Genomic DNA, 57301 nt, shown 5'->3' on the forward strand with positions numbered 1-57301 from the left:
TGGTCGGTGACCGCCCGTGCCCGCCTGGCCGAGACGCTGCTGGCCCGCGCCGGGCCCGGCGACGCCGACGCGGCGGAGGCGCTGCTGGCCGGGGTGCGCGCGGAGGCCGCGGAGCTGGGCATGCGCCACGTGCTCCCCGACCCGGTGGGCCCGCCTGATGCCGCCGCGGGCGACCCGGAGTTCAGGCGTGACGGGGAGGTGTGGTTTCTCGCGTTCGCGGGCCGGGTGGCCCACATGCCCGACGCCAAGGGCCTGCGCGATCTGCACACGCTGCTGAGCCACCCCGGCGACGACGTGCCCGCCGTGCTCCTGCTCGCCCCTGAAGGCGGCGAGGCCGTGGTCGCGGCCCGCCGGATGGGCGGTGACGACGTGCTCGACGAGGAGGCCAAGAGCCGCTACCGGCGCCGCCTGGCCCTGCTGGACGACGAGATCGACCGGGCCGCCGAGCTGGGGGACGATCGGCGGGCGGCCGCGTACGACGAGGAGCGGGCGGCGCTGCTGGAGGAGTTGCGGGCCGCCGCGGGGCTCGGCGGGCGCACGCGGCGGCTGGGCGACGAGGCCGAACGCGCCCGCAAGACCGTCACCGCCAGGATCCGCGACGTGCTGCGCAAGCTCGACCAGGCCCACCCCGAGCTGGCCGCCCACCTGCGCGCCGCCGTCTCGACCGGCTCCACCTGCCGCTACCGGCCGGACGACGCCGTCCCCTGGCGGCTCTGAGCCGACCTGAGGAAAACCGCAGGTCGGTACGGGCATGCGCATCATTCCGCCACCCCGGCCCGCGTCCCTAACGTTCCTGGCCATGACGGGAAAGTTGTTCGACGTGCCCCGCCGGGGGTTGGCGGGGCTGTGCGCCCTGCTCGCCCTGGCGGGCGTGATCATGTTGACCGCCATGGCGGACAGCACGATGCAGCCCCTGCCCGCCTCGGCGCCGGACGGGGAGTTCAGCGCGGAGCGGGCGCTGCGCCATCTTGAGAGGTTCGCCACCGAGCCGCGCCCGATCGGCAGCCGGGCCGGCGAGCGGGCCAGGGACTACCTGACCGGGCAGCTGCGCGCGGCGGGGCTCGACGTGCGGGTGCAGCGGGCCATCGGCGCGAACTCCGCGGCCGGGCTGGCCTCGTTCGGGCAGGTGAACAACATCGTGGCCACGGCGAAAGGCGGCGACCCGACCGGGACCCTGGTGATCGCCGCGCACTACGACTCCGCGGCCATGGGCCCGGGGGCCTCCGACGACGCCGCCGCGGTCGCGGCCATGCTGGAGACGGTACGGGCGCTCAAAGGCACCCCGCTCCGCAACGACCTCGTGCTGCTGATGTCGGACGGCGAGGAGGACGGCGTGCTGGGCGCCGAGGCGTTCGTCAGGGAGCACCCGCTGGGCCGCGCGGGCGGGGTGCTGCTCAACTGGGAGGCCAGGGGCGTGAGCGGCCCGTCGCTGATGTTCCAGACGTCCAGGGACAACGCCGGGCTGGTCGAGACGTTCGCGGAGGCCGTGCCGCACCCGCGCGGCGACTCCACGCTGGGCGAGCTGTACCGGCTGCTCCCGAACAACACCGACTTCACCCCGATGGCCGAAAGCGGCTTCACCGGCATGAACTTCGCCTACATCGAGGGCTCGTCCCGCTACCACACCGCCGACGACTCCATCGCCCACCTCGACCGGGGCAGCCTGCAGCACCACGGCACGAACATGCTGGCGCTGGCCCGCGCGCTCGGCGGCACCGACCTCGGAGCGCTGCCCGCGGACCATGACGTCACCTATTTCCGGATCTTCGGGACCATGGTCACGTACCCGAACGCGCTCGTCTGGCCCCTGGCCGGGCTCGCCGCGGCGGCGGTCGCCGGGCTGGCGGCGCTGGCGCGCAGGAGGCGGCTGGTCAGCCTGCCCCGGCTCGCCGTGGCCGCCGCGTCGGGGGTCGTGCCGCTGCTGCTCTCGGCGGCCCTGGCGCAGGGGCTGTGGGAGGTCATGGTGGCCTGGCGGCCCGCGTACGACGGGATGGGCGGGCTGCTGCACCGCCCGCAGGCGTTCCAGGCGGCCGTCGTGATCCTCGCCGCGCCGGCGCTGCTCTGCTGGTACCTGCCGCTGCGCCGCCGCCTCGGCCCTGCGGCGCTGGCCGTCGGCGCGCTGGTCTGGCCTGCCGGGCTCGGCCTGCTGTGCGCCCAGGTCGCGCCGGGCATGTCGTACGTGCTGACGCTGCCCGCGCTGTTCTGCGCGCTCGGCGGGACGGCCGCGATCCTGCTGCGCGGCGCCGTCGTGGACGGAGGCGCGGCCCGCCGTGCGGCGGCCCTCCAGGTGACGGCGGTGACGCTGGGCGCGGTCGTGGCGGCGGCGCTGCTGCCCGCCCTGGCCAGGACCGCGTTCGACGGGATGGGGCTGGCGCTCGGCGGGGTGCCCGCGCTGGTGCTGGCGCTCTTCGGGCTGACGGTGCTGCCGATCGTGGAGCTGTGCCTGCCGGAGCGCGGGCAGTCCTTCGTCCCGCTCGTGGCCGCCGGGCTCGCGGTGCTGCTGGTCCCGATCGGACTGGCCCGGGACGCCTTCGACCCGGCCAACCCCTTGCGCACGCACCTCGCGTACGTGATGGACGCCGACGCCAAAACGGCGAGCTGGGTCAGTGCCGACGTGGAGCCGCCCGCCTGGACCAGGAGGTACGTGTCCGGCCACGACACCACGCCGCTGCCTCCCGGCTACGCCCGCGGCACCTCGCTCTGGACGGGACGGGCGCCAGCGGCGACCGGTGCCGCCGCGCCCCGCGTGACCGTGCTCGGCCGTGACGGGGACACGGTCAGGCTCCGCGTGAGCGCCGGCCGGGCGGCGCGCTCGATCACGCTGCGGGTCGAGCGCCCGATCACCGCGGCGACGGCCGCCGCCGACGGCATGACCCCGGTGAGCGTGGACGTCACCGGCGTCCGGGCCGGCACGTGGCCGGGCGAGATCCGCTTCCGCGGCCTGCCCGCCACCGGAGCGGAGATCTCGCTGCGGGTCCCGGGGGCGGACCGGTTCCGGCTGACCGCCGTCGCCGAGACCGACGGCCTCCAACGGGTGCCCGGATTCGTCCCGAGGCCGAAGGGCGTGGTCGCGGCGACCCGGGAGGACGGCGACCTCGTGGCGGTGACCCGTACGTACGAGATCAGCGCGAGATGAGGGCCCGCTTGAGGATCTTGCCCGTGGGGCTCATCGGCAGCTCGTCCACGAACGAGACGCGCCGCGGATATTTGTAGGCCGCCACCCGCTCCCTCACGAAGTCGCGCAACTCCTCGCAGCTCACCGGCGCGCGTAAAGCCACCACGGCCTCGACCTCCTCGCCGAGCCCTGGGTGCGGCACGCCGAAGACGGCCGCCTGCCGCACCGCCGGGTGCTCGTACAGGACCTCCTCGACCTCGCGCGGGTAGACGGTGTAGCCGCCGCGGATGATCACGTCGCGGCGGCGGTCCACCAGGTAGAAGTAGCCGTCCGCGTCCACCCGGCCCAGGTCGCCGGTGTGGAACCAGCCGTCGCGGACGGCCTCGGCGGTGGCGGCGGGGTCGTTCCAGTAGCCCTTCATCACGTTGGGGCCGCGCACGACGATCTCGCCGATCTCGCCGCGCGGCGTCTCCCGGCCGTCCTCGGTGACGATCCTCATCTCGACGTCCCTGATCGGCCAGCCGATGGAGCCGGGCCTGCGGTGCCGGCCGCCCCGGTTCGTGGCGGCCACAGGGGACGTCTCGCTCAGCCCGTACCCCTCGATGATCTCGCACCCGAACCTGGCCTCGTACGCCCGCAGCACGTCCAGCGGCAGCGCGGCCCCGCCGGACGTGCAGACCCGCAGCATCGACAGGTCGGAGGCGCCGGGATGGTCGAGCAGCGCGATGTACATGGCCGGCACGCCCTGGAAGACCGTCACCCCGTCGCGCCTGATCACCTCCAGCGCCCGCCCCGCCTCGAACCGGCGCAGCAGCGTCAGCCGCGCCCCCGCGTGCACGGTCGCGTTGAGCGAGCACGTCTGCCCGAACGTGTGGTAGAGCGGCAGCGCCCCCAGCACCACGTCGTCCACGCCGAGCGCGTGCATGCGGGCCACGGTGGCGGCGTTGCCGCCCAGGTTCGCGTGGGTCAGCTCGACCCCTTTGGGGCGGCCGGTCGTGCCCGACGTGTAGTGGATGACGGCCGTGTCGTCGCCCTCCATGGCGGCGATCTCGCGCTCGGCCGCCACGCGCCGCAGCAGCCGGCGGAACTCCTCGGGCACCACGAAGAAGCAGTCCGCCGTCGTGCCCGCCGTGCCCGCCTCGGCGACCTCCGCGAACGCGTGCCAGGCGATCAGCAGGCGGGCCCCGCAGTCGCCCAGGTACGCGGCGATCTCCCGCTTCTTCAGCAGCGGGTCGAGCGGGACCACGACGGCCCCGATCCGCAGCACCCCGTAGTAGACGACGCCGAACTCGGGCACGTTCGGCAGCATGATCGCGACCCGGTCGCCGGCGCCGATCCCGCGGCAGCGCAGCAGCCCCGCGAGCCGGGCGCTCAGCTCGTCCAGCCCGCCGTAGGTGAGCTCCGCCTCGTCCAGCGTGAGAGCCGCCCGGCCGCCGAGTCGCTCGGCGGCGATGTGGAGCCGGTCAGCGAGGTTCATGGCAAGACCGTACGTCGCCTCTCCCATGCCTCTCATCGGTCGCGGTGGCCAGTCTTTCCCGCCCGGCATTGGTCGGCCCGAGAGTCGGTTGCGAGTCCTGCAGCGCGATGGCGACCAGCAGCTCGACGAGATCGTCGATCGAGCGCAGGCTGCGCCCGGTGCGCTCCTGGATCCTGCGCAGCCGGTACTGGGCGGTGTTCGGGTGGATCTGCAGCCGCTCGGCGGCGGCCCGCAGGTTGAGGTCGGCCGCGGCGAACGCCCTGATCGTGGCCGTCAGCACGCCGCCGCGCGCCCGGTCCTCCGCCAGCAGCGCCGTGATGCGCGGGTCCACCAGGTTGCGGGCGGTGTCGTCGGCCTTCAGCGCCAGGTACTGGAACGGCGTGATGCGCGGCAGCGCGGCCACCCCGCCCTCCTCGGGCACGAAGTCCAGCACGGCCCTGGCCTCCTGGTACGCCTGCGGGATCTGCGCGACCCCGGCAGACACCGTGCTGATGCCCATGGCCAACCTGATCCCCTCGGCGGTCAGGGTCTCCAGCACTGACTGCATCCGGTCGCACAGCTCCTCCGCCCCGGCGCCGGGGCCGAGCACGGGGACCGCCACGATCTCCGACTGGCGCACGACCGACAGCGTACGGGTGCCGTTCCCGACGGTCCTGGCGATGGCGGCGCAGGCCGCGTGCCGGGCGTCGGCGCCCCCGTCGAACGCCGCGGGCGGCCCGGCGAGCACCGCGATCACCACGAGCAGCGGCGTGCGCGCGTCGGAGCCCAGCCCGTGGGCCTGGGCCGCGGCCAGCTCCCTGCCCCGCGTCGGCACGCAGCCCGCCAGCAGCGTCTCCAGCAGGTCCCGGCTCTCTCGCACGGCCTCGGCGGCGGCGTACTGCTGGAACTCCATGTACGCGTTCGCCGTGTGCGTGCTGGCGAAGTCGGCGTACCGCATGAGCTCGGCCACCAGCGACAGGGCCGCCTCGCGGCCCGCGAACGAGCGGCCCGACCGCTCGACCACCGCCTCCCAGAAGATCCGCTGCCCGACCCTGAAGGCGTTGATGTAGTCGGCCAGCGCGACGCCCGCCCTGGCCCGGCGCATGGCCGGCCGGCGGGTGAACGAGATGTCCTCGTGTGTGACCGTGCGCTCCTCCAGCAGCACGCCCAGCTTGGCGCGGTAGTGCCTGACCACGTGTTCCCGCACGTCGGCGAGGAAGTCCGGCCCCTGCGCCGCGTAGACGGCGATCTCCCGGGTGATCGCCGCGAGCGCGGCGTCGGCCAGCTCGTCGACGTCGGCGAGCAGCTCGGCGAGGATGCGCGAACGTTCCGCGCGGACGGCTTCCACGGTGCTCGAACCAGTGGACATGCCCGGGATGATCCATGCCCGCCGCCGGGAGGTCAACGGGTCGTGACCGGTCCGAGACCCACCCTGTGCTCAGCGGACAACTCGCCCCGAACATCTTGGGTCACCGTGCCCAATGCGGCCCTTGACCGGCGGATCCTACGCTGAGCCCACATTCAGAACATTGTTCTCCAGGAGGCCGGATGCTGGAGGTGCACGATCTTACCGTTCGCTTCGGCGGCATCACGGCGCTGGACGGCGTGGGCTTCGAGGTGGCGCGCGGCGAGATGGTGGGGCTCATCGGGCCGAACGGCGCCGGCAAGACCACCCTGTTCAACTGCCTGACCCGGCGGTACGAGGCCGGCTCGGGCACGATCGTGTACGAGGGGAAGGACCTGACGGCCGTGGCGCCGTACGCGATCGCGGAGCTGGGCATCGCGCGCACCTTCCAGAACCTGGGCCTGTTCACCCGGCTGTCGGTACGCGACAACGTGCTGGTCGGCGCGCACCACAGGGGCCGCGCCGGCTTCTTCACGGCGGGGCTGCGGCTGCCCGGCGTGCGCCGCGAGGAGCGCGCCCTGCGCGCGGACGCCGACGCCGTGATCGAGCGCCTCGACCTGACCGGCGTGGCCGATCACCCGGCGAGCGGGCTGCCGTTCGGGACGCTCAAGCGGGTCGAGCTGGCCCGCGCACTCTTGGGCCGGCCCCGGCTGCTGCTGCTCGACGAGCCGGTGAACGGGCTGAACGCGGCCGAGGTCGAGGAGTTCGCGGGCACACTGGACGCGATCCGCTCCGAGCACGACCTGACCGTGATCGTGGTCGAGCACCACATGGGGTTCGTGATGGGGATCTGCGAGCGGATCGTGTGCCTGGACTTCGGCCGCAAGATCGCCGAAGGGCCGCCGGCCGAGGTGCGGCGCGACCCCGGCGTCATCGAGGCCTACCTGGGGACCGCCGTATGAGCCTCGTGGTAGAAGACCTGGTGGCAGGGTACGGAGACGCCCGCGTGCTGCACGGCGTGCGCCTGACCGTCCGCGAGGGCGAGATCTGCGCGATCCTCGGGCCGAACGGCGCGGGCAAGACGACCCTGCTGCGGGCGCTGTCCGGCATGATCAGGACCCGCGGCCGGGTCTCGCTGGACGGCGTGGACCTGGTGGGCCGCTCGCCCGACGCGCTCGCCCGGCAGGGCGTGGCCCACGTGCCCGAGGGGCGGGGCACGTTCATGCCGCTGACCGTCGAGGAGAACCTCCGGCTCGGCGCCTTCGTCCGGCGCGACCGCGCCGCCGTGAACGAGGACCTCGAACGCGTCCACACGTACTTCCCGGTGCTGAAGACCCGGCTCAAGCAGGCCGCGGGCAGCCTCAGCGGCGGCGAGCAGCAGATGCTGGCCATCGGCCGGGCCCTCATGCTGCGCCCCAGACTGCTCCTGCTCGACGAGCCGTCGCTCGGCCTGGCCCCGCTGGTCACCCGGGAGCTGTTCCGCATCGTCCAGGCCGTCAACGCAGAGGAGCGGACCACCGTGGTCGTCGTCGAGCAGAACGCCCATCTCGCCCTCGGCATCGCCCAGCAGGCGCACGTGCTGGAGACCGGGCGGATCGTCCTGTCGGGCACGGCCGAGCAGATCAGGGCGGATGAACAGGTCGCGCAGTCCTACCTCGGGTACCGGGTGTAGCCGGTGGCCGGATTCGCGCAGCAGGTCGTCGAGGGGCTCGGCGCGGGCGCCATCTACGCGAGCATGGCGCTGGCCCTGGTGCTGATCTACCGGTTCACCGGAATCGTGAACTTCGCCCAGGGCGAGCTGGCCATGTTCTCCACGTACATCGCCTGGCAGTTCATGGCCGCCGGGGTGCCGTTCTGGGCGGCGCTGGCGCTCACGCTGGCGGTGTCGTTCGCGGGCGGGATGCTCATCGAACGGGTGATCATCCGGCCGGTCGAGGGCGCTCCCGAGCTGACGCTGGTCATCGTCACCGTGGGGCTGTTCATCTTCGTCAACGCCGCCGCCGGGTGGATCTGGTCGTTCCTGATCAAGGACTTCCCGAACCCGTTCCCCGGCGGCGCGCTGGAGGCGGGTGGGATCGCCGTGAGCTTCTCCACGCTCGGGGTGCTCGGCGTGGTGGCGCTGGTCATGGGGCTCCTGTACGTGCTCTTCCAGCACACGAGGATCGGGCTGGGGATGCGGGCGGTGGCCACCAACCCCGAGTCGGCGCGGCTCGTCGGGATCCGGGTGGGCTGGACGCTCGCGCTCGGCTGGGGACTGGCCGCCACCGTGGGCGCGGTGTCGGGGGTGCTGGTGGCGCCGCTGCTGTTCCTGGAGCCGAACATGATGGGCGGCGTCCTCATCTACGCGTTCGCGGCGGCGACGCTCGGCGGGTTCGACAGCCCGGTGGGCGCGGTCGTCGGCGGGCTGATCGTCGGCGTGGCGGAGACGCTGGCCGGGGCCTACGTCGGGTTCATCGGGTCCGATCTGAAGGTGGGGGTGCCGTTGGTGATCATCCTCGGCGTCCTGCTGCTGCGACCCCGCGGCCTGTTCGGGCGAGCGGTGGTGGAGCGATCATGACCGGCCCCGCGGAGACGAACTCCGCCCACCCGGCACCCGGCGCCCCGCCCGACGCGCCCGCCACCACCTCCACCGACGCGCCCGCAGCGACACCCACCCCCACTTCCAATGGGACGCCCGCCACGATCTCGCCCGCGGTCCGCCGGCGGTGGGTCATAGGTGCGGCGCTCCTGGCGGCCGCCTGTTACGCGCCCTTCCAGCTCGCCCCCTTCCACGTCTTCCAGCTCACGATGGTGCTGGTCTACGCCGTCGCCCTGCTCGGTCTCAACCTCCTCGTCGGCCACGCCGGCCAGATCTCGCTCGGCCACGGCGCGTTCTTCGCCGTCGGCGCGTACGCGACCGCGATCCTCCTCGACCGCTGGGCGCTCCCGTACCCGCTGACCCTGCCCGTCGCGGCGGGGGCGGCGTTCGTGCTGGGCCTGGCGTTCGGACTGCCGGCCATGCGCCTGCGCGGCCTGTACCTGGCGCTGGTCACGCTCGCCGTGGCGATCTTCCTGGTCCCGCTGCTCAAGCGCTTCGAGCCGGTGACGGGCGGGTCCATGGGCCTGACGCTGGCCAAGCCCGCGCCGCCCGCCTGGAGCGGACTGGCCGAGGACCAGTGGCTGTACTTCCTCACGCTGGCCGTCGCCGTCGCCTCGTTCCTGGTGGCGGGCAGCCTGCTGCGGTCGCGGGTGGGCCGGGCGCTGCACGCCATGCGGGACGACGAGATGGCGGCCGAGGTCATGGGCGTGCGGCTGTCGTTCTACAAGACGTTCGCGTTCGCGTGGAGCGCGATGTTCGCCGGAGCGGCGGGCTGCCTCTACACGTGGGTGATCGGGTTCGTGTCGCCGGACTCGTTCACGGTCAACCTGTCGATCACCCTGCTGGCCGGCCTCGTCGTGGGCGGGCTCGGCTCGTTGTCCGGGCCGGTGCTCGGCGGGCTGTTCGTGATGTTCGTGCCGAGCATCGCACAGGACGTCAACGACGCCGCGCCCGGCGTCATCTTCGGCCTGCTGATCATCGCGGTGATGTACGTGGCCCCGACGGGGCTCGCCGGGCTGGCCGGACGCTTGATCAAGAAGGTTCCCCGGAAGGAGTAAAAGGGATGCGTGTATCTGCGATCGGGGCTGCTGCGCTGCTTCTCCTGGTCGCCGCCTGCGGGGGGCGGGACAGCGGCGATTCGGGCACGACCGCGTCGGGCCAGTGCCAGGGACAGCAGACGACCGGCATCACCGACAAGACCATCAAGCTGGGCGGGATCTACCCGCTGTCCGGCCCCGCCTCCGCCTACGGGGACATCCCCAAGGGCATCAAGGCGTACTTCGACTACGTCAACGCCGAGAAGGGCGGCATCGGCGGGCGCAAGGTCGAGTTCGTCGTGCGCGACGACGGCTACCAGCCGCCGAAGGCCGTCGAGGAGGCGCGCAGGCTGGTGGAGCAGGAGCAGGTGTTCGCGCTGTTCCAGACGCTCGGCACGCCCTCGACCACCGCCACCTGGGACTACACGAACCAGCGCAAGGTGCCGCAGGTCTTCGTCGCCACCGGCGCCTCCAAGTGGGGCACCGACACCGCGCACCCGTGGACGATCGGCTGGCAGCCGAACTACGTCTCCGAGGCCCGCGTCTACGCCCAGTACCTCAAGCAGGAGAAGCCCCAGGCCAAGGTCGCCGTCCTCTACCAGAACGACGACTTCGGCAAGGACCTGTACGGCGGGTTCAAGCGGGCCGTCGAGGGCAGCGGGATCACGATCGCGGCCGAGCAGAGCTACGAGGTGACCGACCCCAGCATCGACCCCCAGATGCGCAACCTCGCCGAGTCGAAGGCCGACGTCCTCCTCGACATCACGACGCCCAAGTTCGGCTCGCAGGCGCTGGCCGCCGACACCAGGAACACGTCCTGGAACCCGCTGCACATCATCAACAACGTCTCCGCCTCGATCACCGTGCTCAAGCCGGTCGGCTTCGAGAACGTGCAGGGCATCGTGTCGGCCTCGTACTACAAGGACCCCAACGACCCGACGTGGCAGAGCGACCCGGAGATGGTGCTCTACAAGCAGAAGATGCAGCAGTACGCGCCCGGCACCGACCCGAACGTGCCCTTCTTCACCTTCGGCTGGGCCGTGGCGAACAGCTTCCACAAGGCCATGGAGGCGGCCAAGTGCCCGACCCGCGAGGGGCTGCGTGACTCCGTACGCAACCTCCAGAACGTGAAGATCGACATGCTGCTGCCGGGCGTGACGCTGGAGACCGGTCAGGGAGACGGCTTCCCGATCGAGTCGATGCAGCTGATGACCTTCAAGGGCGAGCGCTGGGAGCTGTTCGGCGACGTCATCGACACGAGGAAGGCGTTCGGCCCCCTCACCGGGTGACGCCCCCTCACCGGGTGAGGGTGCCCGCCCGGACCAGCCAGTCGACCGCCTCGGAGATGGCCTCGAGCGGCGCGTAACGGGGCCGGTGCCCCAGGAGCCGCTCGGCCTTCTCCATGCTGCAGTGAGGGCTGTAGGAGATGTGGTCGAGCGTGATCTGCGCGTCCCGCTCCGACACCGTCTCCCGCCACTGCTCCCACGGCAGGAACGTCAGCCGCGCCTCCTGCCCGAACCAGCCCGCCACCGCCTCGGCGTAACCGCGCAGCGTCAGGGCGGTGGTGGCCACGGAGTGGAAGCTCTCGCCGACGGCGGCCGACGGGCTGGCCATGGCGTCCACGAACAGCCGCGCCACGTCGTCGGCGTGCACGTGCTGGACGGTCTCCATGCCGAAGTTCGGCAGCGCCAGCACGTCGCCGTCGGCCAGCGCCTGGAACACCGCGGGGTTGACGTTGCCCGCCGGGTTGACCGGCACCCAGCCGGGGCCGGTGATGTGACCGGGGTGGATGATCGTGACGGGGAAGCCGTCGCGGTGCGCGCGGTCGAGGAGGTGGGCCTCGATGGCGGCCTTCTGCTTGCCGTACTCGCCGAGGGGGCGCTTGGGCATGTCCTCGGTCGTCGGCACCCGGCTGCTCGGCCCGTGCGTCCAGATCGTCCCGCAGTGCAGGAACTGCCGGACCCGTCCGGTCAGGGCCGCCGCCAGGTCGCGGGCGCTGGTCTCCGTGAAGCAGATGAGGTCGATGACGACATCGGCCTCCAGCTCCACGATCCGCCGCCCGAACGTGCCGTCGGCGTCCTCCGCGTCGCGGTCGGCGGTGACCTGGGTGACCCGCTGCCAGGCTCCGTGCGGGCTGTAGGGCTCCCGCTTGCCCCGGCTCACGGCCACGACGTCGTGTCCGCCGTCGACCAGTCTGGGGATGAGGTACGTGCCGATATGACCACTGGCGCCAATCACCGCTACTCGCATGCGCTCAGCGTAGACCCGCCGCTTCGCCGGTCAACCATCCCGATACGCTGCTGAACGTCCCATTTCGGAGGTTGCTCAGTGTCGGGGGTTGTCGCGGCGTTCGTCGCCCTGGTGTCCGTTGCCGTGGTCGGCTACCTGATCGGGATGGGGGGTCTGCTGCGCGCCAGCGACGAGCTGGTGCTCTCGCGCCTGGCCTTCTTCGTGGCCACCCCGGCGCTGATGTTCGCCACCGTGTCCCGGGCGGACCTGCGCATCCTCTTCTCGCCGGTGCTGCTGACCGAGGTGGTGGCGGTGGCGTTCGTCCAGCTCGTCTACGTGCTGGTGGCGCGGCTGGCCTGGCGCCGCGACCGCCGTGAGGCCACGATCGGCGCGCTGGCCTCGTCGTACGTGAACGCGGGCAACCTCGGCGTGCCCATCGCGATCTACGTGCTGGGCGACGGCGCGCTGGTCGCCCCGATCCTGCTCTTCCAGCTGATCGTGCTCACCCCGGTCTCCTTCCTCATCCTCGACAAGGGGGGCCGCTCGGTGCGCGCGGCCCTGCTCCTCCCGCTCCGCAACCCCCTCACGGTGGCCTCACTCCTCGGGCTCGTGCTGGCGGTCAGCGGGATCTCCCTGCCCCTGCTGATCATGCGCCCGGTCGAGCTGCTCGGCGGCGCGGCCGTGCCCGTCGCCCTCGTCGCCTACGGCCTCAGCCTGTACGGCTCCCAGCGCGCCCCCGCGGCCCCCGAGGCGAACGGCGTCGGCAAGGACATCTTCCTCGCGGTCACGCTCAAGGCCTTCGTCCAACCGGCCGTCGCCTACCTGACCGCGCGCCTGGCCCTCGGCCTCGACGGCAGCGCCCTCCTCGCCGCCACCCTCTTCGCCGCCCTGCCGACGGCGCAGAACATCTACGTGTACGCCGTGAACTACGACACCGGCCGTCGCCTGGCCCGCAGCGCGGTGCTGCTGACCACGGGCCTGTCGATCCCGATCATGACGACCATCGGCGCGGTCCTGGGCTGAAGACAGCGGCATCCGCATTACCCGCGACTGAGCCCGCACACCACATGGTCGGGGGTGTCCAGCCACACGTGCCGGCCTTCCGGGGCCACGGTCATCCCGAACCGGTCACGTCCCGGCTCACCCCAGCCGACCCACCGGAAGTAGGCGTCGGTGACCTCCTCCCAGAGCGGACGGTCGCCCATCTGGTAGACGATGTGGTCCGGGTCACCGCGCTGATGGACAGCGACCGCCCACTCGCCGGGGTCGGCCGGATTCAGGACATACGTCAGGAATCTGTTCTCTTCCCGGCTGATGTGCGAGTAGAGGCCGGTGATGGCCGCCATCGCCAGGTCTGCGCCGGGTGGGGCCAGCCCGATGGTCCGCGGGTGCACCGGGGTGGGATGGTGCTGACCGCTGCCGTCGTCGGCGACGTACGGAATCGGCCGCTGAGAGCGCATCATCATGTAGGAGGCGTGGCCAGGGAAGCGGCCGATCGCGGTGCCGTCCGGCAATGTCACCAGCCGCAGCACGTGATCGCCCCCGAAGCCGGGGCAATACGGGAGGACGACGACCCCTCCGGGGCGGCACTGCTCGACCCACGCGTAAGGGATGGAGCGGATGCCGCAGGTGACGTGGACCCGATCGTACGGCGCCCGCCGAGAACAGCCGTCGGCGCCGTCGCCCACGACCACGTCCGCGCGCACGCCGGCTGAGGCGAGATTCCTGGCGGCTTGATCAGCCACCATCTGGTCGATCTCGATCGACGTCACGCTCCCGTGCAGGCCGACCAGGTGAGCGAGCAACGCTGCGGTCCAGCCCGTCCCGGTACCCACCTCCAGCACCCGATCGCCCGGCTCCGGGTCGAGGATCTGCAGCAGGTGCGCAACGGTGCTGGGCGCGGACGAGGAAGACGTGTACGCGCCTGTGCGGGCCCTGATGCCGGTGCCGCCGTCGTCGAGTTGGGTCACGATGGGACTTCGCGAGTAGACGGTGTCCCACCAGGTATCGGGGTCGGCGACCCGATCGATGACGAACGCCTCGTCGGGGTCGCCCGGCGTGGCGAGCGCGACGTCGGGGACGAACAGGTGGCGCGGCACCGCACGGATGGCCTCGGCGACGAAGCCCTGGATATCGTCGAATCCGTCGATGTACGCAACCAGGCGCTCGATGTGCCGCGCTGTGGCCTCATCCACTACTTCTTGCCGTCCTTACCGTCGCCATCCGCGTGCTTGCCGCCGGACTCCTTGCAGCCGTCGGGCGAGGCCTTGCTGGGATCGGCCTTGAACGGCTCATCCTTGGGGCTTTTAGGATCTTCATGCTTGCCCACGCCGAAATTCTCCTTCTTCGATGAATGCGGCGCCGATCTTGGCTTCATGCCGCGTCACGCGCCGTCCTGGTCGGCGACGGCCGCCTTCGGCGTCGCAGTTCCTGCTCCAAGTGCTCGAAGAGCTCGGGCATCGTTGCGCCGCAACGTACGTTGGAGAGTCCGCTGCCGTCGGGTACCAGAACGGTGCGGAAGGCGATGTAGCCGCCTCCGGCCCCTTCCAAGATCTCCCAGCCCGGGAAGCTCTTCGTCGTCGTCACCGCGTCTGCCATCCTCGTGCGAGGCTGTGCACGCAGATCGCGGCCTCTTCGTACGCGCCGACCAGGAAGTGAGGCACCTCGGTACGACCCGTCAGCCGCGCACGAAACACGCGGTCCTCCGCGCCGCCGACTACCTCCACCTGTCCGCGCAATGCGTCGCTCCCGCCACGTACCTCCGGCACAGCGGTCATGCGGTCGATGTAGCGGGGCACCCGGTGGCGCGTATCTGAGACGTTCAGGGACTGAAGCGCAGGACGGAGTACGCCGAGAAGTGCCCCGTTTTGCTTAATTCGATCCACTGATGCGAAGTTTCCGGCAGTTGCCACCTCACATGCTCCTCACGTGCTTACTTCGAGTGCGCGGAATACATGAGAGCAGTTCAACTCAATGCGGCCGACAATAAAACCGCGCGACGGGGGCTTTACGGGGCGTTACGGCGATGATAAAAACGCCCTCAAACGTCCCTGGAGGTTCCCATGGCCAACGACCGTCTTCGCGCTACCCTGGCCGCCGGCGGCTATACAGAGGGCGCACTAGCCTCCCAGCTGGGCCTGGATCCCAAGAGCGTGCAGCGGTGGGTCACCCGCGAAATCACGCCGCGTCGCTCGACCGCATATGCGGCAGCCAAGCTGCTCGGAGTGGCTGCCAGTTGGCTATGGCCGAAGTTGGACGAGGATGCCCGAAACGCCTCCAAATCGGAAGTCGTCACGTTGTATCCGCATCGAGCTGACACACCGAACCGCCTATGGCTCGATCTGCTCGCAAATGCGCAGGACGAGATCTGGCTGTTCGCCAATGCCAGCCTGTTTTTGCCCGAGGAGAATCCGGAGTCAATTGACATTCTCGCGCGCAAGGCCACACAGGGCGCAACAGTACGAATCATGATGGGTGATCCGGACAGCCCAGAGATGGCGCTACGAGGTGTCGAGGAGCGCTTGTACGACGCCATCCCCGGTCGTATCAGAATGGCTCTGACCTACTACGCGCCGCTGGTAGGGATCGAAGGCGTAACGTTCCGCCTGCACCGCACTTCCCTCTACAGCTCCATCTTCCGGTACGACGACCACATGCTGGTCAACCAGCACATCTACGGTACCTACGGCTATCTGGCGCCCGTCCTCCATCTCCGCCGTCTTGAAGGCGCCGACTTCTTCGACACCTACGTCCGCAGCTTCGAGCGGGTGTGGGAATCCTCCTACCCCATTGAAGATTCCAACTTCTGGCAGCAACGCCAGGTCTCTACCGGGACAGGCCGGTCAGTTTCGTGACCGCGGCGACCAGTGCCGAGGTGTCGGTCAGGTCCGAGAACACAACATCCGCACCGGCCGCTGCCAGCACGTCCATGCTGTCCGACCCTGTCGCCACGCCGATGACCGCGGCCCCGCCGTCCACTCCGGCCGCTACATCGCGTGGCGTATCGCCGATCAAAACGGTCGAGGAGCGGCAGAAGGAGTGGCCATATTTGCGCGCGGCGCGCTGCTGAGCGACTGCGACCAGGTCGGCACGTACCCTGCCGTCCGCCCCGTACCCGCCGACCTCGAAATCCAGACGGTCGTGCAGGCCGAATACCGACACCTTCACCATCGCATTGGGCTTGATGTTGCCGGTCAGCACGGATTGGACGACTCCGGGCACCCCGGCGAGCGCGGTGATCACGTCCAGCGCACCGGGCAAGGCATGCCCGCGCTCGCTCAGTCGCGTCCGGTTAAGGGTCATCGCCGTCTCCAGCGCCTCGCCCAACCGCGCCCGTTGGTCGGGGGACGGCTCGATACCGTGCCCCCGCAGCAGGTTGACCATGATCTGCGGATCGGTACGGCCATCGGTCTCAGCCCGGTATATGGCAGGCTGCCCGGTCAGCAACTCGAAGGCCCGGGCGTAGGTCTCCTTACTCACTCCACCGTTCTCGATCAGCGTGTGATCGACATCCCAGAGCACCAGTCCCGCCATCACCGCATCGCCCCCGCGCACCTGGACCGTTGTCCCAACCGTATCTGCGTACCCCGCGCTGTTGCGTGCTGATCCGCCAAGTGCCGTCACGATCGAGGTGGCCACGGGTCTGTCCATCCTGACTATGACCGCGAATTACCATAAGAGTGTGCTTCGCTCCTTCTGGAACGAGCCCCGTCCCTCCGACCCTCCCTTACGCGTGTGGCGGGACTGGGCGCTCGTAGGGGTGCTCGTGCCGCTCGCGCTGCTCGAAGGGGTCGTCCGCCCCGACCTGCCGTGGCGGGCCGTCTCGGTGACCGTCACGGTCGGGCTGGTGTTCACGCTGCTGTGGCGGCGCACCAGGCCGCTGCTGATGCTCGCGATCCCGTTCCTCACGACGACCCTGGCCCCGCTGGTGACGGACGGCCACCGCGCCGAGACGTACACGATGGCGTTCCTGCTGATCATCGTGTACTCGCTGAACCGGTGGGGGTCGGGGCGCGAGATCGTGATCGGCTTCGCGATCATGCTCGTGTCCGTCGGCATCTCGGCGTCCTTCTACGACCTCGCCCCGGCCGACGCGATCGCCGCGTTCGGCGTCATGTTCTCGGCCATCGCGCTGGGGGCGGCGTTCCGGTTCCGGGCCAGGGCGCGGATGCGCGAGCTCGACCAGGTCAAACTGCTCGAACGCGAGCACCTGGCCCGCGACCTGCACGACATCGTCGCCCACCACGTCTCCGCCATGGCGATCCGGGCGCAGGCGGGCCTGGCGACGGCGCCCTCGCGGCCGGAGGCCGCCGTCGAGGCGCTCCGCGTGATCGAGGCCGAGGCGTCGCGTACGCTTGCCGAGATGCGCGCCATGGTCCGCGTCCTGCGCCGCCACGAGCCGGCGGAGCTGGCGCCCGGGCGGCGGATCGCCGATCTCGAACAGCTCGCCGGGCGCGCCCGCGTGGGCCCGTCCGTGGAGGTGGAGATCTCGGGCGACCTCGACGACCTGCCCCCGGCGGTCGGCGCCGCGATCTACCGCATCGCGCAGGAGTCGGTCACCAACGCCCGGCGACACGCCCGGCACGCCACCCGCATCGAGATCCGCGTGGCCGCCGACGACACGTCGGTGCGCCTGCGCGTCAGCGACGACGGCGAGACCGGCTCCGCGCGCTCGATCTCATCGCCCGGCTACGGGCTCATCGGGATGATCGAGCGCGCCGGCCTGCTGGGCGGCACCTGCGAGGCCGGCCCGAACCCCGACCGCGGCTGGACCGTGACCGCCGTGCTCCCCCGCACGGGGGCGGCGACATGACCGCCATGCTTCCTCGCGCCGGGGCGGCGACATGACCGCAGTGCTTCCCCGCACGGGGGTGGCGACGTGAGCGCCCAGGACCGGGACATCCGGGTGATCGTCGCGGACGACCAGGAGATCGCCCGCACCGGGCTCAGGATGATCCTCGACGCGCAGCCCGGCATCGAGGTCATCGGCGAGGCCGGCGACGGGCGGCGGGCCGTCGAGCTCGCGCAGCGGCTGCGCCCCGACGTGTGCCTGTTCGATATCCGCATGCCCCGCCTCGACGGCATCGAGGCCACCCGCCGCCTGGCCGGGCCGGGCGTCGCCGATCCGCTCGCCGTCGTCGTCATCACCACCTTCGACCTCGACGAGTACGTCTACGCCGCCCTCAGGGCGGGCGCCCGCGGCTTCCTGCTCAAGGACGCCGGCCCGGATCTGCTCGCCCAGGCCGTCCGAGCCGCGGCCGACGGCGACGCGCTCATCGCCCCGAACATCACGGCCCGGCTGCTGCAGACCTTCGCCTTCTCCGGGCGCGCCACGGCGCCGGCGCAGCCCCGCGAGACGCTGACCACCCGGGAGGAGGAGATCCTGGTCACCGTGGCCCGCGGGCGGACCAACAACGAGATCGCCGACGAGCTGCACATCTCCCTCAGCACGGTCAAGAGCCACATCGCGAGCCTCATGCTCAAGCTCGGCGTCCGCAACCGCGTCGAGATCGCCATGTGGGCGTACGAGACCAAGCGCGTGAAGCTCTGATCCGGCCGATCGGCCAGGGAAGAGGTCGTACTTTCGGCTGTAGAGGGCGCGTGGCGGGCTTGGCGACACTGGTCGAGAGTCCCCCACAAGGAGAGAAGCGATGAAGGCGTTCGTCCTACCCTCGTACGGCTCACCCCTCGTCCTGACGGACCTCGACCAGCCCGTTCCCGGCGACGGCGAGGTGCTGGTCCGGGTGCGCGCCACCTCCGTCCAGCCCTACGACTGGCACTTCCTGCGCGGCGAGCCGTACGTCGCCCGCGTGATGGGCGGCGGCGGCCCCGGGCTGCGCCGGCCGCGGTTCAGCGTCCTGGGCGCCGACGTGGCCGGGCACGTGGAGGCGGTCGGCAAGAACGTGACCGAGTTCAAGCCCGGCGACGAGGTGTACGCGATGCCCAAGCAGGGCGGCTTCGCCGAGTACGTGTGCGTGCCGGAGAGCGAGCTGGCGCCCAAGCCGAAGAACATCTCGTTCGAGGAGGCGGCGGCGGTGCCGATGGCGGCCGGCACCGCCCTGCTGGCCCTGCGCGACGACGGCCGCGTCCAGCCGGGAGACCGCGTCCTCGTCAACGGGGCCTCCGGAGGCGTGGGCACGTTCGCGATCCAGCTCGCCAGGGCGTTCGGCGCGCACGTCACCGGCGTGTGCGGCTCCAGGAACGTGGGCCTGGTCCGGTCGCTCGGCGCGGACGAGGTCATCGACTACACCAAAGAGGACTTCACCCGGAGCGAGCGGCGCTACGACCTGCTGCTGGACATCGCGGGCAGCCGCTCCGGCTCCGCCTGCCGCCGGGTGCTGACCCGCAAGGCGACCCACGTCCTCATCGGCGGCCCGGCCGGCCGCTGGTTCCAGCCCGCGAGCCACGTCTTCGCCACGCTCGCGGCGGGGCTGTTCGTGTCCCAGCGGATCGTGGTGACCGAGGTGGTGCCCTACCCGGAGACCAAGCGGAACCTCATGACGCTGACCGAGCTGATCGAGGGCGGCGAGATCCACCCGGTGATCGACCGGACCTACCCGTTCGCCGATCTTCCTGCGGCCGTCAGGTACCAGGAGGAGGGTCACGCATCGGGGAAGGTCGTGATCTCCATCTGAAATCATGACCGGATGGACACGTCACTCCCATCTCACATCGTGGAATGATTTGTCTTAGAAAATAAGACATGGCCTAAAGTCTCCAGACATGACACCTTTGGAGATGGTCGCGGTGCTCGCGGCCGGAGTCGCGGGCGGGGGCATCAACGCCGTCGTCGGCAACGGGTCGCTGATCACGTTCCCCACGCTGCTGGCCGTCGGCCTGCCACCCATCACGGCGAACGTCTCCAACAACATCGGCCTGGTCCCGGGCGGCATCACCGGCGTCATGGGCTACCGGCCCGAGCTGAAGGGCCAGCGGGAGCGGCTGCTCAGGCTGGCCCCGGCCTCCGTCGTCGGCTCGCTGGCCGGCGGGCTGCTCCTGCTCACCCTGCCCGAGAGCAGCTTCAACGTGATCGTGAGCGTGCTGATCGCGATGTCCTGCGCGCTGGTCCTCATCCAGCCCAAGCTCAGCAGCCTGCTGGCCGCCCGGCCCGGACACGAGCACGGCGGGCCGTGGCTGTGGCTGGGCACGCTCGCCGCCGGCGCCTACGGCGGCTACTTCGGCGCGGGCCAGGGCATCCTGGTCATCGGGCTGATGGGCATCATGCTGAACGAGAAGCTGCAGCGCATCAACGCGGCCAAGAACGTGCTCGTCCTGCTGGTCAACTTCACCGCCGCCGTCCTGTACGCCCTCGTCGCGGACGTCGACTGGCAGGCCGTGCTGCTGGTGGCGCTGGGCTCGACGATGGGCGGTTTCCTCGGCGCGCGACTGGGGCGCAAGCTGCCCGCGCCGATCCTGCGCGGCGTGATCGTCTGCATCGGCGTCGTCGCGATCGTCAAGCTCCTGACCACCTGATCAACCGGACAGGCCGAAGAAGAAGGCGACCGGGACCAGCGCCACGACCAGGGCGGCGGCCCACCACCGGGGAGCGGGGCCGTCGCGCAGCACGGCGACGCCGAGCGGCACGAACGCGACCGCCAGCCCGGCCAGCGCGACCAGCGAGATCGGGTCGCTGCTGCCCTTGAGCACCCCCAGCGGCAGCCCGGCCGCCAGCGCCAGGCAGACGCACCGGATCACGCCCAGCGCCCTGGCCCGGTAGGCGCCGACGGCGAGCACGACCCAGCCGGCCATGATGCAGACGTTGACCGCCTTGAACACGTGGAAGGCGCCGTAGGTCTCGCTGACCGCCCTCTGGGCCGGCGCCAGGCCGAGGGCGTCCACCAGTTGGAAGGCCAGGTGGCTCACCCCGGCGTGGAAGACCCGTCCGAAAAGGCCGAGGATCACCAGTGTCGCGCCCCATTGCGCCCAGCCGGGGTGCGACCTGCCGATCAGGCGGGCCAGCGAGGTCACGGCGGGCCACAGGAGCACGACCCCGGCCGCGTACAGGCTGTAGGAAAGGACCATCCGCTCCGGTTCGGCGGCGTAGGCGGCGAGCTGGTCGGGGAAGAAGTCGCCCGCGCCCGCCCGGATGAGCACCCCGGCCAGCAGCAGCGACGGGCCGAGCACCAGCCCGGCGCCCTCGACCCAGCGCCCGGGAGTCATGTGCGTGATCGTCATGCCACCGATCCAAGCGGCGGGCGCGCCCGCGCACACGGGCGCTGCCGCGAGAACCGGAGGTGGAGCCAGGACTACCCCGGCTCCCGAGAGGGGTAGTCTGCGTAGTTTTAGTACGACCGAATCCTGCGACAGAAGGGACCAGGCACGTGCCCGACGATGCCGGCCTCCAGGCACTGCGCGAGGCGGCTCGCCTGTCTCCGGACAACCTCCCGCTCCGTCGGCATCTCGCCGAGCAGCTCCTGACCAAGGGATACCTGGCCGACGCCGAGGCCGAGTTCCGCGCCGCCCTCCTGCTCGCACCCAAGGACCCGGACATCTCGGCGGGGCTGGCGGAGGCGTTCGTCCGGCAGAGCGCCCACGGCGCGGCGCTCTCGGCACTGGAGCCGTTCCTGGCCTCGCCCGGCTACCCGCCGCGGATGGGCGTGCTCGCGGCCAGAGCGCTGCTCGGCGAGGGCGACTTCGGCCGGGCGGCCTACCGCTACCACGAGGCGGTCTCCCGCGACCAGTCCGTGGCCGACCCCGAGCTGGCGGCCCGCCTGACCACTCCGCCCGCCCCGTCCGTACCCGCCCCGCCGCCCGCGCACCACGTGCCGCCGGTGGACTCGCCCGCCGATGCGGAGGTGGAGAGGTCGAAGGTCACCTTCGCCGACGTGGCCGGGATGGACGCGGTCAAGGAGGCGCTGCGGGTGAAGCTGCTGCTGCCGCTCCAGCAGCCCGAGCTGTTCGCCGCGTACGGCAAGCGCGCCGGCGGCGGCGTCCTCATGTACGGTCCGCCGGGAGCGGGCAAGACCCACCTGGCCAGGGCCGCGGCGGGCGAGCTCGGCGCGGCGTTCGTCAACGTCGGCCTGTCCGACATCCTCGACATGTACATCGGGTCGAGCGAGCGCAACCTGCGCGCCACGTTCGACCTGGCCCGCCGCAACCGCCCGTGCGTGCTGTTCTTCGACGAGGTGGACGCGCTGGCCGCGCGCCGCTCCGACATGCGCCAGGCCCACACCCGGCAGCTGGTCAACCAGTTCCTGGCCGAGCTCGACGGCGTCGACCAGGACGCCAACGAGGGCGTCCTGGTGCTGGCCGCCACGAACGCGCCCTGGTACATCGACGTGGCCTTCCGCCGCCACGGGCGGTTCGACCAGCTCGTCTTCGTGCCGCCGCCCGACGCGTCGGCGCGCGCGGCCATCCTGCGCCTCCTGTGCCGCGACAAGCCGCTGGCCGAGATGGACTTCGACGCGGTGGCGCGGATCACCGACCACTTCGTCGGCGCGGACCTGAAGGGCGTGGTGGACCGCGCGGTGGAGGCCAAGCTCCATCAGTCGATCAGCGCCGGTCGGCCCATCCCGATGACCACGAACGACCTGCTGGCCGTCGCCCAGGGCACCAGGCCGACGGCGGTGCGCGAGTGGCTGGCCACCGCGCGCAACTACGTGCTGCACGCCAACGAGTCCGGCGCGTGGGACGAGCTGATGCCCTGGATCAAGGGCAAGTGGTGAACCCGCGCGAGTCGATCCAGCGGGCGCACACGCTGCTGCAGATGCGCCGCCCGGCCGACGCGGAGCGGGAACTGCGCGGCGTGCTCACCCAGCTGCCCGACCACTTCACCGCGCACTCGCTGCTCGGCCTGGCCCTCGTGCAGCAGGGCAGGACCGCCGAGGCCGTGACCGAGGCCCAGGAGGGGGTACGGCTGGCGCCCGACCAGTCGTTCCCGCACTACATCGCCGGGCAGGTCTACCTCCGCATCCAGCGGCCGGACCTGGCCGTCACCTCCGCCCGTACGTCGCTGTCGCACAACCCCGAGTCGGCGGCGACCTGGGAGCTGCTGACCCGCGCCCACCTGCGGCTGGGCCAGTACCCCGAGGTCGTCGAGACGGCCCGGCGCGGGCTGGCCATCGACCCGCAGGACTCGGACCTGGTGAGCCTCCTCGCCATGGCGCACGTCAAGCTCGGTGAGGCGGAGCAGGCCAGGGCCGCCGCCGCGGACGCCGTACGGCTCGATCCGGAGAGCTCCATCGCGCACCTGGCGTACGGGCACGCGGCGCTGGTCTCCGGCGACCCGAAGACGGCCGCCGCCGCCTTCCGCGAGGTGCTCCGCCTCGACCCCGGCTTCGACCCGGCCAGAGACCTGCTCGTCACGGCGCTCAAGCAGCGCAACCCGCTCTACCGGATCCTGTCGAACCTGCGCGGCCGGTTCCTGGGCGGCTGGCGGATGGTCTTCCTGCTGCCCCTGGTGCCGCCGCTCATCGCCGTGTTCGTCCTCATCGCGGTGCTGCACTGGGCGGCGTGGGTGGCCGAGGCGGTGACCGTGCTGCGGCTGGCCCGCGCGAAGGCGACCAGGCTGCTGTTCGAGGGCGTCGAGGGCCGCGTGGCCGTCGCGGGCTGCGCACTGGCGGTCGCCGGAATCGGGGTGCTCGCGCTGGGCATCGCGCTCGGCCACGAGGCGCTCGGCACGGCGGGGGTGGCGGTCATGGCGCTGGTCACCCCGGTGCAGGAGGCCACGCACACGGGCTCGGCCCGCGGGCGCCGCGTGCTGTACGGCTGGACGGGGCTGCTGGTGGTCGCCATCGTCGCGTCCGTGGTCCTCGCCTCGCCGAGCGTCGCGCTGCTGGCCGTGTACGCCGGGCTCGGCGCGATCTGGGTGGCCGCGGGCGTACGCCGGCTGTTCCCCGCTCCCGAGCGCTAGCCTGCCCGCTGAAACTTTCAAGCATTCTTCCTGGTCACAGCCATAGAACCCATGGTGCGTTGACGAGCGTGAAGGCGGCGTCCGAGCATGACGCCGCGTTCTCCCTCTCCGAAAGGCACCCCCATGCACTTGTCCAAGGCGATGACGGCCGCCCTGGCCACGCTGGTGGCCGGAGCGGCGGTCGCGGTCGCGGTGACCACCGCCGCCCCGGCAGGCGCAGCCGCCGGCACGGGCACCGGCTACCTGCACACCAGCGGCAACAAGATCGTTGACAGCACGGGCGCGACCGTGCGCCTGACCGGCCTGAACTGGTTCGGCATGGAGACCGACAACCGGACCTTCCACGGCCTGTGGTCGAGCACTCCTTGGAAGGGCCACATCGACAAGATGGCCTCGCTCGGCTACAACACGATCCGGGTGCCGTACTCCAACGACGCGCTCAAGCCCGGCGCCACGGCCACCGGCATCAACGACTACGTCAACCCCGACCTGATCGGCCTGTCCCCGCTGCAGATCCTGGACAAGATCATCGCCTACGCGGGCGGCAAGGGCATGCGGATCATCCTCGACCGCCACCGCCCGACCGCCGCCGGCCAGTCCGCGCTCTGGTACGTCGCCGCCACCCCGGAGAGCACCTGGATCAACGACTGGAAGGCGCTGGCCCAGCACTACGCGAACAACCCGACCGTCATCGGCGCCGACCTGCACAACGAGCCGCACGCCGAGGGCACCAACCCCAACGCGACCGGCTCCTGCTGGGGCTGCGGCGACCAGGCACGCGACTGGCGGCTGGCCGCCGAGCGGGCCGGCAACGCGGTCCTGTCGGTCAACCCGAACTGGCTGATCTTCGTGGAGGGCGTGAGCTGCCCGAGCGGCGGCCTGTCCAACGTGTGGGACGGCGATCCCAGCAACGACGAGGACTGCGGCTGGTGGGGCGGCAACCTGTCGAAGGCGGGGCAGTATCCGGTACGGCTCAACGTGGCCAACCGCCTGGTCTACTCCCCCCACGACTACGCGACCTCGGTCTACCACCAGACCTGGTTCGACGCCCCCGACTACCCCGCCAACCTGCCGGCCATCTGGGACAAGTACTGGGGCTACCTGTACAAGCAGAACATCGCACCGATCATGATCGGCGAGTTCGGCACCACCCTGGCCGCGAACGTGGACAAGATCTGGCTGCAGGAGCTCCTGAAGTACACCGGGACCGGGGTCAACGGCATGTCGTTCACCTACTGGTCGTGGAACCCGAACTCCGGTGACACCGGGGGCATCCTCAACGACGACTGGACCACGGTCAACCAGGCCAAGCAGGACATCCTCCAGCCGTACCTGATCCCGCCGACCGGCGGCACCGGGCAGCCCTCCGAGACGCCCACGCCCAACCCTCCCGGGCAGTGCGCCGTGACGTACAAGCAGACGAACTCCTGGCAGGGCGGATTCCAGGGCGAGCTGACGGTGAAGAACACCGGCACCGGGACGATCAGCAACTGGGCCGCCACCTGGACGTTCCCGTCGGGGGTGACGCTGGTCAACGGCTGGAACGCGGTCGTGACCCAGTCGGGCACCACGTGGACCGCCAAGGGGCCCGACTACGCCAAGAGCCTCGCCCCCGGAGCGTCGGTGGCCGTCGGTTTCACCGCCAACGGCCCGGCGAGCCAGCCCGCCAACGCCGCCTGCTCCTGACTCCTCCCATCGTCGCGGGCGGACGCGCTCCCGCCCGCGGCCCTCGAACGAGCGCCCGCCCCGCGATCCACGACCGAGCACCGCGGGGCGGGCGCTCGCCTTCCCGCCCTCACAACCATGCCATCCCAAAGGTCAGCACCCCCTTCGGCGGGAAGGAGGGTTGACCCCGGCTCGTACGTAGTGGATAACGGATTCCGACAAAGGGAGTAAACCTCCACTGTTACGGAGACCCGATGGCAACCGCGGCTTCTCCCGCACTGGTCGGGCGCGACACACAGTTGCGGCTGCTCAACGGCGCCCTCACGGAGCCGCCCTCCGTCGTCCAGGTGCAGGGCGAGGCGGGCATCGGCAAGACCAGGCTCGTCAGGGCGGCCATCGACCCGCTGCGGGAAGCCACCCGAGACGGCGAGCGAACCGTGCTGCTCGGCCACTGCCACCAGATCCGCGAGCCGCTCCCGTACGGCCCGGTGCTCGACGCGCTCCGCAACGTCGCCCCGGCCCTGCCGCCCCAGGACCGGCTCAGCCCGCTCACCGGGGTCCTGCGCGGCCACCTGCCCGAGCTGGCCGGCTGCCTCCCGCCCGCCCCGTCGCCGCCGGCGTTCGACGATCCGCGGGCCGAGCGGCACCGGCTGTTCCGGGCGGTCCACGCGCTGCTGGCCGCGGCCGGTCCCGTCGTCCTCGTGGTCGAGGACCTGCACTGGGCCGACGACGGCACGCGTGACCTGCTGCGCTTCCTCACCGACCAGCCGCCCGACGGGCTGGCGCTGGTGGTGACGTTCCGGCGGGAGGAGCTGCCGGTGCCCGGTTTGCCGTTCGGGCACGCGTACCGGCGGACTCCCGGGGTGCGCGGCGAGGTGATCGCGCTGACCCCGCTCGACGTCGAGGGCGTGCGCAGCCTCACGGGCGCGCTGCTGGGCGGGCCGGCGCCGACCGCCGAGTTCGCCGCCAAGCTGCACGAGCGCACCGCGGGGGTGCCGTTCGTGATCGAGGAGGTGGTGCGCTCGCTGCTCGACGACGAGGGCCGCCTGCCCGAGCCGGACGAGCTCGACCGCATGGCCGTGCCGCTGCTGCTGCGCGAGGCGATGGCCGAGCGGCTCGGCGGCCTGTCTCCGGCCGCGCTGCGCGTCGTGCGCGCCGCCGCCGTCCTGGGCCTGCCCGCCGACGAGCCCCTGATCGCCGCCGTCTCCGCACCCGCCCTGTCCGAGCCCGGACTGGGCCAGGCGCTGGAGGCCGGCGTGCTGCTCGAACACAAGGACGGCCAGTACGGCTTCCGCCACGCCCTCGCCCAGCAGGCCGTCTACGACACGATCCCCGGCCCCGAACGCCGGCAGATCCACCAGCGGGCCATGGTCGCGCTGTCCGGGCTCGACCTGCCGCCCCTCGTCCAGCTCGCCCACCACGCCCGCCGCGCCGGCGACTACGCGGCCTGGCAGCGCCACGGCGGCGCCGCCGCCGACCACGCCGCCGCGCTCGGCGACATCCCGCTCGCCGTCGAGGTGCTCGAAGGGCTGCTCGCCGACCCCAAGCTCCCCCGCGACGCCAGGGGCCCGCTGGCGCTCAGGCTCAGCAGGGTCGCCGCCATCGGCCTGTCCCACCGCCGCGTCGTCCGCATCCTGCGCCGCCTGCTGTCCGACGACTTCCTGTCCCCGCACGTACGCGGCCAGGCCCGGCTCAACCTGGGCGTGCTCCTGTCCAACCAGGCGGGCGCGGTCGCCGCCGGACGCCGGGAGATCCTGGCCGCGCTCCCCGACCTGCACGGCAGCCCCAACCTGGCCGCCCGCGGGCTGGCGCTGCTGGCGATGCCCGCGTGGGGCGACGAGCCGCTGTCCCTGCACCAGGAGTGGATGGTCCAGGCGGAGAAGCTCCTCGACGACCACGACCCCGAGCTGACCGCCGCCGTGCTGGCCAACAAGGTCAGCCTCGCCATGATGGTCGGCGCGCCCGACGCGTTCGAGCTGGTGGACGCGCTGCCGGTCAACGACCCGGCCCCGGCGGTGCGGCGGCAGGTGGCGCGCGGCTACTCCAACCTGTACGACGCCGCGGTGGCGCTCGGGCACTACGCGGCGGCCGAGCGGTTCGCGGACCAGAGCAGGCGCATCGCCGAGGAGACCGGCGCGCTCTACCCGGAGTTCCTGGTGGAGATGTCGTCGATCCGGCTCGACCTGCTGACCGGCCGCTGGCAGGGCCTGCGCGAGCGGGCCGTCGCCGCCGTGGAGATGACCTTCGAGGCGCCGCTGCTGGCGGTGGACGCCCGGCTGACCCTCGGCATGCTGGCCCTGGCCAGGGGCGAGTGGGAGGAGGCCGGTGAGCACCTGGAGGCGGCCGGCGTACGTGACCTGGACTCGGGCTTCCTGCCCGTCGCCGCGGCGGCCTCCGGCGGGCTGGTGGAGCTGCACCTGACCCGCGACTCGCCGGAGTCGGCGCTGCGCGAGGCCGATCTGGCGGTGGGCAGGCTCCGGCGCAAGGGCGTGTGGGTGTGGGGCGACCAGCTCGTGCCGGCCGCCGTCCTCGCGCTGCTCAAGGCGGGAAAGCGCGGCGCGGCGGCGGACCTGGTGGCCGAGTTCGGGGCGGGGATCGAGGGCAGGAACGCGCCGTCCGCGGAGGCCGGGCTGGACGCCGCCCGAGGGGCGCTGGCCCTGGACGCGGAGGAGGCCGCCCGCCACTTCGCCAGGGCCCACGGCGCCTATGAGGCGATGCCGCGGCCGTACGGCGCGGCGCGGGCAGCCGAGTCCGAGGGAGTCGCGCGGTTCAGGCTCGGCGACCGGGAGCGGGCCGCCGACCTCGTCGCCGACGCGGGCGAGCGGTACGCGGCGCTCGGCGCCACCCACGACGCGGCCCGCTGCCGCCACCTGCTGCGCGAGATCGACCCGACCGGGGCGCGGCGCAGGGGCCGGCGGAGCCGCAGCGGGGTGCTGTCGCCGAGAGAGAGCGAGGTGGCCAGGCTGGTCGCGCTCGGCCGGACGAACAGGGAGATCGCGGAGGTGCTGTTCCTGTCGCGCCGCACGGTGGACACCCACGTGGCCAAGGTGCTGCAGAAGCTCGGCGTGCGGACGCGGGCGGACGTGCGGGAGCCCCGGCCGGACGACCGGCCGGGGCTCGTGGAGAGCTAGACGGTGATGCTCCAGGAGTCCAGGAAGCCGGTGTCACCGGCGTAGACGTCCTCGATGTCGAGCACCCAGGTGCCCGCCGCCTGCTGGCTCACCGGGACGGTGAACGTCCTGGTGCCGTACTGCGTGCACGTCGTGCCGCCGTACCTGTCGACCGCGTACCAGGTGCCGCTCGGCCCGCGTACCCAGATGTCGAGGTCCTCCGCGCACGTGTGGCTGATCGTGATCGAGATCCGGACCGGTGAGGTCGCGGTGCCCGTCGCGGTGGAGGTGATCGAGCTCTGGGTGTTGTTGAAGTCGGTGATCGAGTAGTTGGTGTCGTTGGTGAACGTCCGGCCGCCCGAGGTGCTCTGGACGGTCAGCGCGTACGTCGCCGTGTGCGTGGCCGTCACGCCGGTGCCCGTCACCGTGACCGTGTAGCTGCCGGCCGGGGTGGTGGGCGCGGTCGAGATCGTCAGCGTGGACGAGCTGCCCGAGGTCACCGACGCCGGGTTGAAGCTCGCCGTGGCGCCGGTCGGGAGGCCACTGGCCGACAGGTTCACCGTCTGCGCCGTGCCCGCCGTGGTGGCCGTGCCGACCGTGGACGTGGCCGCCGAGCCCGCCTGTACCGTGCCCGACGTCGGGCTGAGCGAGATCGAGAAGTCACGCGTCGGCGGGGTCGAGCTGACGGTGAGCGAGTACGTCGCGGTGTGGGTCGTCGAGCCGGTTCCCGTGACCGTGATGCTGTACGTGCCCGCCGCCGTCGACGAGCCGACCGAGAGCGTCAGCGTCGAGGAGCTGCCCGAGGTCACCGACGACGGGCTGAAGCTCGCCGTGGTGCCGCTGGGCAGACCGGACGCGCTCAGGCTCACGGTCTGGGCGCTGCCGGAGGTGGTCTGCGTGCCGACCGTGGCCGTCGCCTGACCGCCGGGCGCCGCGCTGCCGGACGTCGGGCTGAGCGAGATCGAGAAGTCGCTGGTCGACGTGCCGCACGCGGGCTCGCCCGAGGCCGCCGCCACGCTGACCGCGCTCCACGCCGCCTTGGTGGTGTTGCACTGGGCGCTGTTGGCGCCGAACAGCTCGATCGCGGCCGCGACCGAGGCGGCGCGGATGTTGGTGTAGCGCCAGGACGAGGTCTTCCGGGCCAGCGCGCCCATGTAGATCTTGCCGGCGTTCTGGATGCCGACGCCGGTGACCGACGAGGGGCCGCCGGAGCAGATCGGGCTGGACGGCTTGCCGCCACCCGGGTTGTTGCCCTCGGCCAGCAGGTAGAACCAGTGGTTCAACGGGCCTGCCGCAGCGTGCACCTCGGTGCTCGGGATCGAGGACGAGTAGCAGTTCGGGTCGCCGAGCGCGCTCGGGTTGTACATGTTCCTGATCGGCCCGTCGCCGACCAGGTCGACCTCCTCGCCCACCAGGTAGTCGGCCGGGTCGTTGGGGTTGGCGGCGTACGCCTCGGTCAGGGCGCCGAAGATGTCGCCGGTGCCCTCGTTGATCCCGCCGTTCTCGTTGCCGGATCCGGCGCCGCCCGGGGTGGTCTGGAAGATCGCGTGCCCGAACTCGTGCGCCACGACGTCGATCGGGGTCGCCTGCCGGGCGTTGTCCTGGCTGTGGCCGAAGTTGGTGTAGCTGCCGTTCCAGTAGGCGTTCACGTCGGCGAGCCCGACCCGCGCCGGGAAGCCGCGGCCGCTGCCGTTGATGCCGCTGCGGCCCAGCCAGTCACGCAGCATGTCCCACTCGCGCTGCACGCTGTAGAGCGCGTCCACGCAGGCGGTCTCCAGGTTGGTGCCAGAGGCGTTGCCCCACGCGTCGTCGGTGCCGGTGTACGCGCTGCCGTTCTGGCCGCCGCACTGGATGCCGGGCCTGGACGTGTCGGTCATCGAGTACGAGCTGCCGGAGCCGCTCGTCCCGATGGTGACCTGGCCGTAGTAGTAGCCGTTGCCGGTGCCTGCGCGGACGAGGTCGTACGAGTCGGCGATCTCGCCGGTGCGCGCGTCCACGAACACGTGCTGGATGCTCGGCTTGCCCTCGGAGATGCCGCTGACCATGGCGTCCCAGGTCAGCCTCGGCTTCTCGCCCCAGGCCAGCACGACCAGGCGGGGCGCCGCGGTGTCGTCCACGCGCGAGAGCTTGGTCCTGGCCACCTCGGTGGCCCGCTCGGCGCTGACCGTCGCCCTGGTCGGCACGTCGCTCGGGCTCGGTCCCGAGGCCGCGGCCGTGTCCCTGACGTTGCCCGCCGCGTCGGTGACCACGACGGCGTCGCCGCCGACCACCGGCAGGCCCTTGTACGTGCGCTCGTACGCCACGTAGTACATGTCGGCCGCGCCCGGGGTGACCGCCACGCGGCTGTACGCCTCGTCGGGGCCCCGGGTGAGCTTGTCGAGCTGGCTGGAGATCGCCTTGTCGGCGACCTGCGCGGCGAGCGAGGCGGGGTCACCCGCGCGCGCCGTCTGCTGCTGCTGCGGTGCGGCTCCTGGAGGGGCGGCGTTCGCGGGCGGCGTCTGTAACGCCAGGGTCGTGGCCGTGGCCACGCCGACGACCGTCGCGAGTAAGGCTTTGCGTTTCACGCTGTGCTGCTCCTTTCGACGTTCTCCCTCGGGATCGGCGCGCTTCGTGAGCGCACGACGGCCCGCTCGCCGCACGGGGATCGCCTCGGCGGCGGGGATTGCAGGGAGATTGGGGGGTGGGAAGCTAGCAGTGCTGTTGCGCCTTGAGATCGCGACGCTAAACGGTCACTCCCGACTGGGAAATACGTATAGGCATCGGTAGGTATACCGATAATTCCCTAGGATCGGGACGTGCGATTCGGCATCCTGGGCCCGCTCCTGGTGCGTTCCCCCAGCGGCGAACCCCTGGTGGTCGGGGGTCCGCGCCCGCGTGCCCTGCTCGCGCTGCTGCTGCTCGACGCCGGGCGGACGGTGAGCGTCGAGCGGCTCGTCGACGGCCAGTACGGCGACCGGCCGCCCGCGGAGGCCGCCAACGCCATCCAGGCGCAGGTCTCCCGGCTCAGGAGGAGCCTGCCGGCCGGCCTGATCGAGTTCCACGGGGCGGGCTACCGGCTGGCGGTCTCCCCGGACGACGTGGACGCGCACCTGTTCGAGCGGCTGTGCCGTGAGGGACGCCGGCTGCTGGCGGCCGGTCGTCTCCCCGCGGCCGCCTCCTCGTTCAGGGAGGCTCTGGAGCTGTGGCGGGGGCCGGCGCTCGCGGACGTGGCCGACGCGCCCTTCGCGGGGCCGCAGGCGCTCCGGCTGGAGGAGCTCCGCCTGTCCGCCGTGGAGGACCTGATGGAGGCCGAGCTGGGCCTGCCGGAGGGCAGCCCGGTGGCCGCGCTGCAGGACCTGGTGGCCGCCCATCCGCTGCGCGAACGGCCGCGCGGGCTGCTGATGCGCGCATTGGAGGCGGCGGGGCGGCCGTCCGAGGCTCTGACGGTCTTCGACGAGACGCGCCGCCTGCTCGCCGACGAGCTCGGCACCGACCCCTCACCCGAGCTGGCGGCCCTGCACCTGGCGATCCTGCGCGCCGAGCGGCACCAGGTCCGGCGGGCCGCGCCGCCGGCGCAGCTCAACCGGCTCGTCGGGCGGGAGGAGGAGCTCGCGCGGCTGGCCGCCCTGCGTGGCGCCCGCCTGGTCACGCTCGTCGGCCCCGGCGGCATCGGCAAGACCCGCCTGGCCATCGAAGCCGTCACCCGCCTCCTCCACCCGGGGAGCGCCACCGCCGGTGAGCTCCGCCGCATGGGGGCGGAGGCCGGGGCGGCGCGTCGTGCCGGGGAGGCGTGCTTCGTGGACCTGTCGCTGGTAGACGGGGCCGGGCAGGTGGCGGGGGCGGTGCTGGCGGCGCTCGGGCTGCGGGAGTCGGCGCTGCGCGGGCTCCCCGACCCCACCGAACGCCTGGTGGCGGCGCTGGCCGAGCAGGACCTCCTCCTCGTCCTGGACAACTGCGAGCACGTGCTCTCCGAGGTCGCCACGCTGGCCCGCCGCCTCCTCGCCGCCTCCCCCGGCTTGATGATCATGGCCACGAGCCGGGAGCCGCTGGGCATCACCGGCGAGCACCTGGTCCCGCTGGCGCCCCTGCCCACCGACCCGGCCGTCACGCTGTTCGCCGAACGGGCGGCGGCCGTGCGCCAGGAGTTCGCGGTCGGGCCCGGCAACCTGGACGCCGTGCTGCGGATCTGCGCGGCGCTGGACTGCCTGCCGCTGGCCATCGAGCTGGCGGCGGCCCGGATGCGTACGTTCGGCGTGGAAGAGATCGCCACCCGGCTGGCCGAGCACGACAGGTTCCGGCTGCTGTCGCGCGGCGACCGTACCGCCCCCACGCGGCACCAGACCCTGCGCGCGGTCGTGGAGTGGAGCTGGAGCCTGCTCGACGCCGAGGAGCAGGCGCTGGCCAGGCAGTTCTCCGTGTTCGCCGGAGGCGCGAGCCTGGCGGCGGTTGAGCGCGTCTGCGGCCCGGACAGCGCCGACCTGCTCGCCGATCTGGTGGACAAGTCGCTGGTCGAGACCGACGGCGAGCGCTACCACATGCTCGACACCATCCGCCTGTTCTGCGCGGAGCGCCTGGCGGAGGCGGGCGAGGAGGAACGGCTGAGGGCGGCCCACGCCGCCTGGTTCCTGGAGTTCGCGTACCGCGCCGACGGCCACCTCTACAGCGCCGAGCAGCTCCGGTGGCTGGCCCTGCTCTCGGCCGACGACGCGAACCTGCGGGCGGCGCTGCGGTGGAGCGTCGAGCACGACCCGCCGGCGGCGGCGCGGCTGGTGGAGGCGCTGGCCATGTACTGGTGGCTCAGCGGGCGGCGGGGCCAGGCGACCCGGCACGCCGTGCGGCTCCTCGACGCGATCGGCCCCGAGCTCGGGGAGGAGTACGCGCTGGTGGTGCTGCACGCCGTACCCGACGCCGGGTCCCCGCACTGGGAGCGGGCCCGGACGGTCATGGGCTCGCTCGACCGGCCGATGAGGTCCCGGTTCGGCCCGGCGCTGTGGGGGATGCTCGCGGGGCCGCCCGCGCCCGGGGAGACGGTGGCCGTACGCGTGATCGGGTCCGATCCGTGGAGCAAGGCGCTCGAACGGCTCAGCAGCGCGTTGCTGAGGCTGCTGAGCGGCGGCGTCGGGGGCGCGGAGCGGGAGCTGGAGTCGATGCTCGCGGAGTTCGGCGCCCTGGGCGAGCGCTGGGGGAAGACGCAGGGGCTCGACTGGCTCGGGCTGATCGCGAGCTGGCGCGGCGAGTGGGGACGCGCCATGGGGCTGTGGCAGGAGGCGGTGCACCTGCTCGAAGAGCTCGGGGCGATGGAGGAGCTGGTGGACGTGCTGCACCGGCGCGCCGAGGCGCGCTGGCGGGCCGGGGACGCCCAGGCCGCCCGCGCCGACTGCGAGCGGGCCGGGGAGCTGGCACGCCGGCTCGGGCGGCCGGAGCTGACGGCGTGGGTGAGCCTGCGTCTTGGCGAGATGGCCCGTCTTGAGGGTGACCTGGCGGAGGCGTCCCGCCGCCTGGACACGGCGCTCGCCGCCTCCGAGACCGGGCTCTTCCCGGCTCACGGGGCCAGGTCGCACGTGCTGACGGCGCTCGGCCGCCTGGCCGAGGCGAGCGGCGACGCCGCCGGGGCCGCGCGCCGGCACGCGGAGGCCCTGGCCATGACGCTGAAGTCACCGCTGGCCATCGACCTCGCCGACGCGGCGGAGGGCCTGGCGGGCCGGTGTCTCCTGAACGGCCCAGCGGGCGGGAGTTCGGCGGAACGGGCGGCGGTGCTGCTCGGCGTGGGGGTGGCGCTGCGGGGCATGGCCGTCGCCGGGGATCGGGACGTCGCCAGGGTCGCCGCCGCCGCCACGGAGGTGCTCGGGCCCGAGGGGTTCGCGGCGGCGTTCGCCGCGGGGGCGTCGATGAGCAGGGACGACGCGCTCGCCACCCTCACCGCGACTGCGCACCCCAGCCACTGACCCCCGCCGCTGACGAGGCTTGCCCGGGGCCGCAGCCGCTGACGGGGCCCGCCCCGGTTGTCAGCCGGTGGTCGCCCGGCTGTCAGCGGCGCTCACGAAGCTGACGGGCATGAAGAACACCAACGTCCTCATCTCCGGCGCCAGCATCGGCGGCCCCGCCCTCGCCCTCCAGCTCGCCCGCTACGGCTTCAACGTCACCGTCGTCGAGAAGGCCCCGTCGCTCCGCCTCGGCGGCCAGGCCGTCGACTTCAAGGGCGAGACCCAGCGCACCGTCCTGACCCGCATGGGAGTGCTCAAGGACATCCAGGCGCTCCAGACCGGCGGCACCGACCAGCTGATCGTCGACGCGGACGGCCACAAGCTGACGGTCATGCCCGGCGAGTTCACCGGGGGCGAGATCGAGATCAGGCGCGGCGACCTGTCCCGGGTCTTCTACGAGAAGACCGCCGCGAGCTGCGAGTACGTCTTCGGCGACTCGATCACCTCGCTCACCGAGACCCCCAGCGGCGTCCACGTCACCTTCGAGCGCTCCGCCCCGCGCACGTTCGACCTGGTAGTGGGGGCGGACGGCATCCACTCCAACGTCCGCCGCCTCGCCTTCGGCCCCGAGGCCGACTACGTGAAACACCTCGGCTACCACTACGCCCTGGTCGACGTCGAGGGGGACTTCGGCACGGTCTCGAAGATGTACAACGAGCCCGGCAGGATGGCCGCCGTCGGCGGGCCGAAGGCGCCCGCGTTCTTCGTCTTCGCCTCCGACCGCCTCGACTACGACCGGTACGACATGCGGCAGCAGAAGGAGCTCCTGGCCCGCGCCTACGCGGGCATGGGCTGGCAGGGCCCGGCGCTCATGGAGGCGATGCGCCGCTCCGAGGACGTCTATCTCGACTCGATCAGCCAGGTCGTCATCGACCGCTACACCCAGGGCCGCGTGGTGCTGCTCGGCGACGCCGCGTACGGCAACACGCTGGCCGGCTTCGGCAGCGGCCTGGCCGTGGTCGGCGCGTACGTGCTCGCGGGCGAGCTCAAGCGGGCCGGCGGCGATCACCGCGTGGCCTTCGCCCAGTACGAGGAGCAGATGCGCGGATACGCCAAGGTCGCCCAGAACGGCAACTCGGGCCCCTTCCTCGCCCCCCGCACCCGGAGAGGGATCCGGATGCGGAACTGGCTGTTCAAGTCCAGCTTGTTGCTCGGTTGGATGATGAAGATGACCGACAAGTTCGCGACCAACATCACGCTGAAGGAGTACTGAACCTTTCGCGCATCAGCCGCATCCAACCCCGACATGAAGAACATTCACCGGATTGCCGCCCTGTCCGTGGTGCCCGTCGCCGCGGCCCTGATCGCGCTTCCCGCCCAGGCCGCGGAGGGCCCCGCCTGCCCCGTCCCGACCAAGGCGGAGGTGAAGCAGTCGAACGACAGCAAGGTCGACAAGCCGGCCCGGGGCGCCACCGCCATCAAGGGGGTCCGCGTCAACCACATCCCGAAGGGCTTCACGTACGGCGGCGTCGTCACCAGCAAGCACAACGGCATCACCGAGTACGGCTACCAGTGGGGGGACGACCGCCCCAACGCGGACGTCAAGCAGCGGTCGCTGTGGGTCAGGGTCGTGTGCTGGCCGAAGGCGAGCAAGCTGGCGCAGCTCAAGAACGGGCCGTTCAACATGGGGACGTTCTCCGGCGACACCAGGACCGAGAAGATCGGCGGCCGCCAGGTGCTCACCCAGGAGGGCGACGGCGCGCTGGGCGACGGTCGCTACGCGGGCTGGGTCGAGCGCAAGGGCGTCGTCGTCACCGTGATGGCCAGCACGCCCCTGGTCCCCGAACTGTCGAAGATCATCGAGGGCATCAAGCTCTGAGCAGGCCGACCCCGCCGTCGATGCGCAGCTGCGGGGTGCCGTCCAGAAGGGGGATGTCGGGCTCGTCGCCGATGCGCCAGTCCTGAACGGGCACCAGGCCCGGCCCGATCAGCTCGAACCCGTCGAACAGCCGCAGCACCTCATCCCGCGTCCTGAACTGCGCCTGCGCGGGGGTGCCGGCCGTGGCCATCATGAGCTGGGCGATCGCCTCGGGGGCGCTCTCCGCCATCCCGTGGGTGGCCACCAGGCAACTGCCGGGCACCATGCGCTTCCTGAAGGCGGCCACGATGCCGGACGGGTCCTCCTCGTCCATCACGTAGTGCAGCACCCCGACCATCAGCACGCACACCGGCTGGTCGAAGTCGATCAGGCCGGTGACGCTGGGGTCGGCGAGCACGTCGTAGGGGCGGCGCAGATCGGCCTGGATGCTGGCGACGCCCGGCGAGTCGGCGAGCAGCACCTGGGCGTGCAGCCGCACCACCGGGTCGTAGTCGACGTAGACCACGCGGCAGGCCGGGCTCACCGAGCGGGCGGTCTCGTGGATGCTGGGCGAGGTCGGGATGCCGGTGCCCAGGTCGAGGAACTGCCGCAGGCCCTGCTCCGCCAGATGGCGGACGGCCTCGATCTGGAACCTGCGGTTGGCCCTGGCCACCAGCCGGGTGTCCGGGGCGACCGCGAGGAGCTTCTCCGCCACCGCCCGGTCGATCGCGACGTGGTCCTTGCCTCCGAGCAGATAGTCGTACACCCGCGCGGAGCTGGGAACCGTCGGGTCCACTCCGGGCGGAACGCGTTCTAGCTCGGACACCGGGGGGCGTCTCCTTCCGCGCATACGACTCGAACGCCATACTACTCGGCGCTCCCGCACGTCATACGGAAGATTGACCAGCCTCCTTCAGCAAGATCGGCCAAACCGAACAGAACAAGTTCTCCCCTACTTGCCGAAGCGGGCCAGGAGCCCTTCGGCGGCGGCGAAGCCGGCGACCACGTCGGCCGCCGCGCGCCGCTCGCGCACCATCCCCACGGCCTGCCCCGCGTAGATGCAGGCCGTGTCGAAGTCCCCTTCTGAACGTGCCGCCGCCTGCCGGGCCGGGGCGTCGTCGTCGGCGGCCAGCTCGTCCTCCCGCCCGGCCCACTCGTCGAAGAACGCGTTGCGCAGGGCCCGCCCGCCGAACTCGGACGGCCAGTCCAGCCGCTGGGCGATGTCGAAGACCCGCCCGTACGCGGTGCCCGTCTCCTCGGCCGCCAGCAACCGCTCCTTGGCCGTCTCCGAGAGGGACGTCTCCGCGCACCCCATGAAGGCCGTGCCCACCCAGGCCCCGGCGGCGCCGGCGGCCAGCACGGCGGCGAGCCCGCGCGCGGTCGAGATGCCGCCCGCCGCGAGCACCGGGACGCTCACCGCGTCGAGCACGCTCTCCAGCAGCGGCAGCGTGCCGACCGCGTCGCGCCCGTGACCGCCCGCCTCGGCCCCGCGCGCCACGACCGCGTCCACCCCGGCCTGCTCGGCGGCGCGGGCCTCGTCGGTGGTGCCCGCCTGGGTGACGACCGTGATGCCCGCCTGCCGGAGCTCCTCCACATACCGCGCGTACGGCCCGAAGCTCACGGAGACGATCGTGGGCCGGAGTTCGAGCACGGTGTCGAACTGGGCCGGATTGCCGGGCAGCGCCCAGGCCATGAGCCCGATCCCGTACGGACCGCCGCCCGCGACGGCGGCCTCCTTGGCGATCCACTCCCCCGTGGCCGCGGCGGCGACCCCGATCATGCCGAGCGCGCCGGCCTCGGAGACGGCGGCGGCCAGCCGGCCCCCGCCCACCCCCGCCATCGGCGCCCCCACCACGGGAACCCCCAGGCCGAACCGTTCGGTGAGCCATGTGCGCAAGGTCATCCCCCCTAGAAAACCCCTGTTGGGGCCAGTCTTACACGGCCATTGCGGCCTTCGGCCCGGAAATAGAGCCGGATGACCGATGCGCTCATGGCACACACCTGTGCATCCTGGTGGGGAACGGCTTTCGTTCCGCAGCGGAGAGGAGTCATGAGGGCATGGACAACGCGGCAGGCCGCCCGACCGTGGTCTTGGATAATGGCGTCGTCGGCAGGATCATGCTGGCTCATCCGTCCAGGCGCGACCTCGTGCTCGTGCTCGGCATGGACGGCACCCTGCTCAGCTGCCAGCTCGACGACATCGCCTGCGTGGTCGGAGGCAAGCCCCTCTGCCGCGACGGCTGACCGGCGGGCGGAACGTTCTAGGCGCCGGTCACGATGCCGCCGATCAGGCTCACGGCCGCGAAGTCGTTGGTCAGGCGGTTCTTGGTGAGCGCGAACGCGGTGCCGGTCGCCGTGTCGGCCCAGGCCGCGCTGCCGCCCGCCCCCGGCACCCCGAACACCGTCGGGCTCGCCTCGGCGGTCGATCCCGGACCCCCGATGCCGTACCCGAGCCCCCAGGTCGTCGGCATGCCGAACACCTCGTCGATCCCGCTGGAGGCCACCGCCGTCGCCTTGCGCAGCCGGTCGGGCGAGATCAGCCGCGTCCCGTCCACCTCGCCGAGCAGCGCGGCGTACATCCGCGCGATGGCCCGGGCCGAGGTCTTGCCGCCCGCGGGGATGTCGGAGGACAGGTAGTCGCCACGGTTGCCCAGCTCGGCGGTCGGCATCAGCGTCATCGGCCCCGCCTTGAACATCGGCAGGTCCGCGGGCAGCTCACCCCACGCCGACGGGTCCACCGGCGCGTCCTCCAGCCTGGCCAGCCGGTGGTGCTCGGTCGCCGGCATCCCGAAGTAGAGCTCGCGGGCCACGCCCAGCGGGCCCGCCACGTCCTCCAGCAGCACCTGCGAGATGGGCTTGCCGGTGACCCGCCGGACGATCTCGCCGACCAGGAACCCGAACGTGTACGCGTGGTAGCCCACCTTCGTGCCCGGCTCCCACCACAGCTCGGCGTCCTCCAGCGCGGCGACCATCTTGTCCCAGTCGCAGATGTCCTCCGGCGTGGTGTCGAGCGGCACGCCCGGCACGCCCGCCGTGTGCGACAGCACGTGGCGCACGGTCACCCCCTGCTTGCCGTGCCGCCCGAACTCAGGCCACAGCTCGGCCACCGGCGTGTCATACCCGAACAGGCCCCGCTCGGCCAGCACGTGGGCGACGGTCGCGGTGGCGCCCTTGCCGATCGAGTAGTTGTAGAAGGGCGTGTCGGACGTGACGGGCCGCCCGGTCGCCGGGTCGGCCACGCCCGCCACCACATCCACGATCTGCACGCCGTCCTGATAGACGGCCACCTGGAGCCCGCGCTCCTCGCCTGACTCGACCAGCCTGTCAACGGCTTCCTGCACCCGCTGCTGAAGATCACTCATGATCAGTTTGTCCCATTTCGTCGTAAGAACTAGACGGTACCGTACTCACATCGGTACGGAACTGTCTAGTACTCTGTTTCCGTCGAAGGGTGAAGGGGTGGTCATGGCACCGGAAGAGGACGGCCGCACGGCACGTAAGCGCAGGCAGATCATGGAGGCGGCCCGGCCGGTGTTCCTGCGCAACGGCTACGTGGGCGCGAGCATGGACGAGGTGGCGGCGCTGGCGGCGGTCTCGAAGCAGACCGTCTACAAGCACTTCACCGACAAGGAGCAGCTGTTCACGAGCATCATCCTCGACACGACGACCCAGGTAGACGGGCTGGCCAAGCTCATCACCGCGGCGCTCGACGACAGCGAGGACCTGGAGAAGGACCTCGGCGAGCTGGCCCGGCAGTTCCTCGGCGCGCTCATGCGGCCCGACGTGCTCCGCCTGCGCCGGCTGGTGATCGCCGAGGCCGACCGCTTCCCCGACCTCGGCCGCACCTGGTACCAGCAGGGCTTCGAGCGCTCGCTGGGGACCATGGCCGCCGCCTTCGGCCGGCTCGCCGACCGCGGCCTGCTCCGCCTGGACGACCCCGAGCTGGCCGCCCAGCACTTCGTGGGCCTGCTGCTGTGGATCCCGGTGAACAAGGTCATGTTCTGGGGCGCCGGCGACCACTACACCGAGGCCGACCTCGAACGGCTCTCCGAGGCCGCCGTCGCCGCGTTCCTGCGCGCCTACGGGGCCTAGGTCAGATATTTCCTGAGCCCGGCGGCCAGGGCGACGGCCATGCGCTCGCGGAAGCCGGGGCTGGACATCTTGGCCGCGTCGCCGCGGTTGCGCATGTTGCCGCACTCGATGAACACGGCGGGGCGCACCGAGAGGTTGAGCCCGCCCAGATCGGTGCGGGTCTGCAGGCCGTCCACGCCGGTGTAGTTGGCGTACGGCAGGCCCGTGCCCGCCCGGTAGGCGTCCCTGATGTCCACCCCGAGCCGCTGGGACGGCTTGACGATCTGGTCGTTGTGCCCGGAGACCAGCCCCGGCAGGATCACGTGGAAGCCGTGCCCGCTCGGCGCGGCGCCGTCGCCGTGGATCGACAGGACCGCGTCCGCCCTGGCCTCGTTGCCGATGGCGGCCCGCTCGGTGACGCACGGGCCGACGCCCTTGTCGTCGGGCCTGGTGAGCACGACCTTGGCGCCCATCTTCTCCAGGATCGGCTTGAGCCGGCCGGCGACGTCCCAGGTGAAGGCGTGCTCCGGGTAGCCGGCGTTCGTCTGCGTGCCGGTCGTGTTGCAGGGCTTCTTGCCGGTGATGATGTCGACCTGCCGGTTGATCTCGGCGGGGTGCGCGGCGTTGCCGCCGTTGTGGCCGGGGTCGATCACCACGATCTTGCCCGCGAGCGCGCCGCCGTCCTTCGGCCGGCCGGCGGACGGCGTCGCGGGCAGCGCCACCTCCTGCGAGACGGGCACGGCGGTGCCGCACGCGGTGGTCAGCGCGGCCAGCGTGACGACCGCCACGAATCCGGCCCGGTACGCGCTCATGATCCCGACCGTACCGGGTGCCGCACGGCAAACCCAAGACCCGTTTGACCTGCGCCTCCGTGTCGCAACCCGGCCGGGAATTCCCCATTATTGCTTGCCGGTGATTTCTTCCTCGTCTCATGGGACGCGACCGGCTCGGGCAAACCCCGCCTCCACGTGCAGGGCGTCGCGCTCGGCCTGGCGGGGGCCCTGATCGGCGAACTGGTGCTGCACCAGCGGGTCACCGTGCACGGCGTGCGGCTCGACGTGGTCGACTCCCGGGACGTCACGGACAAGGTGGCCAATCAGGTGCTGGCCGAGATCGGGGATTCGGCGCACCATACCGACGTGCGGACCTGGCTGGCTTATCTGGCGCGGCGCTCGGTCGGGTACGTGGCGATGGCCCGCCACATGGCCAACGCGGGCGCGTTCTACACCTACATCAGCCGCGGCCTGGGCCGGCCCGCGGGGATCGCGGCCGCCTGGGTGGCGCTCATCGCGTACAACGCGCTGCAGGTGGGCCTGTACGGCGCGTTCGGGGCGGCGGCCACGCCGCTGCTGGAGCGCTGGCTGGGCCTCACGCCGCCCTGGTGGCTCGTCTCGCTGGTCGCGTGGGCGCTGGTGGCGGTCCTGGGCCTGATGCGGGTGGACGTCAACGGCCGCCTGCTGGCCGTGCTGCTGACCGCCGAGGTGGCGGTGATCCTGCTGTTCGACTTCGCGGACCTGGCCCACCCGGCGCCCTCCGGGTTCTCGGCGGAGACGCTGTCGCCGGGCGCGCTGTTCGTGCCCGGGGTGGGGGCGCTGCTGGTGATCGCGACGCTGGGGTTCGTCGGGTTCGAGTCGTCGGTGGTGTTCTCGGAGGAGAGCCGGGAGCCGCGCCGTACGGTGCCGCTGGCCACGTACTCGGCCGTGGCGATCATCGCGGCCCTGTACGCGCTGTCGTCCTGGGCGATGACGGTCGCCACCGGGCCCGCGAACATCGTGGCGGTCGCGGGCCGCGACCAGGCCGACACCGTCTTCAAGCTGGCCGGGGCGCACCTGGGCGACGCCGTGGTGGACATCGCCAGGGTGCTCTTCGTGACCAGCCTGTTCGCGGCGATGATCTCGTTCCACAACACCACCGCCCGCTACTTCTTCGCGCTCGGGCGGGAGCGGGTGCTGCCGGCGGTCTTCGGCCGGACGAGGGCGCGCAGCGGAGCGCCCAAGGCGGGCTCGATCGCCCAGAGCGTGTTCGGCCTGCTGGTCATCGTGGTCTACGCGGCGTTCGGGCTCGACCCGCTGGTGCAGCTGTTCTTCTACGGCGGCTCGTTCGGCGGGCTCGGGGTGCTGCTGCTGATCTTCGTGACGTCCGTGGCGGTGATCGTCTTCTTCGTCAGGGAGCCGGGCGGGGAGACGTTCGCGCGCCGGGTGGTCGCGCCGGTGCCGGCCGCGCTCGCGCTGGCGGTGATGGTGTGGCTGGCGGTGACGAACTTCGCCGCGCTGCTCAACGTACCCCAGGGTGATCCACTGACGTGGATTCTGCCCGGTGTTTACGGGGTAGCTGCGGTAATTGGGGTGATATGGGCGTTCATCCTGTGTGCCGGACAACCTGCCGTTTACTCCCTGGTCGGGATGGGCGCCAAGGCGGCGACCGCCCAGGACGGCGTGTGACGAGACGAGAGGGGCCTGGGCGATGGGACAGCAGACGTGGGCGATGCGGCCGGTCATCCGCCATGCGACCGCGGACGACGCGGGGCGGGTGGCGGAGCTCATCGCGACCGCGTTCTCCGGGCTGAGGGTGGCGCACTACCTCGTGCCGGAGCGCAGGGAGCGGCACCGGGTCATGACCGCCAACTTCCGGATCCTGGTCGACCACGCCGTCGAGCACGGAGAGATCCACCTCGTCGACGACGGGCCGGCGGTCGCGGTCTGGTTCCCGCGCACCGCGCCGCTGCCCGGGCCGCCCGACTACGACCGCCGCCTGGCCGAGACCACGGGCGAGTGGGCCGAGCGCTTCCGCGTGGTCGACGAGTTGTTCGAGGCGAACCATCCGGTGGAGCCGTACCACCATCTGGCCTTTCTGGCGGTCCACCCGGACCGCCAGAACGAGGGGCTCGGGTCGGCGCTGCTGCGCTACCACCACGCCCGGCTGAGCGGCGTGCCCGCGTACCTGGAGGCCAGCGACCCGCGCAACCGCGACCTGTACGCGCGCCACGGCTACCGGCAGGGCGAGCCGTTCGCGCTGCCGGACGGGACCCTGTTCTGGCCGATGCGGCGCCCGGCGTGAAAGTTCCGCGGGCCTTTGACGACGGGCCGTTGACGGGGTGGCGACGGGAAAGGAGGATCGGAGGACCCCCGACTGGGAGCGCTCCCATCCCCCCGAAGGACCTCCATGACCCGAAGCCGGGCCGCCTTACTGGCCCTCCTCACCATGGTCGCCCTGTCCCCCGCCACGACCGCGCTGGCGGACGAGGGACCCGAGCAGATCGTGAACGGCACCTTCGACGCCGGCACCGCCCCCTGGTGGGGCACCGGCAACACCACCCTCGCCATAGACGCGGGCCGGCTCTGCGCCGACATCCCCGGCGGCACCGCCAACCCGTGGGACGTGATCATCGGTCAGAACGACATCCCGCTGGTAGCGGGCGAAACGTACGCGTACCGGTTCAGCGCCTCGGCGACCCCCGCCAAGGTCGGCAAGGCGCTGATCCAGCTCCCGGTGGACCCGTGGACGCAGTATCTGTCGGCGAACCCCGAGCTGGGCGCCTCCGGCGGCGACTACTCCTACACGTTCACCGCCCCCGTTTCGCTGCCGAACTCCCAGGTCGTCTTCCAGCTGGGCGGCAGCGCCGAGCCATGGAGGTTCTGCATGGACGATGTGTCGCTCAAGGGCGGCGCGGAGCCCGAGGTGTACGAGCCGGACACGGGTCCGCGCGTCCGCGTGAACATGGTCGGCTACCTCCCCCAGGGCCCCAAGAAGGCCACCGTGGTCACCGCCGCGACCACCGCCCTGGACTGGGAGCTCAAGAACGCCGACAAGCAGACGGTGGCCAAGGGCAGGACCACCCCCAGAGGCGTGGATGCCAGCTCCGGCCAGAACGTGCACACGCTCGACTTCGGCTCCTACCGCGAGCCCGGCACGGGCTACACGCTGACGGCCGACGGCGAGACGAGCCGGCCCTTCGACCTCGCCGCGGACATCTACGACCAGCTCCCCACGGACGCGCTGAAGTTCTACTACACCCAGCGCAGCGGCATCGAGATCCTCGGCGGCCTCAGGCCCGGCTACGCCCGGCCCGCCGGGCACGCCGGCGTCGCGCCGAACCAGGGCGACGCGAGCGTCCCATGCCAGCCCGGCGTCTGCGACTACTCCCTCGACGTCAAGGGCGGCTGGTACGACGCCGGCGACCACGGCAAGTACGTCGTCAACGGCGGCATCTCGGTCTACCAGCTCATGGCCGCGTACGAACGGGACAAGGCGGCCTTCAAGGACGGCCAGCTCGCCATCCCGGAGAGCGGCAACGGCCGGCCGGACATCCTGGACGAGGCCCGCTGGGAGCAGGAGTTCCTGCTGAGCATGCAGGTGCCGGAGGGCAAGCCGTTCGCGGGCATGGCCCACCACAAGATCCACGACCAGAACTGGACGGGCCTGCCGCTGCTGCCGCACCTGGACCCGCAGCCGCGCGAGCTGCACCCCACCTCCACGGCCGCCACGCTCAACCTCGCGGCCACGGCGGCCCAGGCGGCCAGGCTGTTCTCCCCGTACGACCAGGCGTTCGCGACCAGGAACCTCAAGGCCGCACGCAGGGCGTGGGCGGCGGCCAAGGCCAACCCGGCCAGGTACGCCGACCCGAACGACGGCACCGGCGGCGGCGCCTACAACGACGGCGACGTGAGCGACGAGTTCTACTGGGCGGCGGCGGAGCTGTTCATCACGACGGGCGAGCGGGAGTTCAAGGACTTCGTGCTGGCCTCGCCGCACCACACCGGCGACATCTGGCGCGACCGGGGCTTCGACTGGGGCAACACCGCCCAGCTCGGCCGCCTCGACCTGGCCACCGTGCCCAATTCCCTCCCCGACCGGGCGCGGGTGCGGCAGTCCGTGGTCGAAGGGGCAGAGAAGTATCTGGCGATCCAGCGGGCGCACCCGTACGGGCTGCCGTACAACCCGCCGGACTTCGACTGGGGCTCGAACAACCTGGTGCTCAACAACCTGGTCGTCCTGGCCACCGCGTACGACCTGACCGGCCACGAGAAGTACCGGTCGGCCGTGCGCGAGGGCATGGACTACCTCCTCGGCCGCAACGCGCTCAACCAGTCGTACGTGACCGGCTACGGCGAGGTGGCCTCCCACAACCAGCACAGCCGCTGGTACGCCCGCCAGCTCGACCCGGCGCTGCCCAACCCGCCGCGCGGCACGCTGGCCGGCGGCCCCAACTCCGGCATCCAGGACCCGCTCGCGCAGCGGCTGCTGAAGGGCTGCAAGCCGCAGTTCTGCTACATCGACGACATCGAGTCGTGGGCGACGAACGAGCTGACCATCAACTGGAACTCCCCGCTGGCCTGGGTCTCCTCGTTCCTGGCCGACAAGGGCGGGCGGACCGGCTGCCGGGTGCGCTACACGGCGCAGGGCTCGGGCACGTTCACCGGCCGGCTCGTGATCGAGAACACCGGCAAGCAGGTCATGGACGGCTGGACCCTGCGCTGGGCCTTCCTGGGCGGCCAGCGCGTCCGGCAGGACTGGGGCGCGCAGCTGTCGCAGTCAGGTTCGGTGGTGACGGCCAGGAGTTCCGGCAGGATCAAGCCGGGCAAATCCGCGACGTTCGGCTTCGTGGCCACGAACCCCTCGGGCCCCAACCCGTCCCCCGAGGTCTTCCACCTGAACGGAGACCGCTGCGGCTGACCCCGCCCGCCCGGCGGCCCCGCACGAGGGCCGCCGGGCGTTGCGGACGCTCCGTTGAACGGAATAATCTGGGCCATGCCCAGGGGAACCTCAGAAGTGAGCGAGCCGATGTTCTTCGTGCTCGCAGCCCTACGCGCCGGCCCGCTGCACGGCCACGCGATCAGCAAGTCGATCAAGGAGCTGTCGGGTGGCCGGGTCCAGCCGTCGGTCGGCACCCTCTACGGCATCCTGGAGCGCCTGAACGAGCGAGGCGTGATCACTGTGGACCGGGAGGAGACGGTCAACGGCCGCAACCGGCGCTACTTCCGGATCACCGACGAGGGACGGACCCTCGTCGAGGCCGAGGCCAGGCGCATGCACGAGGCCGCCGCGCTCGTGCTGCGCCCCATCACATGACCGCTACCGCACCCCAGCCCATGACCTCGCTCGAACGGCGCTACCGCCGGCTGCTGCTGGCGTACCCGAGGCAGTACCGCGCGGCGCACGGCGACGAGCTGGTCGACGTCCTGCTGGAGTCGGCCGACCCCGGCAGGACGGTCCCGGTGCTCAGGGAGGCGTGGGGCCTGCTGGTGGGCGGCACGCGCAGCCGCATCGTCCACCTGGCGACGGGCAGCGCGTGGGAGGACGGCCTGCACCTGGGCGTCACGGCCGTGGCCGCGGCGAACCTGGCGGCGTTACTCCCCTACGCCGACGTGCTGCCGCTGTGGACGCTGCTGTCGGCGCTCGCGCTGCTGGCCGTCCTGCGTGGACGGCTGCCGGTGGCGTTCCCGCTCACGCTCGCCGTGGGCGTGAAGGCGGTCGCGATCGCGGGCGGCTGGCAGGCGTTCGATCTGACGCTGCTGCCGGTGTTCCCGTGGGCCCTCGCCGACCGTGCCCTGTTCTCGGACAGCAGCCCCTTCACCGTGGCCTTCGCGTACGCGGTGGTGCTGCTCGGGCTGTTGGTGCTCATGTCGAGAAGGCGGAAGGCGCCGCGGATCCGGTCATGGTGGTGGCCGGCGGCCGTCGTGGCCGTCGCGTGGGCGGGCCCCCAGTGGATGGAGGCGGACACGATCGTCCCGATCAGCCTGAGCCGGATCACGGCGGAGGTGGCGGCGTTCGGACTGGCCGTGGCGGGCAGCTCCCTGGCGCGCGACCACCGGTGGGCGCTCGCGTCGGGCATCTACCTGCTGGTGAGATCGGTCGAGCTGAGCACGAGCCCCGACCTGCTGACCAGGCAGCACCTGGCCTACTGGGGCCTGCTGACCGTACTGGCCCTCGGCGCCGGCTCCGCGCCGTTCCGGAGGCGGCGGCATTGTCTGGATTGACCATGCTTCGTTAAACGGAGTATGGTCTCCCGCCATGACGAGGAAGACACTGCCTGTCGCGATGCTCGCGCTCGCCGTCCTCTGCGGCTGCGGGGGCGCCGCAGAGACCGGCGCCACGGAGAAGGCGGCTGCCCTGCCCTCTCCCGGCGCGGCGGCGGCCAAGGACAAGAAGCACCAGCTCGAAGCGGCCAAGGCCGACTGCATGAAGCAGAAGGGCTTCAAGTACGTCGCGTGGGTGCAGCCGGAGCAGCCCCAGAGCGACGAGGACCGCCTGCGGGACGCGGGCGACTACCAGGCCATGCAGAAATATCGCCAAAAATACGGCTTCGGGGTCTTTGCCCTGCACGTCTATCCCAAGGAGATGAACGCCCCGGAGGCCCAGATGGAAGGCCCCAATCAGGATCCGAACGGGAAGCTCCAAGCGGCACTCTCCGGAGCTCAGCTGGACGCCTACAACAAGGCCAAGGACGCCTGCATGGTCACAGTGGCCAAGCAGGTCCTCGGCGTGACCCTGAAGTCGAACATCGACTACTACAACCAGATCGCCCTGGCCAGGAGGCGCGCGACCGCCAGCACGCTCGACACCGACCCCAAGCTGGTGGAGCTGGCCACCTCCATGGCCACCTGCCTGAAGGGCAAGGGCTACACCGTCAGCGACACCACGCCGACGGAGATGGCCAAGCGCGGCGAGAACGTGTTCATCAAGGAGCAGGACAAGGTGGGCCGGGAGCAGGACGACAGCGTGCCCGATGTCGCGCCGCCGGGGAAGAAGGGCCAGGGCCGGCAGATCCACATGCCGTCGCTCACCCCCGAGCAGGCCAAGCCGTACCTGGCCAAGGAGATCAAGGCCGCGCTCGACGACCTGGAGTGCGGCAAGGACTTCTACCCGGTCTACACGCCGCGGAAGTCGGCCATCGACACGCAGATCAGGGCCCAGTTCGCCTACTGACATCCGGGACCGGAGGACGGACTTCGCCATGCCCACCAGATCCACCGTGACCGCCGCCGCATGAAGTCGCCGCGCAAGCTCCTCGCCGGCGTCGTCGCCGGAGTAGTGATCATCGCTGGTGCCGGCTGGGCCGTGGGGTCCCGGCTGCGCTCCCCCGCCGACGAGGCGGCGCGCCGCGCCGCGCCGCGGGCCTCGCTCGTCACCGCCGCCGTCGAGCGCCGCAAGCTCGTCAGCACCGTCGTGGTCAGCGGCACGCTTGAGTACGGCTCGCCCCTGCCGGTCAGCCTGGCCGGGGCGGTCGGCGGCACGTCCGAGCTGCAGCGGGCCACCCGGGCTCCGCGCCAGGGCCGGTTCTCGGAGGGCGCGGTCCTCATGGAGGTCAACGGCCGCCCGGTGTTCGCGCTGCGCGGGTCCGTGCCGATGCACCGCACGATCGCCCCCGGCAGCGAGGGGGACGACGTCAAGCAGCTCCAGCGGGCGCTGCGCAGGCTGGGGTACGGCGGTCCCGTCTCGGGCGTGTTCGACCAGGCCACGATCGCCGCCGTCACCCGCATGTACGCGAAGAAGGGGTACGAGGCGCAGCAGCCGACGCTGACCGACCGGCAGGCGTACGACACGCTGCGCAAGGCCGTACAGACTGCCCAGGAGGGCCTCGCCACCGAGAAGAAGGCGCTGGACCAGGGGCGTGACGTGCTGCCGCTCAAGATGAGGCTCGCCAACGCCGGGACGGACCTGAAGGCGGCTGAGCGCGCCCTGCGGGAGGCCGAGGCCCGGGAGCTGACGCCGGAGGACGAGACCAGGACGGTGGCGGCGGAGGCGGCCGTGCGCGCGGCGCAGGAGAAGCTGGCCGAGGCCGAGCAGGCGCTGGCCGAGGCCAGGAGGCAGCCCACGCAGCCCACGCCGACGGCCACCGCCACCCCCCAGCCCACGGCCTCCACCGACACGAGCCTGCTGGAGCTGCGGGTCCGCAACGCCGAGGCCGACCTGGCGGCGGCGCTGGAGGCGCGCGAGCGGGTGTCGGAGGAGGCGCGGCAGGCCAGGGAGAAGAGCCTGGTGGAGCTGCGCCGGGCCGTGCGGACCGCGAAGGAGGCCAAGGCCGCCGCCGAGCAGGCGCTGCGCCAGGCCAGGCAGCTCTCGCCGACCAGGCTCAAGGTGGCCAACGCCGGGAAGGACGTGGCGGCGGCCAAGGGGATGCTGGCCGAGTTCGCGCGTACGTACGGGACCTCCGTCCCGCCCGGCGAGGTGGTGTTCCTGCCGAAGCTGCCCGCCCGGGTGCGCAAGGTCTCGGTCAAGCAGGGGCAGCAGGTCGAGAAGGAGGTCGCGACGGTGACCGGCTCGGCGTTCACGGTGACGGGGTCGGTGGCGGCGACGGAGGCCGAGCTGCTGCGCACGGGCATGGAGGCGGCCATCGAGCTCGACACGGGCCGGATGTACAAGGCGAGCCTCACCGCGGTCGGCGACCAGGCCAAGGTGCCCGGCGTCGAGGAGGCCGAGGACGGCGCGGAGCCCATCCTGCTCACGCCCGCCTCGATGAAGGGGCTCAAGCCCGGGACCGCGGTGACGGCGCGCGTGACGGTGGGGGCGACCAAGGAGCCGGTGCTGGTCGTGCCGGTGGCAGCCGTGATCACCGGGGCCGACGGGAGGGCCCGGGTCCGGGTCGAGTACGCCACGGACAGGACCCGGGACGTCGAGGTGCGTACAGGGCTGACCGCCGACGGGAACGTCCAGGTCGCCGGAGCGCTCAAGGAGGGCGACCGGGTGGTGGTCAGCGGTGCCTGAGCCGGTGATCTCGCTGACGGAGGTCAGCAGGGAGTTCCCCGCCGACCCGCCGGTCCGGGCGCTCGACCACGTCACGCTCCGCGTGGACAGGGGTGACTACCTGGCCGTCGCCGGCCCGTCGGGCTCGGGCAAGTCGACCCTCCTGAACGTGCTCGGCCTGCTCGACCGCCCCGGCTCGGGCAGCTACCGCCTCGACGGCATCGAGACCACGACCCTGCGCGACGGGGCCAGAACGCGGTTGCGCGGCGACCGGATCGGCTTCGTTTTCCAGTCCTTCCACCTGCTCTCCCACCGCAGCGTGGTGGAGAACGTCATGCTCGCCGAAATTTACGGAGGAGAAGGACGTAAGGGCAGGCGGGAGCGGGCCCTGGCGGCGCTGGAACGAGTCGGCCTCGGCCACCGGACCGGGTTCGCGCCCGACCGGCTGTCCGGGGGCGAGCGCCAGCGCACGGCCATCGCCAGGGCCCTCATGGGCCGGCCGTCCCTGCTGCTGTGCGACGAACCCACGGGCAACCTCGACAGCCGCAACACGGAATCGGTGCTCGGCCTGTTCGACGAGCTGCGGGGGCAGGGGCTGACGCTCGTGGTCATCACCCACGAGCAGGAGGTCGGCGAGCGGGCCGGGCGCCGGGTCCGGATCACCGACGGCGTGCTGGTGGAGGAGTGATGCACGTACGGGACCTGATCGGGGAGGCCGTCGCCGGCATGCTGGCCCGGCCCGTGCGCTCGGCGCTCACCACGCTCGGGACCGTGCTCGGCATCACCACGCTGGTCGTCACGCTGGGCGTGGCCGCCACCGCGGGCAACCAGATCGTCGGCCGCTTCGACGCCCTGGTGGCCACGGCCGTCACCGTGGAGGTGCCGGCGTCGCCGAACGCGCCGCTCGTGGAGTGGGACGCGATCGACCGGCTGACCAGGCTGCGCGGCGTCGAGTCCGCCGCCGCCGTGGCCGAGTCGGACGAGAGCTCGAACCTGTCCGTACGCTCCAACGACATCGTGGACCCCACCCGGGTCACCGCGCAGTCGCTGACCGTGCTGGCCGCGACGACCGGGCTGCCGGAGGCGGCGCGCGGCAGGATGGTGCGGGGCAGGTTCTACGACGCCGGGCACGTCGCGCGGCGCGACCGGGTGGCGGTGATCGGCGACCAGGCGGCCAGGCTGCTCGGCGTCGGCCGCCTCGACCGGGCGCCGGCCATCTTCATCGGGAAGCACGCGTACACGGTCATCGGCATCCTGGGCGACCTGCGCCGCGAGCGGAGCCTGAGCACCGCCGTGTTCGTGCCGCCCACGGTGGGCGGGCAGTTCGGGCTGCGGAACGTCACCAGGGTGCTGGTCAACACGAGCCTGGGCGCGGCGGACCTGGTGGCCCGGCAGGCGCCCGCCGCGCTCAGCCCGGGGAACGGCGACATGCTGCAGGTGGTCGCCCCGCCCAGCCCCACCAGGGCGCGCGACCAGGCGCAGGACGACGTCAACGCGCTCTTCCTGATCCTCGGCCTGGTCTCGCTCGTGGTCGGCGCGGTCGGCATCGCCAACGTCACGCTCGTCACCGTGATGGAACGCGTGCCGGAGATCGGCCTGCGCCGCTCGCTCGGGGCGGCCAGGCGGCACATCGCCGCCCAGTTCCTGCTGGAGTCGACGCTGATCGGCCTCGCGGGCGGCGTGATCGGCGCGAGCCTGGGCGTCGTCACGGTCGTCGCGGTGTCGGCCGCCAGGCAGTGGACGCCGCTGCTGGACGTGCGCCTCGCGGTCGCGGCGCCGGTGGCGGGGGCCCTGGTGGGCCTGCTGGCCGGGCTCTACCCGGCGCTGCGGGCGGCCAGGATGGAGCCGGTGGACGCGCTCAGATAGCGTAGACGGCCGCCAGGAACCGTACGAGCACCGCCTCCCTGGCGTCCGCGGGCAGCGCGTCGAGGATCGCGTTGACCATCGCCATCTCCGGCTGCCCCGCCTCCGGCCGCAGGTCCACCCCCACGGAGGAGGCCAGCTCGGCGAAGGCCGCGTCGTCGAGCGCCTCCAGGTCCGTGCCCGCCACCAGCTCGACCAGCCCGTCGGGCAGCACGACGGGCCCCCGCCGCAGCGCGGCCGCGGCCGACTCGGCGATCACCTTCAGCAGGTCCTCGACCCCCGCCAGCGTCACCCCGGTGACCGTGATGTGCAGGTTGGCCGGGATCCCCGCGTACGAGAGCTGCGGCTGCAGGAACCAGCCCCGCTCCCGCGCCTCGTCCGCCAGCACGAACACGTCGATCCCGTCCGCGGCGAACGCCACCAGCGACGACTCCGGCTCGCCGAGCACCCGCAGCCCGGGGATCGCCGCGAGCCCCTCGCGCAGCCTGGTCGTCGCCTCCAGGGTGGCCCGGCCCAGCTCCAGGTAGCCGTCCCTGCCCAGCGCCCGCAGGGTGGCCCAGGCGCCGCCGAGCGGCCCGGCCGACCTGGAGCTCTGCACGGTCGCGTTGACGATCGTGTAGCCGGGCCAGGCCGCGGAGGCGAAGTACGCCTTGCGCCGCATCGCGGGATCGGCGAAGAGGACGACCGAGGCGCCCTTGGGGGCGTACCCGAACTTGTGCAGGTCGCACGAGAGCGACGTGACGCCCGGCACCGACAGGTCGAACGGCGGGACCTCCGCGCCAGCCGCGCGCAGCCACGGCAGCAGCCACCCGCCGACGCACGCGTCCACGTGGCAGGGCACGCCCGCCGCCGCGGCCACGGCCGCGACCTCCTCGATCGGGTCGATCACCCCTTGGGGGTAGGAGGGCGCGGAGGCGACGACCAGGATCGTGTTCTCGTCGATCGCGTCCGCCAGGTCCCGCGCCCGCACCTTGTACGTCTCCAGGTCCACCGGCACGGCGACGACCTCGACGCCGAGATAGTGGGCCGCCTTGTGGAAGGCGGGGTGGGCGCTCACGGCGAGGACCAGGTTCGGGCGGGCCTTGCGGGCGGCGTCGCGGGCGGCCTTGACCGCCAGCATGATCGACTCGGTGCCGCCGCTGGTGAAGATGCCGTGGCCGCCGCCGAGCAGGTCCGCGACCGCGCCGACGACCTGCCGCTCCATCTCGACCACGCTGGGGAACGCGGTCGGGTCGAGGCAGTTCACCTCCAGCATCTCGAGGTACGCCCGCGCCGCCGCCTCGTGGACCTCGGCCCGGCCGGTGTCGTAGACGTAGGCCGTCACCTGGCCGCCGCGCACCGGTAAGTCGCGCGACCTCAGCCTGGCCACCTCGGCCAGCAGCTCCTCGGTCGTCCTGCCTGCGGGGTTCACATGTCTCCTTCGGGGAGGCCGAGCGTGCGGTGGACGCTCAGGTGCAGGTGGGCGCGGAAGCGGCGCAGGGCGGCCCGGTCGCCGGCGGCCCTGCGCCGGCCCTCCGCGTCCAGCACGCCCCCCTTGGCGAACCCGTGGACGGACCAGATGACCATCCACATCGAGTATTCGAGATCGACCTTCTCGTCGATCAGTCCGCCCTCGACCGCGGGCCGGACGGCGGCGGTCACCGAGGCGACCAGCGGCCGCACGTACTCGCGCTCCAGCTCGGTGATGTCGCTGGCGTCGGAGAGCCAGCGGTGCATCCACAGGGCGGGCACCTCGGGGTTGTCCACGCAGAAGTCGAGGTAGTCGTCCAGCAGCCGGTGGATGGCCGCGACGGGGTCGTCGCCGGGCAGCCGGGCGAGCGCCAGGTCCAGAGCCGCCTTCTCCGCCCGGTGCGCCCGCTCCATGACGGCGAGATAGAGCTCGCGCTTGCCGCCCACGTGGTAGTTGACGGTGGCGATGTTCATCCCGGCGGCCTCGGCGATCTGGCGCGTGGAGGTGCCGTCGTAGCCGAGCGCGGCGAACAGCTGTGTAGCGACCTTGAGGATCAGGTTGACCTGTCCGCTGTCCATGCGGCAGAAGGTAGCGGCACCCCCGCCTCTCGGTCAATCACTTGATGGAGACCCGGCTCAGTCCGGGGCCCAGTACTTCACCATGATCTTGTCGAGGTGCTGCACGACGGGCTGCCAGCTCGGCGGGAGCGTGTAGCGGCTGACGCGATGCTTCTTATAAACAAGCGTGTACTTGAGGAAGTCCGCCCCCGGCGGGTTTCCCTCGGACCGCCCGAGCTTGAGGCTCTTGAGGTACGTGCGCAGCTTGCGCTCCTCCTTGCCCGTGAGGCACTTGTCGACGGTCGGCCCCGTCCGGCGGCTGAGCCGCACGCAACCGTTGCCGTAGACGACCACATGATCCTTCAGCCCCGCGAACCCGCCCTGCTTCCAGTACTCGACCAGCACCTTCTTCGGCGCGACGGCCGCCTGCGCCGGGGCCGGGACCACGGACAGGGTCAGGGCCGGCAGGAGCACAGGCATCAACACGATTCGCCACATTTTCTTCACACCTACTTGGACGGATGGGAGCGCCGAACGGCTCAGTCTCAGTCGAACTGGTCGGCGTTCTGCTTGGTGGCCGCCTTCACGGGGACGGCCACCGCCTTCGGGATGCTCTCCCCCTTGGCGGCCTTCACGGCGGCGTCCACCGCCGCCTGCCCCAGCAGCCTGGGCTGCTGGGCCACGGTGGCGGAGAGCGCGCCGGCCCGCACCGCCTTGATCGCGTCGGGCGTGCCGTCGAACCCGACCACCTTGACCTGCCGCCCGGCCCTGGCCCCCAGGGCCTTGATCGCGCCCAGGGCCATCTCGTCGTTCTCGGCGAACACGCCGGCGAGGTCGGGGTGCGACTGGATCAGGTTCGTCATGACGTCCAGGCCCTTGGCCCGATCGAAGTCCGCCGGCTGCTGCGCCACGACCTTGATGTCCGGGTACGCCGCGACGCCCTCGGCGAACCCCTTGCCGCGGTCGCGCGAGGCGGAGGTGCCCGGCACGCCCTGGAGCACGGCCACGTTCCCCTTCTCGCCGAGCAGCCCGGCCAGTTCCTGGGCGGCGAGCCGCCCGCCGGCCACGTTGTCGGAGGCCACGGTCTGGGCCACCGCCGCGCCGTTGACGCCGCGGTCGGCGGCGATCACCGGGATGTCGAACCGGTCGGCCGCCTTGACCGCGGGGGCGGCCGCGTCGGAGTCGACCGGGTTGATGATGATCGCCTTCATGTTCTGGCTGGTGAAGTTCTGGACCTGGTTCACCTGCTGCGAGGCGTCGTTCTGGGCGTCGGTGACGGTCAGCTTGACGCCCAGCTTCTTCGCCTCGGCCTGCGCGCCGTCCCGGAAACGCACGAAGTACGGGTTGTTCAGCGTCGACACCGACATGCCGATCTTGACGTCGCCCGGGGCTCCCCCGCCGCCGCACGCGGTCAGGCAGGCGAGCGCGGCACCCGCTGTGAGCATCCGCATGATCTTCCCCCCTAGGTGGTCGCCCTGCGCCGCAGGGTGTCGGCGAGCACCGCCAGCGCGATGACCACGCCGATCACGACCTGCTGCCAGAACGCCGAGACCGACAGCAGGTTCAGGCCGTTGCGCAGGACGGCCAGGATCAGCGCGCCGACGAACGTGCCGAGCGCCCGGCCCTTCCCCCCTGACAGGCTGGCGCCGCCGATCACGACGGCCGCGATGGCGTCGAGCTCGTAGCCGGCCGCCGCCTGGGGCTGCGCCGAGGCCAGCCGGCTGGCCAGCACGATCCCGGCCACCGCCGCGAAGCCGCCGGCCAGCGCGTACGTGACGATCTTCTGACGGGAGACGCGGATGCCCGACAGGCGGGCGGCCTCCTCGTTGCCGCCGATGGCGTACATGGCGCGGCCCGCGTACGTGCGGTTGAGTATCACGGCCGCGATCACCCCCATGACCACCATCACGATCACCGGGACCGGCAGGAAACCGCCGATCGTATCGCCCAGGTGCGAGACGGCGTCCGGCATCGGGATCGGGCTGCCCTCCGAGATGACCAGGGCCAGGCCGCGGGCGATGCCGAGCATGGCCAGCGTGGCGATGAACGGCGGCAGCTTGCCGTACGCGATCAGGACCGCGCTGACCAGCCCGCACGCCACCCCGACCGCCAGGGACGCCAGGGTGGCCAGCGGCCACGGGAGGCCGGCGGCGGTGGCGGTCCAGGCCAGGACGATCGCGGAGAGCGCGGCGACCGAGCCCACGGACAGGTCGATGCCGCCCGTCACGATCACGAACGTCTGCCCGAACGCCAGGATCGCGGTGACGGCGGCCTGGACGCCGACGTTGAGCAGGTTCCGCACGCCCAGGAAGTCGGGAGACAGCAGCGACAGCGCCACGACCAGCACCACGAGGGCCGCCAGCGCCCCGTTCTCGGCGAACCACGCCGCCGGCGGCGACCGGCGGCCCAGGAGCACGTCACTCCGCACGAGGACCCGCCACCTCAGCCACGGCCAGGCTCATCACGTCGTCCTGCGTGGCCCCGGCCGCGCGCAGCTCGCCGACGAGCCGCCCCCGCGCCATGACCAGGATCCGATCGCTCATCCCGAGGACCTCCGGCAGGTCGCTGGAGATCATCAGCACCGCGTCCCCCGCCGCCGTCAGCTCGTTGACGAGCTCGTAGATCTCGACCTTGGCGCCGACGTCGACGCCGCGCGTCGGCTCGTCGAGGATGAGCACGCGCGCGTCCGCCGCCAGCCACTTGCCGATGACCACCTTCTGCTGGTTGCCGCCGGAGAGCGTGCGCACCTCCTGGTCCAGCCCGGTCATCCGGATGCCGAGCCGCTCGGCCGCCTTCGCGGCGGCCGAGCGAAGCGTGGAACGCTCCACGAAGCCCGCCCTGGTGGCCTCGCGCATGGTGACCAGGCTGAGGTTCTCGGCGACGTCCGCCTGCAGGACCAGGCCCTGGCCCTTGCGGTCCTCGGGGACGAGGCCGAGCCCCGCCTCCATGGCGGCGGGCACGTCGCCGGGCGGCAGCCGCGCCCCCCGCACGGTGACCTCGCCCGCGTCGTAGCGATCGGCCCCGAACACCGCCCGCGCCACCTCCGTACGGCCCGCACCGACGAGCCCGGCCATTCCGACCACCTCGCCGGCCCGCACCTCGAACGACACGTCGCGGAACGCGCCCCCGCGGGTCAGCCCGGACACCTTGAGCAGCGGATCGCCCCGCCTGGCCGGCCGCCGCGGGTACCGCTGATCGACGGGGCGCCCGACCATGAGGGCGACCAGCTCGTCCCTGCCGGTGTTCGCGGGCACCTGGGCCACGGACCTGCCGTCGCGCAGCACGGTCACCCGGTCGCCGAGCTCGGCGATCTCCTCCAGGTGATGGGTGATGAACACGACCGCCACGCCCTCGTCGCGCAGCCGCCGCACGATCGCGAACAGCCGGGCGACCTCGCCGGTGGTGAGCACGGCCGTGGGCTCGTCCATGATCAGCACCCGCGCGTCCAGGGCCAGCGCCTTCGCGATCTCGATCATCTGCATGCGCGCGATGCCCAGCCCGGCGACCGGCGTACGCGGGTGCACGTCCA

General features: G+C 72.0%; 51 protein-coding genes (2 of these 51 cut by a window edge). 31 read left to right on the plus strand and 20 right to left on the minus strand.

What is annotated here, in order from left to right; genetic code table 11:
* Positions 1-717: the final stretch of an AAA family ATPase gene (locus ABZS69_RS03585; protein WP_355365817.1), read on the plus strand. The gene continues 2436 nt to the left of window position 1, outside the view; 717 of the gene's 3153 nt are visible here — the last part of the coding sequence; its start codon lies off the left edge, out of view; its stop codon occupies positions 715-717.
* 82 nt (positions 718-799) lie between these two features.
* Positions 800-3136, plus strand: coding sequence for a M28 family peptidase (locus ABZS69_RS03590; protein WP_355365820.1), 2337 nt, complete (start codon positions 800-802; stop codon positions 3134-3136).
* On the opposite strand, the gene ABZS69_RS03595 is transcribed toward ABZS69_RS03590, so the two are convergent.
* Together ABZS69_RS03595 and ABZS69_RS03600 are read right to left on the minus strand one after the other, a co-directional pair.
* Entirely contained in the window at positions 3123-4592 is a 1470-nt protein-coding gene (locus ABZS69_RS03595) for a long-chain fatty acid--CoA ligase (RefSeq protein ID WP_355365823.1), read from the minus strand. The genes ABZS69_RS03590 and ABZS69_RS03595 overlap by 14 nt on opposite strands.
* A complete protein-coding gene (locus tag ABZS69_RS03600) occupies positions 4579-5940 on the minus strand; it encodes a helix-turn-helix domain-containing protein (protein ID WP_355365826.1) in 1362 nt (453 codons plus the stop codon). The genes ABZS69_RS03595 and ABZS69_RS03600 overlap by 14 nt, the downstream gene beginning before the upstream one ends.
* A 179-nt stretch (positions 5941-6119) precedes the next feature.
* Here ABZS69_RS03600 and ABZS69_RS03605 point away from each other — a divergent pair, with 179 nt between their 5' ends.
* The 5 genes from ABZS69_RS03605 to ABZS69_RS03625 are packed head-to-tail and all read left to right on the plus strand — an operon-like array spanning position 6120 to position 10820.
* Positions 6120-6878: an ABC transporter ATP-binding protein gene (locus tag ABZS69_RS03605; protein ID WP_355365829.1), complete on the plus strand. Its 759-nt coding sequence runs from the start codon at positions 6120-6122 to the stop codon at positions 6876-6878.
* Entirely contained in the window at positions 6875-7588 is a 714-nt protein-coding gene (locus ABZS69_RS03610) for an ABC transporter ATP-binding protein (RefSeq protein ID WP_355365832.1), read from the plus strand. The genes ABZS69_RS03605 and ABZS69_RS03610 overlap by 4 nt, the downstream gene beginning before the upstream one ends.
* A 3-nt stretch (positions 7589-7591) precedes the next feature.
* The gene (locus ABZS69_RS03615; protein ID WP_355365835.1) at positions 7592-8473 is read left to right on the plus strand and encodes a branched-chain amino acid ABC transporter permease; all 882 of its coding nucleotides are present in this window, start codon (positions 7592-7594) and stop codon (positions 8471-8473) included.
* Positions 8470-9552 carry a branched-chain amino acid ABC transporter permease gene (locus ABZS69_RS03620; RefSeq protein WP_355365838.1) on the plus strand — a complete coding sequence of 361 codons (1083 nt, stop codon included), beginning with the start codon at positions 8470-8472 and terminating at the stop codon, positions 9550-9552. The genes ABZS69_RS03615 and ABZS69_RS03620 overlap by 4 nt, the downstream gene beginning before the upstream one ends.
* 5 nt (positions 9553-9557) lie before the next feature.
* Entirely contained in the window at positions 9558-10820 is a 1263-nt protein-coding gene (locus ABZS69_RS03625; protein WP_355365841.1) for an ABC transporter substrate-binding protein, read from the plus strand.
* Positions 10821-10827: 7 nt separating this feature from the next.
* On the opposite strand, the gene ABZS69_RS03630 is transcribed toward ABZS69_RS03625, so the two are convergent.
* Positions 10828-11781, minus strand: a complete 954-nt coding sequence (locus tag ABZS69_RS03630) for an NAD(P)-dependent oxidoreductase (RefSeq protein ID WP_355365844.1) — start codon at positions 11779-11781, stop codon at positions 10828-10830.
* Positions 11782-11859: 78 nt separating this feature from the next.
* Here ABZS69_RS03630 and ABZS69_RS03635 point away from each other — a divergent pair, with 78 nt between their 5' ends.
* A complete protein-coding gene (locus tag ABZS69_RS03635) occupies positions 11860-12783 on the plus strand; it encodes an AEC family transporter (RefSeq protein WP_355365847.1) in 924 nt (307 codons plus the stop codon).
* A gap of 17 nt (positions 12784-12800) precedes the next feature.
* Here the strand turns inward: ABZS69_RS03635 and ABZS69_RS03640 are convergent, their stop codons facing one another.
* The 4 genes from ABZS69_RS03640 to ABZS69_RS03655 are packed head-to-tail and all read right to left on the minus strand — an operon-like array spanning position 12801 to position 14558.
* Complete coding sequence (locus ABZS69_RS03640; RefSeq protein WP_355365850.1) at positions 12801-13955, minus strand: methyltransferase domain-containing protein; 1155 nt, start codon at positions 13953-13955, stop codon at positions 12801-12803.
* On the minus strand, positions 13955-14089 hold the full coding sequence (locus ABZS69_RS03645; RefSeq protein ID WP_355365853.1) for a hypothetical protein: 135 nt from the start codon (positions 14087-14089) through the stop codon (positions 13955-13957). The genes ABZS69_RS03640 and ABZS69_RS03645 overlap by 1 nt, the downstream gene beginning before the upstream one ends.
* Before the next feature lie 44 nt (positions 14090-14133).
* A complete protein-coding gene (locus tag ABZS69_RS03650) occupies positions 14134-14346 on the minus strand; it encodes a hypothetical protein (protein ID WP_355365856.1) in 213 nt (70 codons plus the stop codon).
* Positions 14343-14558 carry a hypothetical protein gene (locus tag ABZS69_RS03655; protein WP_355365859.1) on the minus strand — a complete coding sequence of 72 codons (216 nt, stop codon included), beginning with the start codon at positions 14556-14558 and terminating at the stop codon, positions 14343-14345. The genes ABZS69_RS03650 and ABZS69_RS03655 overlap by 4 nt, the downstream gene beginning before the upstream one ends.
* A gap of 264 nt (positions 14559-14822) precedes the next feature.
* On the opposite strand from ABZS69_RS03655, the gene ABZS69_RS03660 reads away from it, so the two are divergent.
* Positions 14823-15614, plus strand: coding sequence for an XRE family transcriptional regulator (locus tag ABZS69_RS03660; RefSeq protein WP_355365862.1), 792 nt, complete (start codon positions 14823-14825; stop codon positions 15612-15614).
* On the opposite strand, the gene ABZS69_RS03665 is transcribed toward ABZS69_RS03660, so the two are convergent.
* Positions 15586-16398: a haloacid dehalogenase-like hydrolase gene (locus ABZS69_RS03665; RefSeq protein ID WP_355365865.1), complete on the minus strand. Its 813-nt coding sequence runs from the start codon at positions 16396-16398 to the stop codon at positions 15586-15588. The genes ABZS69_RS03660 and ABZS69_RS03665 overlap by 29 nt on opposite strands.
* Before the next feature lie 43 nt (positions 16399-16441).
* On the opposite strand from ABZS69_RS03665, the gene ABZS69_RS03670 reads away from it, so the two are divergent.
* The 4 genes from ABZS69_RS03670 to ABZS69_RS03685 all read left to right on the plus strand — a co-directional run bounded on the left by ABZS69_RS03670 (position 16442) and on the right by ABZS69_RS03685 (position 20232).
* A complete protein-coding gene (locus ABZS69_RS03670; RefSeq protein ID WP_355365868.1) occupies positions 16442-17572 on the plus strand; it encodes a sensor histidine kinase in 1131 nt (376 codons plus the stop codon).
* Between the two features lie 66 nt (positions 17573-17638).
* Entirely contained in the window at positions 17639-18310 is a 672-nt protein-coding gene (locus ABZS69_RS03675) for a response regulator transcription factor (protein WP_355365871.1), read from the plus strand.
* 100 nt (positions 18311-18410) lie between these two features.
* The gene (locus tag ABZS69_RS03680) at positions 18411-19394 is read left to right on the plus strand and encodes an NAD(P)-dependent alcohol dehydrogenase (protein WP_355365874.1); all 984 of its coding nucleotides are present in this window, start codon (positions 18411-18413) and stop codon (positions 19392-19394) included.
* 88 nt (positions 19395-19482) lie between these two features.
* Complete coding sequence (locus ABZS69_RS03685; RefSeq protein WP_355365877.1) at positions 19483-20232, plus strand: sulfite exporter TauE/SafE family protein; 750 nt, start codon at positions 19483-19485, stop codon at positions 20230-20232.
* Here the strand turns inward: ABZS69_RS03685 and ABZS69_RS03690 are convergent, their stop codons facing one another.
* The gene (locus ABZS69_RS03690; protein ID WP_355365880.1) at positions 20233-20934 is read right to left on the minus strand and encodes a hypothetical protein; all 702 of its coding nucleotides are present in this window, start codon (positions 20932-20934) and stop codon (positions 20233-20235) included. It lies immediately after the preceding gene.
* Positions 20935-21080: 146 nt separating this feature from the next.
* Here ABZS69_RS03690 and ABZS69_RS03695 point away from each other — a divergent pair, with 146 nt between their 5' ends.
* The 4 genes from ABZS69_RS03695 to ABZS69_RS03710 all read left to right on the plus strand — a co-directional run bounded on the left by ABZS69_RS03695 (position 21081) and on the right by ABZS69_RS03710 (position 28407).
* Positions 21081-22424: an AAA family ATPase gene (locus ABZS69_RS03695; RefSeq protein WP_355365883.1), complete on the plus strand. Its 1344-nt coding sequence runs from the start codon at positions 21081-21083 to the stop codon at positions 22422-22424.
* Positions 22421-23611 carry a tetratricopeptide repeat protein gene (locus tag ABZS69_RS03700; protein ID WP_355365886.1) on the plus strand — a complete coding sequence of 397 codons (1191 nt, stop codon included), beginning with the start codon at positions 22421-22423 and terminating at the stop codon, positions 23609-23611. Before ABZS69_RS03695 ends, ABZS69_RS03700 begins: the two co-directional genes overlap by 4 nt.
* Before the next feature lie 123 nt (positions 23612-23734).
* Positions 23735-25297 carry a cellulase family glycosylhydrolase gene (locus tag ABZS69_RS03705; RefSeq protein WP_355365889.1) on the plus strand — a complete coding sequence of 521 codons (1563 nt, stop codon included), beginning with the start codon at positions 23735-23737 and terminating at the stop codon, positions 25295-25297.
* A 233-nt stretch (positions 25298-25530) separates the two neighbouring features.
* Positions 25531-28407: an AAA family ATPase gene (locus ABZS69_RS03710; RefSeq protein WP_355365892.1), complete on the plus strand. Its 2877-nt coding sequence runs from the start codon at positions 25531-25533 to the stop codon at positions 28405-28407.
* Here ABZS69_RS03710 and ABZS69_RS03715 read toward each other — a convergent pair.
* Positions 28404-30950 carry a M4 family metallopeptidase gene (locus tag ABZS69_RS03715; RefSeq protein WP_355365895.1) on the minus strand — a complete coding sequence of 849 codons (2547 nt, stop codon included), beginning with the start codon at positions 30948-30950 and terminating at the stop codon, positions 28404-28406. The genes ABZS69_RS03710 and ABZS69_RS03715 overlap by 4 nt on opposite strands.
* Before the next feature lie 231 nt (positions 30951-31181).
* On the opposite strand from ABZS69_RS03715, the gene ABZS69_RS03720 reads away from it, so the two are divergent.
* The 3 genes from ABZS69_RS03720 (at position 31182) to ABZS69_RS03730 (ending at position 36168) form a co-directional block, all read left to right on the plus strand.
* Positions 31182-34310, plus strand: coding sequence for a BTAD domain-containing putative transcriptional regulator (locus tag ABZS69_RS03720; RefSeq protein ID WP_355365898.1), 3129 nt, complete (start codon positions 31182-31184; stop codon positions 34308-34310).
* Positions 34311-34419: 109 nt separating this feature from the next.
* Positions 34420-35562 (plus strand): FAD-dependent monooxygenase, encoded by a 1143-nt coding sequence (locus tag ABZS69_RS03725; RefSeq protein ID WP_355365901.1) that lies wholly within the window; start codon positions 34420-34422, stop codon positions 35560-35562.
* 33 nt (positions 35563-35595) lie between these two features.
* On the plus strand, positions 35596-36168 hold the full coding sequence (locus ABZS69_RS03730; RefSeq protein ID WP_355365904.1) for a hypothetical protein: 573 nt from the start codon (positions 35596-35598) through the stop codon (positions 36166-36168).
* Here ABZS69_RS03730 and ABZS69_RS03735 read toward each other — a convergent pair.
* Positions 36158-36973: an SAM-dependent methyltransferase gene (locus ABZS69_RS03735; protein WP_355365906.1), complete on the minus strand. Its 816-nt coding sequence runs from the start codon at positions 36971-36973 to the stop codon at positions 36158-36160. The genes ABZS69_RS03730 and ABZS69_RS03735 overlap by 11 nt on opposite strands.
* Before the next feature lie 126 nt (positions 36974-37099).
* On the minus strand, positions 37100-38050 hold the full coding sequence (locus ABZS69_RS03740) for a nitronate monooxygenase (RefSeq protein ID WP_355365909.1): 951 nt from the start codon (positions 38048-38050) through the stop codon (positions 37100-37102).
* Positions 38051-38205: 155 nt separating this feature from the next.
* Between ABZS69_RS03740 and ABZS69_RS03745 the strand changes: the two genes are divergently transcribed.
* Entirely contained in the window at positions 38206-38391 is a 186-nt protein-coding gene (locus tag ABZS69_RS03745; protein ID WP_355365912.1) for a hypothetical protein, read from the plus strand.
* A gap of 17 nt (positions 38392-38408) precedes the next feature.
* Here the strand turns inward: ABZS69_RS03745 and ABZS69_RS03750 are convergent, their stop codons facing one another.
* On the minus strand, positions 38409-39509 hold the full coding sequence (locus ABZS69_RS03750; protein ID WP_355365915.1) for a serine hydrolase domain-containing protein: 1101 nt from the start codon (positions 39507-39509) through the stop codon (positions 38409-38411).
* A gap of 103 nt (positions 39510-39612) precedes the next feature.
* Between ABZS69_RS03750 and ABZS69_RS03755 the strand changes: the two genes are divergently transcribed.
* Complete coding sequence (locus ABZS69_RS03755; RefSeq protein WP_355365918.1) at positions 39613-40239, plus strand: TetR/AcrR family transcriptional regulator; 627 nt, start codon at positions 39613-39615, stop codon at positions 40237-40239.
* On the opposite strand, the gene ABZS69_RS03760 is transcribed toward ABZS69_RS03755, so the two are convergent.
* A complete protein-coding gene (locus tag ABZS69_RS03760; protein ID WP_355365921.1) occupies positions 40236-41030 on the minus strand; it encodes an N-acetylmuramoyl-L-alanine amidase in 795 nt (264 codons plus the stop codon). The genes ABZS69_RS03755 and ABZS69_RS03760 overlap by 4 nt on opposite strands.
* A 90-nt stretch (positions 41031-41120) precedes the next feature.
* Between ABZS69_RS03760 and ABZS69_RS03765 the strand changes: the two genes are divergently transcribed.
* The 9 genes from ABZS69_RS03765 (at position 41121) to ABZS69_RS03805 (ending at position 51768) form a co-directional block, all read left to right on the plus strand.
* Positions 41121-42659: an amino acid permease gene (locus ABZS69_RS03765; protein ID WP_355365924.1), complete on the plus strand. Its 1539-nt coding sequence runs from the start codon at positions 41121-41123 to the stop codon at positions 42657-42659.
* Positions 42660-42681: 22 nt separating this feature from the next.
* Complete coding sequence (locus ABZS69_RS03770; protein WP_355365927.1) at positions 42682-43275, plus strand: GNAT family N-acetyltransferase; 594 nt, start codon at positions 42682-42684, stop codon at positions 43273-43275.
* Between the two features lie 105 nt (positions 43276-43380).
* The gene (locus ABZS69_RS03775) at positions 43381-45891 is read left to right on the plus strand and encodes a glycoside hydrolase family 9 protein (RefSeq protein WP_355365930.1); all 2511 of its coding nucleotides are present in this window, start codon (positions 43381-43383) and stop codon (positions 45889-45891) included.
* 75 nt (positions 45892-45966) lie between these two features.
* Positions 45967-46287, plus strand: a complete 321-nt coding sequence (locus tag ABZS69_RS03780; protein ID WP_355365933.1) for a PadR family transcriptional regulator — start codon at positions 45967-45969, stop codon at positions 46285-46287.
* On the plus strand, positions 46284-47195 hold the full coding sequence (locus ABZS69_RS03785; RefSeq protein WP_355365936.1) for a hypothetical protein: 912 nt from the start codon (positions 46284-46286) through the stop codon (positions 47193-47195). Before ABZS69_RS03780 ends, ABZS69_RS03785 begins: the two co-directional genes overlap by 4 nt.
* A 34-nt stretch (positions 47196-47229) precedes the next feature.
* The gene (locus ABZS69_RS03790) at positions 47230-48144 is read left to right on the plus strand and encodes a hypothetical protein (protein ID WP_355365939.1); all 915 of its coding nucleotides are present in this window, start codon (positions 47230-47232) and stop codon (positions 48142-48144) included.
* A 60-nt stretch (positions 48145-48204) separates the two neighbouring features.
* Positions 48205-49923, plus strand: a complete 1719-nt coding sequence (locus tag ABZS69_RS03795) for a peptidoglycan-binding protein (protein ID WP_355365942.1) — start codon at positions 48205-48207, stop codon at positions 49921-49923.
* A complete protein-coding gene (locus ABZS69_RS03800) occupies positions 49916-50590 on the plus strand; it encodes an ABC transporter ATP-binding protein (RefSeq protein WP_355365945.1) in 675 nt (224 codons plus the stop codon). The genes ABZS69_RS03795 and ABZS69_RS03800 overlap by 8 nt, the downstream gene beginning before the upstream one ends.
* Positions 50590-51768: an ABC transporter permease gene (locus ABZS69_RS03805; RefSeq protein WP_355365948.1), complete on the plus strand. Its 1179-nt coding sequence runs from the start codon at positions 50590-50592 to the stop codon at positions 51766-51768. Before ABZS69_RS03800 ends, ABZS69_RS03805 begins: the two co-directional genes overlap by 1 nt.
* On the opposite strand, the gene ABZS69_RS03810 is transcribed toward ABZS69_RS03805, so the two are convergent.
* The 6 genes in view from ABZS69_RS03810 to ABZS69_RS03835 are tightly spaced (at most 59 nt apart) and all read right to left on the minus strand, a layout consistent with a single transcriptional unit that may run on beyond the window.
* Entirely contained in the window at positions 51761-53176 is a 1416-nt protein-coding gene (locus ABZS69_RS03810) for an aspartate aminotransferase family protein (protein WP_355365951.1), read from the minus strand. The genes ABZS69_RS03805 and ABZS69_RS03810 overlap by 8 nt on opposite strands.
* Positions 53173-53793, minus strand: a complete 621-nt coding sequence (locus ABZS69_RS03815; protein ID WP_355365954.1) for a TetR/AcrR family transcriptional regulator — start codon at positions 53791-53793, stop codon at positions 53173-53175. The genes ABZS69_RS03810 and ABZS69_RS03815 overlap by 4 nt, the downstream gene beginning before the upstream one ends.
* Positions 53794-53850: 57 nt before the next feature.
* The gene (locus ABZS69_RS03820) at positions 53851-54258 is read right to left on the minus strand and encodes a hypothetical protein (RefSeq protein ID WP_355365957.1); all 408 of its coding nucleotides are present in this window, start codon (positions 54256-54258) and stop codon (positions 53851-53853) included.
* A gap of 59 nt (positions 54259-54317) precedes the next feature.
* Positions 54318-55223 carry a substrate-binding domain-containing protein gene (locus ABZS69_RS03825; protein WP_355365960.1) on the minus strand — a complete coding sequence of 302 codons (906 nt, stop codon included), beginning with the start codon at positions 55221-55223 and terminating at the stop codon, positions 54318-54320.
* A gap of 11 nt (positions 55224-55234) precedes the next feature.
* Positions 55235-56200, minus strand: coding sequence for an ABC transporter permease (locus ABZS69_RS03830; protein WP_355365963.1), 966 nt, complete (start codon positions 56198-56200; stop codon positions 55235-55237).
* On the minus strand, positions 56190-57301 hold the 3' portion of the coding sequence (locus ABZS69_RS03835; RefSeq protein WP_355365966.1) for a sugar ABC transporter ATP-binding protein. Its footprint extends 391 nt past the window's final position; only the last 1112 of its 1503 coding nucleotides appear in the window; its start codon lies off the right edge, out of view; it ends in the stop codon at positions 56190-56192. The genes ABZS69_RS03830 and ABZS69_RS03835 overlap by 11 nt, the downstream gene beginning before the upstream one ends.

This window comes from Nonomuraea sp. NPDC005650, assembly GCF_040605375.1.
Taxonomy (GTDB): domain Bacteria; phylum Actinomycetota; class Actinomycetes; order Streptosporangiales; family Streptosporangiaceae; genus Nonomuraea.

Coding starts and splice junctions, on each gene's coding strand:
- ABZS69_RS03610 (WP_355365832.1), top strand. CDS start 6,875: ATGAGCCTCGTGGTAGAAGACCTGGTGGCAGGGTACGGAGACGCCCGC.
- ABZS69_RS03780 (WP_355365933.1), top strand. CDS start 45,967: ATGCCCAGGGGAACCTCAGAAGTGAGCGAGCCGATGTTCTTCGTGCTC.
- ABZS69_RS03625 (WP_355365841.1), top strand. CDS start 9,558: ATGCGTGTATCTGCGATCGGGGCTGCTGCGCTGCTTCTCCTGGTCGCC.
- ABZS69_RS03795 (WP_355365942.1), top strand. CDS start 48,205: ATGAAGTCGCCGCGCAAGCTCCTCGCCGGCGTCGTCGCCGGAGTAGTG.
- ABZS69_RS03680 (WP_355365874.1), top strand. CDS start 18,411: ATGAAGGCGTTCGTCCTACCCTCGTACGGCTCACCCCTCGTCCTGACG.
- ABZS69_RS03600 (WP_355365826.1), bottom strand. CDS start 5,940: ATGTCCACTGGTTCGAGCACCGTGGAAGCCGTCCGCGCGGAACGTTCG.
- ABZS69_RS03595 (WP_355365823.1), bottom strand. CDS start 4,592: ATGAACCTCGCTGACCGGCTCCACATCGCCGCCGAGCGACTCGGCGGC.
- ABZS69_RS03740 (WP_355365909.1), bottom strand. CDS start 38,050: ATGACCTTGCGCACATGGCTCACCGAACGGTTCGGCCTGGGGGTTCCC.
- ABZS69_RS03605 (WP_355365829.1), top strand. CDS start 6,120: ATGCTGGAGGTGCACGATCTTACCGTTCGCTTCGGCGGCATCACGGCG.
- ABZS69_RS03630 (WP_355365844.1), bottom strand. CDS start 11,781: ATGCGAGTAGCGGTGATTGGCGCCAGTGGTCATATCGGCACGTACCTC.
- ABZS69_RS03730 (WP_355365904.1), top strand. CDS start 35,596: ATGAAGAACATTCACCGGATTGCCGCCCTGTCCGTGGTGCCCGTCGCC.
- ABZS69_RS03755 (WP_355365918.1), top strand. CDS start 39,613: ATGGCACCGGAAGAGGACGGCCGCACGGCACGTAAGCGCAGGCAGATC.
- ABZS69_RS03690 (WP_355365880.1), bottom strand. CDS start 20,934: ATGACGATCACGCACATGACTCCCGGGCGCTGGGTCGAGGGCGCCGGG.
- ABZS69_RS03770 (WP_355365927.1), top strand. CDS start 42,682: ATGGGACAGCAGACGTGGGCGATGCGGCCGGTCATCCGCCATGCGACC.
- ABZS69_RS03785 (WP_355365936.1), top strand. CDS start 46,284: ATGACCGCTACCGCACCCCAGCCCATGACCTCGCTCGAACGGCGCTAC.
- ABZS69_RS03745 (WP_355365912.1), top strand. CDS start 38,206: ATGGACAACGCGGCAGGCCGCCCGACCGTGGTCTTGGATAATGGCGTC.
- ABZS69_RS03705 (WP_355365889.1), top strand. CDS start 23,735: ATGCACTTGTCCAAGGCGATGACGGCCGCCCTGGCCACGCTGGTGGCC.
- ABZS69_RS03790 (WP_355365939.1), top strand. CDS start 47,230: ATGACGAGGAAGACACTGCCTGTCGCGATGCTCGCGCTCGCCGTCCTC.
- ABZS69_RS03710 (WP_355365892.1), top strand. CDS start 25,531: ATGGCAACCGCGGCTTCTCCCGCACTGGTCGGGCGCGACACACAGTTG.
- ABZS69_RS03825 (WP_355365960.1), bottom strand. CDS start 55,223: ATGCGGATGCTCACAGCGGGTGCCGCGCTCGCCTGCCTGACCGCGTGC.
- ABZS69_RS03805 (WP_355365948.1), top strand. CDS start 50,590: ATGCACGTACGGGACCTGATCGGGGAGGCCGTCGCCGGCATGCTGGCC.
- ABZS69_RS03750 (WP_355365915.1), bottom strand. CDS start 39,509: ATGAGTGATCTTCAGCAGCGGGTGCAGGAAGCCGTTGACAGGCTGGTC.
- ABZS69_RS03725 (WP_355365901.1), top strand. CDS start 34,420: ATGAAGAACACCAACGTCCTCATCTCCGGCGCCAGCATCGGCGGCCCC.
- ABZS69_RS03660 (WP_355365862.1), top strand. CDS start 14,823: ATGGCCAACGACCGTCTTCGCGCTACCCTGGCCGCCGGCGGCTATACA.
- ABZS69_RS03775 (WP_355365930.1), top strand. CDS start 43,381: ATGACCCGAAGCCGGGCCGCCTTACTGGCCCTCCTCACCATGGTCGCC.
- ABZS69_RS03760 (WP_355365921.1), bottom strand. CDS start 41,030: ATGAGCGCGTACCGGGCCGGATTCGTGGCGGTCGTCACGCTGGCCGCG.
- ABZS69_RS03590 (WP_355365820.1), top strand. CDS start 800: ATGACGGGAAAGTTGTTCGACGTGCCCCGCCGGGGGTTGGCGGGGCTG.
- ABZS69_RS03620 (WP_355365838.1), top strand. CDS start 8,470: ATGACCGGCCCCGCGGAGACGAACTCCGCCCACCCGGCACCCGGCGCC.
- ABZS69_RS03815 (WP_355365954.1), bottom strand. CDS start 53,793: ATGGACAGCGGACAGGTCAACCTGATCCTCAAGGTCGCTACACAGCTG.
- ABZS69_RS03685 (WP_355365877.1), top strand. CDS start 19,483: ATGACACCTTTGGAGATGGTCGCGGTGCTCGCGGCCGGAGTCGCGGGC.